Origin of the sequence: Streptomyces sp. NBC_00019, from assembly GCF_045041015.1 — a bacterium.
Taxonomy (GTDB): domain Bacteria; phylum Actinomycetota; class Actinomycetes; order Streptomycetales; family Streptomycetaceae; genus Streptomyces.
The window spans coordinates 5,792,168-5,849,838 of record NZ_CP108302.1 but is presented as its reverse complement, the minus strand read 5'-3'; the positions used below and the strand labels follow the sequence as shown (position 1 = coordinate 5,849,838).

General features: G+C 70.7%; 44 protein-coding genes, 1 tRNA gene and 2 pseudogenes (2 of these 47 running past the window's edge). 15 read left to right on the top strand and 32 right to left on the bottom strand.

What is annotated here, in order from left to right; genetic code table 11:
* The 8 genes from OHU89_RS27635 to OHU89_RS27600 all read right to left on the bottom strand — a co-directional run.
* On the bottom strand, positions 1-199 hold the beginning of the coding sequence (locus tag OHU89_RS27635) for a DUF3052 domain-containing protein (RefSeq protein WP_405646725.1). The gene continues 239 nt to the left of window position 1, outside the view; only the first 199 of its 438 coding nucleotides appear in the window; it begins with the start codon at positions 197-199; its stop codon lies off the left edge, out of view.
* 165 nt (positions 200-364) lie between these two features.
* Positions 365-2,827 (bottom strand): SpoIIE family protein phosphatase, encoded by a 2,463-nt coding sequence (locus tag OHU89_RS27630; protein WP_405646724.1) that lies wholly within the window; start codon positions 2,825-2,827, stop codon positions 365-367.
* 77 nt (positions 2,828-2,904) lie between these two features.
* Positions 2,905-3,966: an ABC transporter permease gene (locus OHU89_RS27625; protein ID WP_405646722.1), complete on the bottom strand. Its 1,062-nt coding sequence runs from the start codon at positions 3,964-3,966 to the stop codon at positions 2,905-2,907.
* Complete coding sequence (locus tag OHU89_RS27620) at positions 3,959-5,509, bottom strand: sugar ABC transporter ATP-binding protein (protein ID WP_405646721.1); 1,551 nt, start codon at positions 5,507-5,509, stop codon at positions 3,959-3,961. The genes OHU89_RS27625 and OHU89_RS27620 overlap by 8 nt, the downstream gene beginning before the upstream one ends.
* 46 nt (positions 5,510-5,555) lie before the next feature.
* Positions 5,556-6,599 (bottom strand): sugar ABC transporter substrate-binding protein, encoded by a 1,044-nt coding sequence (locus tag OHU89_RS27615; protein ID WP_405646718.1) that lies wholly within the window; start codon positions 6,597-6,599, stop codon positions 5,556-5,558.
* A gap of 37 nt (positions 6,600-6,636) precedes the next feature.
* Positions 6,637-7,398: an SDR family NAD(P)-dependent oxidoreductase gene (locus OHU89_RS27610; protein WP_405646716.1), complete on the bottom strand. Its 762-nt coding sequence runs from the start codon at positions 7,396-7,398 to the stop codon at positions 6,637-6,639.
* Positions 7,395-8,747: an L-fuconate dehydratase gene (locus OHU89_RS27605; RefSeq protein ID WP_405646714.1), complete on the bottom strand. Its 1,353-nt coding sequence runs from the start codon at positions 8,745-8,747 to the stop codon at positions 7,395-7,397. Before OHU89_RS27605 ends, OHU89_RS27610 begins: the two co-directional genes overlap by 4 nt.
* A gap of 746 nt (positions 8,748-9,493) precedes the next feature.
* Positions 9,494-10,081, bottom strand: a complete 588-nt coding sequence (locus tag OHU89_RS27600; RefSeq protein WP_405646712.1) for an isochorismatase family protein — start codon at positions 10,079-10,081, stop codon at positions 9,494-9,496.
* Positions 10,082-10,562: 481 nt separating this feature from the next.
* Between OHU89_RS27600 and OHU89_RS27595 the strand changes: the two are divergent.
* The 6 genes and pseudogenes from OHU89_RS27595 to OHU89_RS27570 form a co-directional block, all read left to right on the top strand.
* Positions 10,563-10,859 (top strand): annotated as a pseudogene (locus OHU89_RS27595) (urease subunit gamma); the annotation flags it as partial.
* A complete protein-coding gene (locus OHU89_RS27590; RefSeq protein WP_405654674.1) occupies positions 10,836-11,339 on the top strand; it encodes an urease subunit beta in 504 nt (167 codons plus the stop codon). The pseudogene OHU89_RS27595 and the gene OHU89_RS27590, both read left to right, overlap by 24 nt.
* Positions 11,336-13,327 (top strand): urease subunit alpha, encoded by a 1,992-nt coding sequence (gene ureC, locus OHU89_RS27585; RefSeq protein WP_405646710.1) that lies wholly within the window; start codon positions 11,336-11,338, stop codon positions 13,325-13,327. Before OHU89_RS27590 ends, ureC begins: the two co-directional genes overlap by 4 nt.
* Positions 13,328-13,441: 114 nt before the next feature.
* Positions 13,442-14,116: an urease accessory protein UreF gene (locus OHU89_RS27580; RefSeq protein ID WP_405646708.1), complete on the top strand. Its 675-nt coding sequence runs from the start codon at positions 13,442-13,444 to the stop codon at positions 14,114-14,116.
* 33 nt (positions 14,117-14,149) lie between these two features.
* Complete coding sequence (gene ureG / locus OHU89_RS27575; RefSeq protein ID WP_405646706.1) at positions 14,150-14,845, top strand: urease accessory protein UreG; 696 nt, start codon at positions 14,150-14,152, stop codon at positions 14,843-14,845.
* A complete protein-coding gene (locus OHU89_RS27570; protein ID WP_405646704.1) occupies positions 14,842-15,690 on the top strand; it encodes an urease accessory protein UreD in 849 nt (282 codons plus the stop codon). The genes ureG and OHU89_RS27570 overlap by 4 nt, the downstream gene beginning before the upstream one ends.
* Before the next feature lie 386 nt (positions 15,691-16,076).
* On the opposite strand, the gene OHU89_RS27565 is transcribed toward OHU89_RS27570, so the two are convergent.
* The 12 genes from OHU89_RS27565 to bldG all read right to left on the bottom strand — a co-directional run bounded on the left by OHU89_RS27565 (position 16,077) and on the right by bldG (position 34,496).
* A tRNA-Thr gene (locus OHU89_RS27565) sits at positions 16,077-16,150 on the bottom strand.
* Between the two features lie 108 nt (positions 16,151-16,258).
* Positions 16,259-17,857, bottom strand: a complete 1,599-nt coding sequence (locus tag OHU89_RS27560; protein ID WP_405646702.1) for an alpha/beta hydrolase — start codon at positions 17,855-17,857, stop codon at positions 16,259-16,261.
* Positions 17,858-17,970: 113 nt separating this feature from the next.
* Positions 17,971-19,176: a DNA polymerase III subunit delta' gene (locus OHU89_RS27555; RefSeq protein ID WP_267015272.1), complete on the bottom strand. Its 1,206-nt coding sequence runs from the start codon at positions 19,174-19,176 to the stop codon at positions 17,971-17,973.
* 97 nt (positions 19,177-19,273) lie between these two features.
* A complete protein-coding gene (tmk, locus tag OHU89_RS27550; RefSeq protein WP_405646700.1) occupies positions 19,274-22,462 on the bottom strand; it encodes a dTMP kinase in 3,189 nt (1,062 codons plus the stop codon).
* Between the two features lie 124 nt (positions 22,463-22,586).
* Positions 22,587-25,403: a type I DNA topoisomerase gene (gene topA, locus OHU89_RS27545; protein WP_405646698.1), complete on the bottom strand. Its 2,817-nt coding sequence runs from the start codon at positions 25,401-25,403 to the stop codon at positions 22,587-22,589.
* A gap of 248 nt (positions 25,404-25,651) precedes the next feature.
* Positions 25,652-25,849 (bottom strand): hypothetical protein, encoded by a 198-nt coding sequence (locus OHU89_RS27540; protein WP_266889357.1) that lies wholly within the window; start codon positions 25,847-25,849, stop codon positions 25,652-25,654.
* A 145-nt stretch (positions 25,850-25,994) separates the two neighbouring features.
* Entirely contained in the window at positions 25,995-28,304 is a 2,310-nt protein-coding gene (locus OHU89_RS27535) for a serine/threonine-protein kinase (protein ID WP_405646696.1), read from the bottom strand.
* A gap of 179 nt (positions 28,305-28,483) precedes the next feature.
* Positions 28,484-30,001 carry a methyltransferase gene (locus OHU89_RS27530; RefSeq protein ID WP_405646694.1) on the bottom strand — a complete coding sequence of 506 codons (1,518 nt, stop codon included), beginning with the start codon at positions 29,999-30,001 and terminating at the stop codon, positions 28,484-28,486.
* Between the two features lie 64 nt (positions 30,002-30,065).
* On the bottom strand, positions 30,066-30,668 hold the full coding sequence (locus tag OHU89_RS27525) for a small secreted protein (protein ID WP_266889359.1): 603 nt from the start codon (positions 30,666-30,668) through the stop codon (positions 30,066-30,068).
* 194 nt (positions 30,669-30,862) lie between these two features.
* Positions 30,863-33,274, bottom strand: a complete 2,412-nt coding sequence (locus OHU89_RS27520) for a sodium-translocating pyrophosphatase (protein ID WP_405646692.1) — start codon at positions 33,272-33,274, stop codon at positions 30,863-30,865.
* A 325-nt stretch (positions 33,275-33,599) separates the two neighbouring features.
* On the bottom strand, positions 33,600-34,037 hold the full coding sequence (locus tag OHU89_RS27515) for an ATP-binding protein (RefSeq protein ID WP_266889361.1): 438 nt from the start codon (positions 34,035-34,037) through the stop codon (positions 33,600-33,602).
* Between the two features lie 117 nt (positions 34,038-34,154).
* The gene (gene bldG / locus OHU89_RS27510) at positions 34,155-34,496 is read right to left on the bottom strand and encodes an anti-sigma factor antagonist BldG (protein WP_003975386.1); all 342 of its coding nucleotides are present in this window, start codon (positions 34,494-34,496) and stop codon (positions 34,155-34,157) included.
* A 163-nt stretch (positions 34,497-34,659) separates the two neighbouring features.
* Here bldG and OHU89_RS27505 point away from each other — a divergent pair, with 163 nt between their 5' ends.
* A complete protein-coding gene (locus OHU89_RS27505; RefSeq protein WP_405646689.1) occupies positions 34,660-37,185 on the top strand; it encodes a DEAD/DEAH box helicase in 2,526 nt (841 codons plus the stop codon).
* A gap of 40 nt (positions 37,186-37,225) precedes the next feature.
* Here OHU89_RS27505 and OHU89_RS27500 read toward each other — a convergent pair.
* The 7 genes and pseudogenes from OHU89_RS27500 to ssd form a co-directional block, all read right to left on the bottom strand.
* Positions 37,226-37,567: pseudogene (locus OHU89_RS27500) on the bottom strand (Rv3654c family TadE-like protein); the annotation flags it as partial.
* Positions 37,564-37,923, bottom strand: coding sequence for a TadE family type IV pilus minor pilin (locus OHU89_RS27495; RefSeq protein WP_405646687.1), 360 nt, complete (start codon positions 37,921-37,923; stop codon positions 37,564-37,566). The gene OHU89_RS27495 and the pseudogene OHU89_RS27500, both read right to left, overlap by 4 nt.
* A complete protein-coding gene (locus tag OHU89_RS27490) occupies positions 37,910-38,119 on the bottom strand; it encodes a DUF4244 domain-containing protein (protein WP_405654672.1) in 210 nt (69 codons plus the stop codon). Before OHU89_RS27490 ends, OHU89_RS27495 begins: the two co-directional genes overlap by 14 nt.
* 73 nt (positions 38,120-38,192) lie before the next feature.
* Positions 38,193-38,978 carry a type II secretion system F family protein gene (locus OHU89_RS27485; protein ID WP_405646684.1) on the bottom strand — a complete coding sequence of 262 codons (786 nt, stop codon included), beginning with the start codon at positions 38,976-38,978 and terminating at the stop codon, positions 38,193-38,195.
* Between the two features lie 37 nt (positions 38,979-39,015).
* Positions 39,016-39,867, bottom strand: a complete 852-nt coding sequence (locus OHU89_RS27480; protein WP_405646682.1) for a type II secretion system F family protein — start codon at positions 39,865-39,867, stop codon at positions 39,016-39,018.
* Complete coding sequence (locus OHU89_RS27475; RefSeq protein WP_405654670.1) at positions 39,860-41,032, bottom strand: TadA family conjugal transfer-associated ATPase; 1,173 nt, start codon at positions 41,030-41,032, stop codon at positions 39,860-39,862. Before OHU89_RS27475 ends, OHU89_RS27480 begins: the two co-directional genes overlap by 8 nt.
* A 113-nt stretch (positions 41,033-41,145) precedes the next feature.
* Entirely contained in the window at positions 41,146-42,249 is a 1,104-nt protein-coding gene (gene ssd, locus OHU89_RS27470) for a septum site-determining protein Ssd (protein ID WP_405646680.1), read from the bottom strand.
* A 585-nt stretch (positions 42,250-42,834) separates the two neighbouring features.
* Here ssd and OHU89_RS27465 point away from each other — a divergent pair.
* Complete coding sequence (locus tag OHU89_RS27465) at positions 42,835-43,668, top strand: HAD family phosphatase (RefSeq protein WP_266889368.1); 834 nt, start codon at positions 42,835-42,837, stop codon at positions 43,666-43,668.
* Between the two features lie 363 nt (positions 43,669-44,031).
* Here the strand turns inward: OHU89_RS27465 and OHU89_RS27460 are convergent, their stop codons facing one another.
* Positions 44,032-44,856 carry an oxidoreductase gene (locus OHU89_RS27460; RefSeq protein ID WP_405646678.1) on the bottom strand — a complete coding sequence of 275 codons (825 nt, stop codon included), beginning with the start codon at positions 44,854-44,856 and terminating at the stop codon, positions 44,032-44,034.
* 101 nt (positions 44,857-44,957) lie between these two features.
* Between OHU89_RS27460 and OHU89_RS27455 the strand changes: the two genes are divergently transcribed.
* Complete coding sequence (locus OHU89_RS27455; protein WP_405646676.1) at positions 44,958-45,938, top strand: ATP-binding protein; 981 nt, start codon at positions 44,958-44,960, stop codon at positions 45,936-45,938.
* 46 nt (positions 45,939-45,984) lie between these two features.
* Here OHU89_RS27455 and OHU89_RS27450 read toward each other — a convergent pair whose 3' ends face one another.
* A complete protein-coding gene (locus OHU89_RS27450; RefSeq protein WP_405646674.1) occupies positions 45,985-47,256 on the bottom strand; it encodes a hypothetical protein in 1,272 nt (423 codons plus the stop codon).
* A gap of 298 nt (positions 47,257-47,554) precedes the next feature.
* Between OHU89_RS27450 and OHU89_RS27445 the strand changes: the two genes are divergently transcribed.
* Complete coding sequence (locus tag OHU89_RS27445) at positions 47,555-50,008, top strand: bifunctional SulP family inorganic anion transporter/carbonic anhydrase (protein WP_405646672.1); 2,454 nt, start codon at positions 47,555-47,557, stop codon at positions 50,006-50,008.
* 48 nt (positions 50,009-50,056) lie between these two features.
* Here the strand turns inward: OHU89_RS27445 and OHU89_RS27440 are convergent, their stop codons facing one another.
* Together OHU89_RS27440 and OHU89_RS27435 are read right to left on the bottom strand one after the other, a co-directional pair.
* Positions 50,057-50,644, bottom strand: coding sequence for a hypothetical protein (locus OHU89_RS27440; protein WP_405646671.1), 588 nt, complete (start codon positions 50,642-50,644; stop codon positions 50,057-50,059).
* A complete protein-coding gene (locus OHU89_RS27435) occupies positions 50,641-51,246 on the bottom strand; it encodes an RNA polymerase sigma factor (RefSeq protein WP_405646669.1) in 606 nt (201 codons plus the stop codon). Before OHU89_RS27435 ends, OHU89_RS27440 begins: the two co-directional genes overlap by 4 nt.
* 232 nt (positions 51,247-51,478) lie before the next feature.
* Here OHU89_RS27435 and acs point away from each other — a divergent pair, with 232 nt between their 5' ends.
* From acs to OHU89_RS27410, 5 genes are all read left to right on the top strand, one after another.
* Positions 51,479-53,437 carry an acetate--CoA ligase gene (acs, locus tag OHU89_RS27430; protein WP_267015286.1) on the top strand — a complete coding sequence of 653 codons (1,959 nt, stop codon included), beginning with the start codon at positions 51,479-51,481 and terminating at the stop codon, positions 53,435-53,437.
* 152 nt (positions 53,438-53,589) lie between these two features.
* The gene (nhaA, locus tag OHU89_RS27425; RefSeq protein ID WP_405646667.1) at positions 53,590-55,026 is read left to right on the top strand and encodes a Na+/H+ antiporter NhaA; all 1,437 of its coding nucleotides are present in this window, start codon (positions 53,590-53,592) and stop codon (positions 55,024-55,026) included.
* Between the two features lie 76 nt (positions 55,027-55,102).
* Positions 55,103-55,591, top strand: coding sequence for a phage holin family protein (locus OHU89_RS27420; protein WP_266889379.1), 489 nt, complete (start codon positions 55,103-55,105; stop codon positions 55,589-55,591).
* Positions 55,588-56,514: an alpha/beta fold hydrolase gene (locus OHU89_RS27415; protein ID WP_405646665.1), complete on the top strand. Its 927-nt coding sequence runs from the start codon at positions 55,588-55,590 to the stop codon at positions 56,512-56,514. Before OHU89_RS27420 ends, OHU89_RS27415 begins: the two co-directional genes overlap by 4 nt.
* A 127-nt stretch (positions 56,515-56,641) precedes the next feature.
* The gene (locus OHU89_RS27410) at positions 56,642-56,824 is read left to right on the top strand and encodes a hypothetical protein (protein ID WP_095046639.1); all 183 of its coding nucleotides are present in this window, start codon (positions 56,642-56,644) and stop codon (positions 56,822-56,824) included.
* A gap of 13 nt (positions 56,825-56,837) precedes the next feature.
* Here the strand turns inward: OHU89_RS27410 and OHU89_RS27405 are convergent, their stop codons facing one another.
* Positions 56,838-57,671 carry the 3' portion of a MarP family serine protease gene (locus OHU89_RS27405; RefSeq protein WP_405646662.1) on the bottom strand. 366 nt of this gene lie beyond the right edge of the window, so only the last 834 of its 1,200 coding nucleotides appear in the window; its start codon lies beyond the right edge, outside the window; the stop codon is at positions 56,838-56,840.

The window sequence follows — 57,671 nt, the reverse complement described above, 5'->3', positions numbered from 1 at the left end:
CCGCCAGCTCCCGCCGCTCCCGATAGAAGGCGACGCCGACATCGACCCCGCGCGGCCCGCCCTCCACGACCTCGCACCCGTCGGGCAGCCCGGGAATGTCCCACGCCTCGGGCGCATGCCGCAGCCCCACCCGCTGTCCGCCCTTGATGCCGATCTTCCGGGCAAGGGGCGTACCGGAGTATCCGCTCGTCACGCACATCACCTCCGCTCCTCCCATCGTGACGGCCCGGGCCGCGTGCGGAGGTGGACATGGCGACGCACCTCGCGGTCCAGGTAGCGGACACATCCCACCGCGAGGTGCGGGGCCCGCTCCTGAAACGGCGGCGGTACGACCGGACGGGCCGACACCCTGAAAGGTGAACCGTCAGCGTCCGTCCGGGTCGCCCACCCGACCCGGGAGGTCCTGCTCCGCCCAGATGATCTTTCCGGACCGGGTGTAGCGCGTACCCCAACGGCGGGTCATCTGAGCGACCAGGAACAACCCCCTGCCGCCCTCGTCGGTCGTCCGCGCATGGCCCATCCGGGGCGAGGTGTTGCTGGCGTCGGACACCTCGCAGATCAACTTGTCGTGCCGGACCATCCGCAGCCTGACGGGCCCGGTGCCGTGCCGGATGGCGTTGGTGACCAACTCGCTGACGACCAGTTCCGTGGTCATCACCAGGTCGTCCAGCTGCCATCCGAGCAGCTGGCGGACAACCAGCTTCCTGGCGCTCGCGACGATCGCCGGATCCGTCGGCAGGTCCCACGAGGCGACCCGGTCGGCGCCCAGCGAATGCGGCCGGGCCAGGAGGAGGGCGACGTCGTCGGTCTGCGGGCCGGTCAGCAGATTGTTCACGACCGCCGAGCACAGCTCCTCGAGCGGCAGGCCGGACTGCGCGAGCACATCGCTGAGGCGGGACAACCCGACGTCGATGTCCTGGTCACTGCTCTCGATGAGGCCGTCGGTGTAGAGGGCGATCAGACTCCCCTCGGGCAGGGAGATCTCGGCGGACTCGAAGGGCAACGAGCCGAGGCCCAGCGGAGGGCCCGCCGGAAGGTCCGGGAAGGAGACCTTGCCGCCGGGGGCGACCACGGCGGGCGGCGGATGTCCGGCCCGGGCCATGGTGCACAGCTGGGTGACCGGGTCGTAGATGGCGTAGAGGCAGGTGGCGCCCAGTACCGCCGTGGCGATGGGCTCGTCGTCGCCGCCCTTCTCCTCCGTCAAGCGGATCACCAGGTCGTCCAGGTGGGCCAGCAGCTCGTCGGGCGGCAGGTCCATGTCGGCGAGCGTCTGTACGGCGGTCCGCAGCCTGCCCATGGTCGCCGCGGCGTTGAGGCCGTGCCCGACGACGTCACCGACGACCAGGGCGACCCGGGCGCCGGACAGCTGGATCACATCGAACCAGTCGCCGCTCACCCCGCCCCGGGCATCGGCAGGCAGATAGCGCGACGCCACCTCCATGGCGGTCCCGCCGTTGAGCCCCTGCGGGAGCAGACTCCGCTGCAGGGCCAGCGCCGCGGCATGCTCACGGGTGTAGCGGCGGGCGTTCTCCACCCACACCGCGGCCCGGCTGACCAGCTCCTCGGCGAGCAGCAGATCGTCCTCCTCGAACGGCTGCGGATGCTCCATACGGATGAAGGTCGCCACTCCCAGCACGGTGCCGCGCGCGGACAGCGGCACCCACATCACCGAGTGCATCCCGAACTCCGCGATGCTCTTGGCCCGTGCCGGGTCCTGAGCGATCCACGGGGCGGTGGCCGGGTCCAGGTACGGCTCCAGCACCGCCCTGCCGTTGACCATGCTCTCGAAGTACGGCGAGGACTCGGGTGCGTCGATCGAGTCGCCGGTGGTGACCACCGACTCCGGGCAGCCCTCGTGGATCGACTGCTGTCCGGCGCGCCGCACCAGAAACGCGCTGCCGGCCGGCCCCGAACCGGGTTCGTCGCCGTGCAGCACCGCTTCCAGCAGGTCGACGGTCACGAAGTCGGCGAGCCGCGGTACCGAGAAGTCGGCCAGTTCCTGGGCGGTCCGCATCACGTTCAGCGTGCCGCCGATACAGGCGCTGGCCTCGCTGAGCAGGGCCAGGCGCTCGCGGGCCCGCCATCTGTCGGTGACGTCCATGCCCATGTAGCACACGCCCAGCGGGTTGCCGTCCGGGGCGTCGAGCCGAAAGAACGACGTGGAGTAGGCGTGTTCCTGGTGCGGATCCGCCCAGGTCCAGCCCCGGTACTCGTAGTCGATGACCGGGACGCCGGTCTCCAGCACCTGCCGCATCTTGGCTTCGAGCGCCTCCGTGTTCAGACCCGGCAACGAGTCCGACATCCGGTGCCCGAGCCGCTGCTCGCGCGGCACACCGCCGTAGCGCTCCAAGGTGTCGTTCATCCACACGTACCGCAGGTCCGGGCTGAGCATGGCCATGCCGAGCGGCGAGCGGATGAGAAAGGCCTCCAGCACCTCCCCGCTGACCGCCCAGGTCGGAGCCTTCGACACGTCGATCGCCGATACGAGCCAGGCCTTGCGGTCGTCGGTGTCGGACATCGCGGTCACCCGCAGCCCGACCTCGAGACGGCGGCCGTCCCGGTGGCGGGCGCCCACCAGGCCGACCCAGCTCTCCCGGCTCCCGCACTCCTCTGCGACCTCGGCCGCACGTGACGCGTCCTCGGGCCGGGCCAGCAGAGTGGCGGCGGAGCGGTCGAGGACCTCCGCCGCGCGGTATCCCAGGAGCCGCTCGGCGGCCCCCGTCCAGCCGATGACCGTGCCCTTCGCGTCGATCACCGCGGCAGCCACATTCGCCATCTCGAACGGTCCATGTGTTCCGTCCGGTGTGACCTCCTTGGGGACCTTCATGACAGCCGTCCCATCTGGCGGGTGGCATATGGGTCATTCTATGGCGTAGCGACCGGCGCTGCTCCCTCCGGACCGTTCTACTCCTGGCCCTCGCCGGTGATGAGCCGGGCGATCATCAGCGCCACCAGGATGATCGCGCCGTAGATGGCCTGGATCCAGAAGGACGACACCTGCGCCAGGGTGAGCAGGTTCTCCAGCATGCCCAGCAGCAGGACCCCCAGCAGCGCCCCGGCCAGTGATCCCCGGCCGCCGCTCAGGCTGATGCCGCCGATGACGGCGGCCGCGAACACGGTGAAGATCAGGCCCTGTCCCTGATTGGCGTTGATCGCCCCGACCCGCCCGGCGATCACCAGGCCGGCCAGCGCGGCCAGGGTTCCGCCGATGACCAGAACTCCCCAGGCCACCCGTTCGACCCGGATGCCCGCCGCCCGCGCCGCGGGTGCGTTGCCGCCCACCGCGTACACCGCGCGTCCCAGCCGGTGGTAGCGCAGCACCCACCCCGCGCCGGCGAAACAGGCACCGGTCACCCACACGGAGACGGGGACGCCGAGCCAGGTGTCGGACCCGAGAGCCAGGAACGCGGCGGGGGCGTCGAACAGGGTCTTGCCGGACACCATGCCGACCAGGACTCCGCGCAGCACGATGTTCATCGCCAGGGTCACGATGAAGCCGTTGAGCTGGAGCTTCACGATCAGCAGACCGTTCACGGCCCCGATCAGCGCCCCCGTGAGCGGAATGATCAGCAGGCCGAACCAGGTGGGCAGTTCGCTGCCGAAACCCGCCGAGACCGCCGGGATCACGGCCATGAAACCGAGGGCCGGGGCGAGCCCCGCGATCGACTCCAGCGAGAGGTCCATCTTGCCGCTGATCAGGATCATCGCCTCGGCGAGCACCAGCAGTCCGAGCGCCGAGGAGGCGCTGAGCACGTTCAGCAGGTTGTCCCGCTCCAGGAAGCTCTCGTTGCTGACCGCGCCGATGACCAGCAGCAGGAGCACCGCGGGCAGCAGCGCGAGGTCGCGGATCCGGCCCAGGGCGATGGTGCGGACGGGACGGCGGACCGCGGTGTCCGGCCCGCCGCCGGGCGTCGGGTCGCCTTTCGTCGGGCCGCTGTCCGGGCCGTTCGGCGCGGTGTCATTCATGGCGGGTGCCGACCCCTTCGATCGAGGCCACCAGTTCTTCGTCGGTCCAGCCGACGGTGTACTCGGCGGCGAGAGAGCCGTTGAACATCACCAGGACGCGGTCGCAGCTCCGCAGGTCCGCCAGCTCGTCCGAGACGACGAGCGCCGCGCGCCCCGCGGCCCTGGCCCGGTCGACGACCGCCAGCAGCGCCCGCTTGGACTGCACGTCGACACCCGCCGTCGGGTTGATGAGCACCAGTACCGGCGGGTCGGTGGCCAGCGCCCGGCCCATGACGACCTTCTGCTGATTACCGCCCGACAGGTCCTTGACCGGCTGGTCCGGGCCGTCCGTCGTGATGTCGAGACCGGTGATCGTCCGGCGGGCGAAGGCGTCCCGGGCTTGGCGCGAGATCACGCCCAGCCGCCCCAGCCGGTCCATGATGCTCAGGGAGGCGTTCTCGGCCACCGAAAGCTCCGGTACGAGCCCTTCGTGGTGCCGGTCGCGCGGCACACAACCCACGCCCGCCGCGAGCGCCGAGGGGACACTGCCCGGCCGCGTCGCACGGCCGAGAACCTCGATCCGCCCGCTGTCGGGCCGGTACAGCCCGGCCAGCGCCTCGGCGACCTGATGGCTCCCGGAGCCCGCGAGCCCGGTCAGCCCCACCGTCTCGCCGAACCGGACGGTGAAGCTGACGTCCGTGAAATGCGGGCCGCTCAGCCGGTCCACCCGTACGGCCACGGGCACGTCCGCCGGCTGCGACCCGCTCGCGCCGGCGCCGGGGACCGCGGCCGTGCCCCGCCCTCCGGTCATCGCCTCGATGAGCTCGGTCCTGCCCAGCTCGCCCACGGGCGCCGTGGTGATCCAGCGGGCGTCGCGGAAGACGGTGACGGCCTGGCAGACGGCGTACACCTCCTCCAGATGGTGGGAGATGTAGAGAAAGGTGATCCCGGCCCGCTGCAACCGCCGGACATGGGTGAACAGACGGTCGATCGCCCGGCTGTCCAGCTGGGCGGTCGGCTCGTCCAGGATGATGAACCGGGTTCCGCGAGAGATCGACCTGGCGATCTCCACCATCTTGGCGTCCTCGACGGTGAGCCTGCCGGCCGGCACGTTCTCGTCGACCTCCACACCCCATTCGCCCAGCAGCTCGCGGGCCGCCGCGCGCATCCGCCGCCAGCTGATCACCTGGCCGCGAACCGTGGGCTGCCGGTTGACGTACAGGTTCTCGGCGACCGTGAGATCACGGATGATCGTCGACTGCTGGTAGACGCAGGCGACCCGCCGCTGCCACGCCTCACGGTCCGCCGGGTCGGGCGCGGGTTCGCCGTCGAACAGGACGACGCCGCGGTCCGGCCGCTGCATGCCGGTCAGGATGGCCACCAGGGTCGACTTGCCGGCCCCGTTACGGCCGACCAGGGCGTGCGACTCCCCGGCCCGGACGGTGATCCGCGCATCGTCCAGGGCCACGGTGGGCCCGTAGCGCTTGTGGATCCCGTGGGCCTCGGCCACTGCGCGGCGCCCGGTGCCCTCGGCGCGGGGGTCGATCGGTGGCGTCCGGTTCATCGCGGTCTCGCTTTCCTGAGGGCCCGGGCAGGCGGTCCACCGGGGGTCAGGAGCTCTTGCCGATCCGGTTGCCCCACAGGGACGCGTCGTCGACGTTGTCCTCGGTCACCAGCGGTGCCGGGAGCTGGTCCTCCAGGATTCCGCTGGGCAGCCGGACGATGGTGCTGTCGTGGTCGGTCGGGCCCGGACGGAAGGTCTCGCCCTCCATCACCCGCTTGATGTAGTAGATGCCGTACTTGGCGTACTGGTCGGCCGGCTGGGAGACGGTCGCATCGATCTGGCCCTTGCGGATCGCGTCCAGCTCCTGCGGGATGCCGTCGTTGGAGACGATCACGATGTGCCCCGGGCTGCCGGCTGCCACCAGCGCGTCGTGCCGCCGCAGCGTGCTCAGCGTGGGGGCCAGGTACACTCCGCCGGCCTGCATGTAGATGCCCTTGATATCGGGGTGGGCGGTGTACAGCGCCTCCAGGCCGGCGGCCGCCCTTTCCGCCTTCCAGGCGGCGGGAACGTCCAGCACCTCGATGCCCGGGTAGTTCTTCTTGACGCACGAGCTGAATGCCTCCGAGCGATCCCGCCCGTTGACCGACGCCAAGTCGCCCTGGATCTGTACGACCTTGCCGCTCCTCACCGCATCGCCGATCCGGCGGCAGGCCTTCTCCCCGTAGGCGCGGTTGTCGGCCCTGACCACCATCGCGACCTTGCCCTTGTCCGGCGCCACGTCGACGGCGACCACCGGCACGTCCTTGCGCTGCGCGGCATTCAGCCCGGCGACGATCGCCGCGGAGTCCAGCGGGGAGACGACCAGGCCCTTCACGTCCTGGGCGAGCAGATTCTGGATGTCGGTGATCTGTTTGCTCGGATCGGAGTCGGAGTTCACCGTCTGCAGCACGCGGACGTCCTGGGCGGCGGCCTGCTCGGGGATGTAGGAGTCGTACGACTCCCAGAACGGTGAGGTGAGCAGCGGCAGGACCACTCCCACCTTGCCCGAAGCGGTGTCGGTGGTGCTGCTCGTGCCCCCACCGCAGGCGGTGACGGCCGGCCCGCAGCAGAGTGCGAGGGCTGTTCCGACAGCGGCGATGCGTCGCTTCATGGTGCTCGGCTCCGAGTAGGTGGCGGTCAGTGTGAGGTCAGTGGAAGGAGTCCGGGTGTCTACGGATGCCCTGCATCCCTCCGTCCACGGCGAGTGCCGTCCCGGTGGTGGCACCGGCCAGTGGCCCGGCGAGATACGCGATGGCGTCCGCGACCTGCTGGGCGGTGACCAGGCGGCCGGTGGGCTGGCGGGCGATGAGAGCGGCGCGTTCGGCCTCCGGATCGTCGGAGTGTTCGAGCAGCCGGCGCACCCAGGGGGTGTCCACGGTGCCCGGGGTGACGCAGTTGACCCGGATGCCCTCGCCGATGTGGTCGGCGGCCATAGCCAGGGTCAGCGCGAGCACCGCGCCCTTGCTCGCCGCGTACAGCGCCCGCTGCGGCAGCCCGGCCAGCGCCACGACCGAGCAGGTGTTGACGATGGCCGCGCTGGGGGACCGGCGCAGATACGGCAGTGCCGCCCGGCTGGTGCGGACGATGCCGAGCACATTGACGTCCAGCACGTGGTGCCATTCGTCGTCCGGGTTGTCCTCGACGGTGCCCTGGGCGCCGATCCCGGCGTTGTTGACCAGCACATCCAGGCCCCCGAACAGGTCCGCCACCCGGCTCACCGCGTCGGCCACCGATACGGCGTCCCCGACATCGACCTGTACCGGGTGCAGCCACGCGGGCCCCGGAACCCGGTCGAGCACCGCCACCCGGCATCCCCTCGCGGCCAGGGTCTCGGCGGTGGCCAGACCGATCCCGGACGCACCGCCGGTGACGACCGCGGCCAGCCCCTGGAACTCCTCCCCGGTGTTCATGCCGGGGCGCCTTCGGCCGGGGGCAGGTCGTACGGGACCTGCCAGGCGGCACCGCCGGGGAACGCGTACGCGGCGAGCGACTCGGGCCGCATCGCCGAGCTGAAGCCGGGGGCGGTCGGGGCCGCGTACCGCCCCCGGACGATCACGGCCGGGTCGAGGAAGTGCTCGTGCAGATGATCCACGTACTCGAGGACCCGGTCCTGAACGGTGCCGGAGACCGCCAGATAGTCGAACATCGCCAGATGCTGCACGAGCTCGCACAGGCCCACCCCGCCCGCGTGCGGACACACGGGGATCCCGAACTTGGCCGCGAGCAGGAGGATCGCCAGATTCTCGTTGACGCCCCCGACCCGGCAGGCGTCCAGCTGCAGAAAGTCGATCGCGTCCGCCTGGAGCAGCTGCTTGAACATCACCCGGTTGTGCACGTGTTCGCCCGTCGCCACCCGCACCGGCGCCACTTCCCGGCGGATCTGCGCGAGGCCGAGAATGTCGTCCGGGCTGGTCGGCTCCTCGATCCAGTACGGGTCGAACTCCGCCAGCCGCCGGACCCACCCGACCGCCTCCTCGACCCCCCAGCGCTGATTGGCGTCCAACGCCAGCCGCACCCCGGGGCCGATCGCCCCCCGCGCGGTACGGCACCGCCGCACATCGTCGGCCAGGTCGGCGCCGACCTTGAGTTTGATCTGCCGGAACCCGCTGTCCACGGCCTCCCGGGCCAGCCCGGCGACCTTGCTGTCCGGGTAACCGAGCCAGCCAGGGGACGTGGCATACGCCGGATACCCCTCGGCGAGCAGCCGCGCCTCCCGCGCCTCCATCCCGCCCCGCGCCCGCCGCAGAATCCCCAGCGCCTCATCGGGGGTCAGCGCGTCCTCCAGATAGCGGAAGTCGATCAACGCGACCACCTGCTCCGGCGCGAGGTCGGCCAGCAGCTTCCACAGCGGCTTCCGCTCCCGCTTCGCGTACAGATCCCATACGGCGTTCACCACGGCCCCGATGGCCATGTGCACCACGCCCTTCTCCGGCCCCAGCCAGCGCAGCTGACTGTCACCGACGAGCGAGCGGCAGAACCCTCCGAGGTCGGACAGGACCTCTCCCAGCCGCAGCCCCACCACATGCGGGCGCAGCGCCTTGATCGCCGCCACCTCGACCTCGTTGCCCCGGCCGATGGTGAAGCAGAACCCGTGCCCCTCCAGCCCGTCCCCGGCATCGGTGCGGATGATCACATACGAAGCCGAATAGTCCGGATCGGGATTCATCGCGTCCGACCCCTCGAGCCGACGGGATGTGGGAAACCGGATGTCGTAGGCGTCCAGCGCCGTGATCCGCCCCCGCGTCGGGTCGGGCCTCATGGCAGGCGGATCATCGAGGTCATCGGGAGGACTCCACGGAATCAGGCCTGACGGCAGACTTGGATACCCAAATGACTGTATATCGCCCAAATGACCCGCGCGCATTGCCGCACGACTGTGTCTCCGAGGCCTGCCCTCCATCGCAACCAGCACGGCAACCAGGCGGAAAACAGAACAGCGGCTCCCCGAAGGAAGCCGCTGGTCAAAGGTGGAGCCGCCTTCGGGATTCGAACCCGAGACCTACGCATTACGAGACCACGGGGGTTCGTGACGCCTCGTTCCGGCTCGTGCCCCCCCGGTGCTGTTCTGCCTGATCAGAGCACGTACGGACAGTTCTATGGTGACGCCCTGTGTTACCTCGTCCAAAGGCGTCCGGCCGCACTGTGGCCGCACATGGCCGCACCTTCGGGTGAACCAGGCCACCAAAACCCCATTGTCACTCTCCTACAGAGTAGCCACGACGGTACTGCTCCTGCACAGGAACCAGACCAGTCAACGACGGCGCAGCCCTGCGCGGATCTCCGCGAAGATCGGCTCTGCCATCCGCTGCGCAGTGAGGCTCACTGGTCAAGCGGTGATTTTTGCGACCTGTTCCTCGCCGGCTGCTACCGCTGGAGGCTCCGTGACTACTACGGGGACGTGGGACGGCCGGGCTTGGGCTCGCTGAACCATCGTTGCAGCAGGACAGGGACTGATCCGGTCCCTCGTCTGTGAACACAGGGGTCGGAGAGACTGGACTGGGCTGTTCAGACGACAACAGGTTCGCCGCTCAGTGCGACACCGGCCCGGCGCAGCTCGTCGAGTGCGGTGCGCGTGGTGTCGGCGGCGACGCCGGCGGTGTAGTCGAGCAGGACCCGCACCGTGAAGCCCGCGCGCACTCCGTCGAGTGCGGTGGCCTTCACGCAGTGATCGGTCGCGATGCCGACGACGTCGAGGTCGGTGATGTCGCGGGCCTTCAGCCAGGCGGAAAGTGTCGTGCCGTCCTGGGTGAAGCCCTCGAAACCGCTCTTCGAGGCGGAGTGTGCGCCCTTGAAAATGACCTCGTCGACGTGCCCGGAGTCCACGGCGGGCGCGAAGTCCGGATGGAACTCGCCTCCCTCACTGCCGACGACGCAATGCACGGGGAACGAGTCCTGGAAGTCGGGATTCTCGGAGAAGTGGGCGCCCGGGTCGATGTGGTGGTCACGGGTGGCGACGACGAAGGCGTACCGCCCGTCGGCGTGCCCGACCAGCTCGGCGATGGCGGCGGCCCGGCCTGCGCCGCCCTTCACCGGAACGCTGCCGCCCTCGCAGAAGTCCTTCTGTACATCGACGATGATCAGTGCACGACGCATGGAAAAGCCCTTTCCCTCGGATGAGCCACTCCTGGATGGTCGCCCTTCCGCCAGCTGTCGGGCGCGCCACTCACCAGTCGTTCACCCAGACGTGCGCGGCGCGCACGCCGACAAGGTGCAGCGCTCTCTCCCCACGGGGCCCACAGGGCGTCGGAGACAGTTGAGTTCGACCATCGCCGAGACAGGCGGTCGGTACGGAAGCCGGTGAGGACGAGGACTGATCAACGAAGTATCAAGCGGCTACGCGACTCACGGAATTCGTCCACGGTTTCGGAAACGGGCTCCCTGTGCCCGACAGGGCGGGGTGAAAAACAGTGCGCTCCACGGATTCACCGGATGGTGTAGATAAGCCGCTCTTTGGGCGTTTCGCCGTTCTTCCTCGCTGAAGATCGGAGAGCGCCTGACGCCATCCGGGGAGCGTTGTCCGTGACCTTGGCAGGCCCGGCGGCACGCATCATCCGACCAACAGAGACGAGTCATCGTGCATCTGACTCCGCATGAGCAGGAGCGCTTACTGATCCACGTGGCGGCCGACGTGGCAGGAAAGCGCCGCGACCGAGGGCTGCTTCTGAACTACCCCGAGACGATGGCCCTGCTGTCCGTTCACGTCTTCGAGGCGGCGCGCGACGGTAAGACGGTCAGCGACATCATGGACTCGGGCCGACAGGTGCTCACCCGTGACGACGTGATGGACGGCGTCCCGGAGATGATCAAAAACGTCCAGGTGGAGGCGACCTTCCCGGACGGCACCAAGCTGGTCACGATCCACGACCCCATCCCGGAGGCCACGGAGGAACCCGAGGTCTACCCGGGCAAGGTCGAGCACCCCCAGCCGGCGCGCAGGCCGGAGTGCCCGGTCGACTGCGACGACACCGCCTCGTCCGCCTGTTGCAATGCCTGCGAGGACGCCACGTCCTGGCACGAGGCAATCGCGTTCAACAAGCTCCTGCAGGGCGACAAGACGACGATCAAGGTCAGGAACACGTCGGACCGTCCCGTCCAGGTCGGCTCCCACTACCACTTCGCGGAGGTCAACCCCGGCCTCAAGGTGGTCGTGAACCCCTCCGGCGGGGGCGTGACCTATGACGAGCTATGGACGTGCGCTGAGGCGAAGGGGCGACGGCTCAACATCGCCGCGGGCACGTCCGTTCGGTTCGAACCAGGAGACGAGTGTTGCGTTGAGCTGGTGAAGATCGAAGGAGACGCCAAGAACGACACCCGCAAGATCCAGGGACTGCGCAAGGGGATCGTCCGATGAGCAGCCAGCCGGAGCAGACGGGCCAGCAGCGTCAGAGCAACTTGCTGAAACGGGCGGACTACACCGCTCTGTACGGGCCCACCACCAAGGACCGTGTCCGCCTCGCCGACACCGATCTCACCGTCGAGATCGAAGCCGACTGGAGCGGCGGACCGGAATACAGCGGCAACGAGATGATCTTCGGCGGCGGGAAGGTGATCCGAGAGTCGATGGGCATGTCCCACATCCCGAGGGACGGGGGCGGCAACACGGATCGCCGTCCCGTGGACACGGTCATCACTGGGGCGCTGATCCTCGACTGGTGGGGTGTCGTCAAGGCCGACGTCGGCATCAGGGACGGCGAGATTCATGCCATCGGCAAGGCGTACAACCCCGAGACGATGGACCCGATCGCCAACTTCGAAAAGCCCGCCCGTGAACAGACGGGCGAGCAGCTACCGGTGACGCCGTCGAACTTCGTGGTCGGCCCGAGCACCGAGGTCATCTCCGGCAACGGCCGGATCCTCACCGCGGGCGGTGTGGACACCCACGTTCACTTCATCTGCCCCGAGGAGATCCACGAGGCCCTGGCCTCGGGCGTAACCACTCTCATCGGCGGTGGCACCGGCCCTGCCGAGGGCAGCACGGCCACCACCGTGACCCCCGGCGAGTGGCACATCACCCGAGTCTTCGAGGCCCTGGACGAGTACCCGGTCAACATCGGCCTGCTCGGAAAGGGCAGCACGATGAACAAAAAGGCTCTCAACGAGCAGGTGGACGCCGGAGTCATCGGCCTCAAGATTCACGAAGACTGGGGCGCCACCCCCGCAGTGATCGACATGGCGTTGAAGGTCTGCGAGGACCGCAAGGTCCAGCTCGCCCTGCACGCCGACTCGCTCAACGAGTCCGGTTTCCTGGAGGACACCAAGAAGGCCATCAACAAGCGTTCCATCCACATCTTCCATGTCGAGGGCGCCGGAGGAGGCCACGCCCCAGACATGATCGAGCTGGTCAAGGAACCGAACGTCCTGCCCGCCTCGACCAACCCCACCCGGCCCTTCACGGTGAACACCGTCAAGGAGCACGTCGACATGATGGTCGTCTGCCACCACCTCAACCCGGACATTCCGGCGGACATGGCCTTCGCAGACTCCCGTATCCGCCCGTCCACCATGGCGGCGGAGGACCTCCTCCACGACATGGGCGCCATCTCGATGATGTCCTCGGACGCTCAGGCAATGGGGCGCATCGGCGAGATGATCATGCGGACCTGGCAGACCGCGCACGTCATGAAGTGCCGCTATGGCCCGCTGCCCGAAGACCTGCAGAGCGCGAAAGTCCGCACGGTCAAGGATGACAAAAAGGACCACTCCTACAATGAGGACAGGCTGAAGCCGAACGACAACTACCGGGCGCGCCGGTACGTCGCCAAGTACACGGTCAACCCGGCGATCACCCACGGCATCGACACATACGTCGGTTCCGTGGAGCCGGAGAAGCTGGCAGACCTGGTGCTGTGGGAGCCGAAGTTCTTCGGCGTCAAGACGCACATGGTCCTCAAGGGCGGCCAGCTCGCCTACGCCCAGGTCGGCGACGCCAACGCCTCCATCACAACGCCACAGCCCTACCTGCCGCGGCCGGTGTGGGGCTCCACCGGCCGCTCCCCAGGGAGCAACTCGGTGAACTTCGCTGCCCCCGGCGTGGCCGACAGGCTGAACACCCGGTTCGTCATCACCCAGGACAGCAGCAACAAGGTCACAGACGCAAAGACGCAGGGGCTCGGACTCAACAAGAAGTTCGTCGAGATCGCGGACACCAGGGGCGTCAAGAAGAGCGACATGAAGCTGAACGACACAGTGCCCAAGAGCCTCGAAGTCGACCACAACAGCTTCGAGGTCACCATCGGCGGCGCGACGACGAGCGACGCCCGCACCGAACTCAACGGTGCGACCGTACCGCGCTCCTACGTCACCGAAGTCCCCCTGGCACAGCGGTACTTCCTCTTCTGATCCGACCCCTGCCCGGCCGCCGGCCCGCGGCCACGGCCGGGCCCCGGGGCGGGCTGATGCGCCCGCCTGGTCCACCGCGTCACCATCCGCCCCCTGAAAGGCAGCCGCTCGCCCATGAGCCGCGCAGCCCTGCTCCTGCTGGCCGACGGCCGCTTCCCCGCCGGTGGGTACGCCCACTCCGGCGGCGTCGAGGCCGCCATCGCCCACAAAGCCGTACACGACACCAACAGCCTGGAGGCGTTCTGCCGCGGCCGTCTGCACACCACCGGTCTGACCACGGCCGGGCTGACCGCCGCAGCCGCCGCCGGACATGACCCGCTGCTGCTCGACGACGCCGCCGACGCGCGCACCCCCGCCCCCGCACTACGTGCCGTCGCCCGCAGGCTCGGCCGGCAGATGATGCGCGCCGCCCGTGCCACCTTCCCCTCCGCCGAACTCGAACACCTGGCCGCCGCACGTCCCCAGGGTGCCCACCAGCCCATCGTTCTGGGCCTCACCGCCCGCGCCGCCGGGCTCGTCCCGGCGGACGCCGCCCATGCCGCCGCGTACGAGAGCATCGGCGGCCCGGCCACCGCAGCGGTGCGCCTGCTGAGCCTCGACCCGCTCGACGCCTCGGGGCTGCTGGCCCGCCTCGGCCCCGAGACCGACTACGTGGCACAAGCCGCGGCCGACGCTGCGACCCGCGCCATGACCGAGGGCCTGGACGCCCTGCCGTCGGCCTCCGCACCCCTGCTGGACATCACCGGGGAGCAGCACGCCGCCTGGACCGTCCGCCTCTTCGCCTCCTGAACCCCGAACCCGCCACTGCAAAACGGAGTTGACATGCACCTCGACCACTCTGGGACCTTTCCGCAGCGGTACACGCACAGCGCCGAGCCACTCCGTCCTGACGGCAGCCGCCGCGCTCTGCGCATCGGCTTGGGCGGTCCCGTCGGCTCCGGCAAGACCGCGACCGTCGCCGCGCTCTGCCGCACCCTGCGCGACCGCTGGTGCATCGCCGCTGTCACCAACGACATCTACACCCGCGAGGACGCCGAGTACCTGCTGCGCGAGGCCGTCCTGCCGCCCGAGCGCATCACCGCCGTCGAGACCGGCGCCTGCCCGCACACCGCGATCCGCGACGACATCTCCGCGAACCTGGAAGCCGTCGAGCACCTGGAAGAGACCCTCCACCCCCTCGACCTCGTGCTCGTCGAGTCCGGCGGCGACAACCTGACCGCCACCTTCTCCAAGGGCCTCGTCGACGTACAGATCTTCGTCATCGACGTAGCCAGCGGCGACGACATCCCCCGCAAGGGCGGCCCCGGCATCACCACCGCCGACCTCCTCGTCATCAACAAGACCGACCTCGCCCCGCACGTCGGCGCCGACCTGAACACCATGGCCAGCGACGCGAAACGACAGCGCGGCGACCTTCCCGTCATCTTCACCAGCCTCACCTCCGACGACGGCATCCGCGAAGTCGCCGACTGGGTCACCGGCCACCTCGCCCAGTGGCGCGCCGGGGCAGCTGCATGAGCCCCTCCCCCCAACTCGCTGCCGCCCGAGCCACGTCCGACCGCGACGTTCCCCCAGCCGGCGCCCAGGAGATCGCCGGACACCCCGACGGCGTACGCGCCACGGCCCGGATCCGCGCCGCGCACAACGGACGCGTCACCACCCTCCCGCAGTTGCGCAGCGACGGCCCCTTCCATCTGCGGCGCATGCGCACTGACGGCAACGCCGCCAGGGTGGGCATCATCGGCGCGATGAGCGCCCCGCTCGGCGGCGACCGGCTCACCCTCGACATCACCGCCGAGGACCGGGCCGATCTGGAGATCATCACGGCTGCCGCCATGCTCGCCCTGCGCGGCCCCACCACCGAAGCGGCCACCTACGACGTGCGGCTCACCGCCGGGGAACACGCCCGTCTGCGCTGGCTGCCGCAGCCCCTGATCAGCGCCGCCGGCAGCAACCTGCGCCAGACGTACACTGTCGAACTCGCCGCCACCTCACGGTTGGTACTGCGAGAAGAGCAGCTCCTGGGCCGGGCTGACGAGGAACCAGGCCACCTCGTCAGCCGGATCCTGGTCCACCGTGCCGGGCGCCCCCTGCTCGACCAGCACACGGCCTACGGGGCGCCAGAACCCGGCTGGGACGGCCCGGCCGTCCTGAACAGGCACCGCGCCGTCGGCCAGCTCCTGATCGTGGACCCGCGCCTCAACGTCCGACGAGACCCCGTACTCCTCGGCGAAGGCACCAAGGACGGGTGCGCCGTCCTCGCACCGCTGGCAGGCGGTCCGGCACTGCTCGCCACCGCCGTCGCACCAACCACCTCGACACTGCGGGAACTGCTCGACGAGGCACACGCCCTCGCCCGCTAGCGCGGACGGGCCAGCGCCCCCGGCGGGCGACGGCCCACAGCGTCGGACCAGTCCCCGCTCAGGCTCATTGGTCTCGTTGTGGAATACGTACAAGGCATCGGTCAGCGCTGAGCCCAGAAATGCGGCCCCTGATGGCCGTCCCAGCACTGTGGCTGCACTCGTGGCCGCACATTGGCCACACCTGGTCCTTGATGGTACGTCAGCTAATGCCCTCATTACCGCAAAGGCCCAGCTCAGAGGTCCATGACCTAGGTATCACTACAGAAACTGCACCTTGGACCTACGCATTGCGATGCGTAGACTGCATGTGTCCGATTGGTTCAGGTTCCAAGGTCAACAGAAACAAGAAACCGCAGGTCAGAAGCCTGACCTGCGGTTTGCCGTAGAGCCGCCTTCGGGATTCGAACCCGAGACCTACGCATTACGAGTGCGTTGCTCTGGCCATCTGAGCTAAGGCGGCGCGCCGTCCGCACTATGGTGCGATCAGCAACGCCGGTAAGTCTACACAGTTTCGGAGGGTGCTCCGCACCGGCCACAGAGGGGTGCGTTCCGGGGCCGGTCGAGGCAGCTACGAGCAGCGCTTCCCCCTCGTCGGCGGGGTCCCCCGGAGGAGGTACGCGTCGATGGTGGAGTCGATGCAGACGCTGCCGCGGCCGTAGGCGGTGTGACCGTCGCCCTCGTAGGTGAGGAGGCGGGAGGAAGTGAGCTGGGCGGCCAGGGCGCGGGCCCAGCGGTAGGGGGTGGCCGGGTCGCGGGTGGTGCCGACGACCACGATCGGGGCGGCGCCCTTCGCGGTGATGCGATGCGGCTCACCCGTCGCCCGCACCGGCCAGTACGTGCAGTTCAGCGAGGCCCAGGCCAGGCCCTCACCGAAGACGGGGGAGGCCTTCTCGAACTCCGGCAACGCGTCCCGCACCTGGTCCGGTGAGCTGAACGCCGCGGGGAGGTCCAGGCAGTTCACCGCCGCGTTGGCGAACATCAGGTTCGAGTAGCGGGCATCGGCGTCCCGCTCGTAGTAGCTGTCGGAGAGGACCAGCAGCCCCGCGCCGTCGTTCTCCTTCATCGCCGAGGTCAGCGCCTCGCGCAGCTGCGCCCAGGCGCCCTCGTCGTACATCGCCGCGATGACCCCGGTGGTGGCGAGGGACTCGCCGAGCTTGCGGCCGTCCACGTCGCCCGTGGGGATCGGCCGGGCGTCGAGCTTCTCGAAGAACGCCTTGAGGTTGGTGCCGACCTCGCCCGCCTTCGTGCCCAGCGGACAGTCCGACTGCTGCACACAGTCCCGCGCGAACGACTGGAACGCCGTCTCGAACCCCGCCGTCTGGTCGAGGCTCGTACGCCGCGCGGGCAGGGACGGGTCCATCGCGCCGTCCAGGACCAGCCGGCCGACCCGGTCGGGGAAGAGGCCCGCGTACGTCGCCCCGAGGAACGTTCCGTACGACGCCCCGACGTACGTCAGCCTCTCGTCGCCCAGCGCGGCCCGCAGGATGTCCATGTCCCGCGCCGCCTCGACGGTGGACACATGGCGCAACAGCTCGGGCGAGTCGGCACCGCACCCCTCTGCGAAGTTCTGGAACGCGGCGACGAGTTCCTCGGTCTCCTCCTCGTCGTCGGGTGTCGTGTCGGTCTGCGTGTACGCGTCCATGTCGCGCCCGTCCAGGCACTCGACGGGCTCGCTGCGGGCGACGCCGCGCGGGTCGACCGCGACCATGTCGTACCGGGCACGGACCTCGGCGGGGTAGCCGATCCCGGCGTAGGCCTGGAGGTAGCCGATCGCCGAGCCGCCCGGCCCGCCCGGGTTCACCAGCAGCGAGCCGAGCGCCTTGGCGGAGCCGGTCGCCTTCTTGCGGGCGACGGCGAGGCGGACGTCACCGTCGTCCGGCTTGTCGTAGTCGAGCGGTGCCTTCATCGTGGCGCACTCGAAACCGGGCACCCCGCAGCTGCGCCAGCTCAACTTCTGTCCGTAGTACGGCGAGAGAGCGGCCGGCGTGGCCTTCGGCAGCGCGGCCAGCGCCGCCGCCTCCGCGGCCGAGCCGGCGGACCCGCTCCCCGCGGAGCAGGCAGACACGACCAGCGCGGCGACGGCGAGAAGGGCACCGCCGGTGCGCGAACGCCGGTGACGCGGCGGGGCGATCGGGTGTGCCGGGCGGGGACTGTGCCTGATGTGCATCAGCCGAGAGTAACTCTGCGCAGCCTCTCGATTGCCTTCCGTACATGTTGCGGCTCGTACGAGGTACCTGGTCAACATCCTGTTGATCGTGGAAAGTACCGCGGGTCGGTGCCTCAGCCCGCTCTGAGTGCCATCGTCATCGCCTCCACGGCGAGCAGCGGCGCCACATTGCGGTCGAGGGCGTCCCGGCAGGCGGCGATCGCCTCGATGCGACGCAGCGTCGATTCCGGGGAGTTGCCGCGGGCCAGGCGCTCCAGAGCGTCCTGGGCGTCCTCATTGGCGATCGCCACCCGGGAGCCGAGCTGGAGGGCGAGGACGTCGCGGTAGAACCCGGTGAGGTCGGTCAGGGCGAGGTCGAGGCTGTCGCGCTGGGTACGGGTCCGGCGCCGCTTCTGCTTGTCCTCCAGGTCCTTCATCACCCCCGCCGTACCGCGTGGCATCCGACCGCCCTGGGACGCGCCCATGGCCGTCTTCAGCTCCTCGGTCTCCTTGCCGTCCATCTCCTCGGCGAGCGCCTTGGCGTCCTCGGCGGCCGCGTCCACGAGCTCCTGGGCGGCCCTGAGGCAGCCGCCGATGTCCTCGACGCGCAGCGGCAGTTTGAGGACGGCGGCCCTGCGCTCGCGCGCGGCGGGGTCGGTGGCCAGGCGCCGGGCCCGGTCGACATGCCCCTGCGTGGCCCGTGCGACGGCCGCGGCCACGGCGGGCTCGATGCCTTCCCGTCGTACGAGAAGGTCGGCGACCGCGTCGACGGAGGGTGTCCGCAGATTGAGGTGCCGGCAGCGGGAGCGGATGGTGGGCAGGACGTCCTCGACGGACGGGGCGCACAGCAGCCAGACGGTGCGGGGGGCGGGCTCCTCGACGGCCTTCAGCACCGCGTTGGCCGACTTCTCGTTCAGCCGCTCGGCGTCCTCGACGAGGATCACCTGCCAGCGGCCGGTCGCCGGAGAGGTGTACGACTTGCGGACGGTGTCCCGCATGTCGTCGGCGAGGATCTGCGTGCCGACGGCGGCGACGGTGGTGACGTCCGCGTGCGTGCCGATGAGTGCCGTATGACATCCGTCGCAGAACCCGCACCCGGGGATCCCGCCGAGCGCGCGGTCGGGGCTCACGCACTGCAGCGCGGCGGCGAAGGCCCGTGCGGTCTGCGTCCGGCCGGCGCCGGGCGGACCCGTGAACAACCAGGCGTGCGTCATCTTCGACGCCTCCGGCGGCGGGGTGCCGGTGGTGGCCGCGGTGACAAGCGCGTCGGCGTCCCGAGCGGCGGCTCCGAGCTGCTCGCTCACCTTCTCCTGGCCGACGAGGTCGTCCCAGACGGTCATGGGTGGTGCCGCCCTTTCGTCACGGTCGGGGGTGCTGGGTCCATTGTGCGGGGCGGCACTGACAACAGGGGTCCGTCAGGGGCCCGAGGGACCTGCCTCAGCCCCGGCGTCCCCGACCCCGGCGCCCACGCTCGTCACCGAAGTCATCACCGTCACGCGGGCCCAGCAGCTCGTCCGCCAGCGACGGCAGGTCGTCCAGCGGTGTCTCCTCGGCCCAGTCCGACCGGGCCCGCCGCCGCGGCGCCCCCGTCTCGTCGACCTGGGGCATTTCCCGCGTGCGGTCCTCGGTCCCGTCCGGGCCCGCCTGGTCCTCCCGGAAGTACCCCGGCGGCACCCGGTCCGCAGCAGTCTCACCCGGCACCGGCGGCAGCACGGCGGTCTCGTCCGCGGCACCCGGCACCACCGGCGGCAGCACAGCCGTCTCGTCGGCCGCACCCGGCACGACGGGAGGCAGCACAGCCGTCCCGTCCGCGGCCCCGGCCGGCGGCTTGGGCAGCTCGGCCGTCACCTCGTTGTCGGCTGCCCCTTCGGCCTTCTCGTCCCGCACCGGCCGCAGCACGGCCGTCTCCTCCACCGGCCCGCCCGACGCGTTCGTCGGCGTCACCACCGGCGTGGGCACGGTCGCCGCCTCGGGAGGGGCGGCCGCCGGCGGTGCCGGCTTCTTCGGCCCCGCCTCCGCGGCGGCCGCGGCCTGCTCGGCGAGCCGTCGCGCCTCCTCGGCCCGCAGCAGCGCCTCCTCGGCCTTGCGCTGCTTCTCCACACGCCGCGCCTCGGCCTCGGCCCGCAGCCGCGCCTCTTCCTCGGCCTGCTTGCGACGCCGGTCCTCCTCGATCTTGCGCCGCGCTTCCTCCTCGGCCCGCGCCTTCTCCTCGGCGAGGAGCCGAACCCGCTCCTCCTCGGCACGCTTGCGCGCTTCCTCGGCCCGCAGCCGGGCCTCCTCCGCCTGCCGTTCGGCCTCGCGGCGCTGCGCCTCCTCCAGCTCGCGCCGCTTGCGCTCCTCCTCCTCGGCGCGCAGCCGCTCCAGCTGCTCCTGGCGCTCGCGCTCCAGGCGCTCCTCCTCGGCCTTGCGCGCGGCCTCTTCCTCGGCCTTGCGGCGCGCTTCCTCCTCGGCCTTGCGCCGGGCCTCCTCCTGCTCGCGGATCTCCTGCTCGGAGAGCGGCAGGAGCTGGTCGAGCCGGTGGCGCACGACGGTCGTGACGGCCTCGGGCTCCTGGCCCGCGTCGACGACGAGATAGCGCCCGGGGTCGGCGGCGGCCAGCGTCAGGAACCCGGACCGCACGCGCGCGTGGAACTCCGCCGGCTCCGACTCCAGCCGGTCCGGGGCCTCGGTGAACCGCTCGCGGGCGATCTCCGGGGACACGTCGAGGAGCACGGTCAGGTTGGGCACCAGTCCGTTGGTCGCCCAGCGGTTGATGCGGGCGATCTCCGTCGGCGACAGGTCCCGGCCCGCCCCCTGGTAGGCGACGGACGAGTCGACGTACCGGTCCGAGATCACGACCGCGCCCCGCTCCAGCGCGGGCCGCACCACGGTGTCCACGTGCTCCGCGCGGTCGGCCGCGTACAGCAGCGCCTCCGCGCGGTGCGAGAGCCCGGCGCTGGACACGTCGAGCAGGATCGACCGCAGCCGCTTGCCGACCGGCGTCGCCCCCGGCTCGCGCGTCACCACGACCTCGTGGCCCTTGGCCCTTATCCACTCGGCGAGCGCCTCGGCCTGGGTGGACTTGCCGGCCCCGTCGCCGCCCTCCAGGGCGATGAAGAAACCGGAGGACGCAGGCGCCGTCACCGGGTCGTCGCCGCCCAGCAGCGCGTCCCGCAGATCGTGCCGCAGCGGCACACCGGAACGGTCGTCGACCTTGGCGAGCACCAGCGCGGCCACCGGCAGCAGCAGTGCGCCGATCAGCATCAGCGTGAACGCGGCGCCGCCGTGCGCGAACACGAACTTGCCGCTCTCCAGCCGGTGCGGCCCGATCAGCGCGGCCACCAGCGGGGCGATCACCGCGCCGAGCGCGACGAAGACCCGTACGACCGCGTGCAGATGCTCGGTCGTGCGGCCGCGCCGGTAGTCCTCGGCCTCCTGGTCGAGGAGCGTGTGCCCGGTGTTGGCGGCCACGCCAGCGCCGGCACCGGCCAGCGCGACGATCAGGATGACGGTGGTGACGTCCGGGACGAGGCCGGCGGCCAGCAGCGCGACGCCGGTGAAGGCGATCGCCAGCGCGAGCAGTCGGCGCCGCGAGAGCGAGACCAGCACCTTGGGCGCCGTACGGATGCCGACGACGACCCCGCCGGTCAGCGCCAGGACCAGCAGGCCGTATGTCACCGGGCCGCCGCCCAGGTCCTTGGCGTGCAGCACGGCCACGGCGACGGCGGCGGCGACCGCCCCGGCGACGGCCGCGGAGGCCAGCACCAGGAGCGGAAGCACGCCGGTGCGGCCCTTGTCGACGCCGCTGCCCGTCTTGGGGCGGCGCATGCCCTCCAGCGGGGAACGCGCGCGTGGAGTGCGGGTGTCGGGCAGTTCCAGGAAGGTCAGCACGGACAGGGACGCGGCGAACAGACCGGCCGCGACATACGAGGCGAGGGCCGCCTGGTGCTGGGCGAACCAGTCGATCCCGGCGCCCAGAAGGTTGTTGACCAGCGAGGCCGCGACAAGTGCGGCGGCGGCGAGCGGGATCGCCACGAAGCCCGTACGCAGCGACAGGCGGCGCAGCGCGTCCATGTGGTCCGGCAGCGGCCGTACGGTCGCGCCCTCCGGCGGCGGGGCCGGCAGCAGGGCGGGCGCCGCGCTCTCGCGGCACACCGTCCAGAAGCGCTCGGCGACTCCGGTCACGAAGGCGGTCACCAGGAGGACCGCCAGCGCGTTGTCCGGCGTCCAGTCGATCCACAGGGGCGCGACGATCAGCGCCAGCGTGCGCACGGCGTCCGCGCCGACCATCGTCCAGCGGCGGTCGAGCGGCCCGTCCGGCGAGGTGAGCGACGTCAACGGGCCGAGAAGCACCGCCCCGAAGAGCAGCGTGGCCAGAATGCGCACCCCGAAGACGGTCGCCACTGCGAACGCCACGCCCCGGTAGCCGCCGCCGAAGGAGCCCTCGGCGATCGCCGCCTGGAGGGCCAGGACGACCAGCACCAGGAGGGCGAGTACATCGCCGACACCCCCCACCAGCTGCGCGCTCCACAGCCTCCTGAGCTGCGGTCGGCGCAACAGGGCGCGGACGGCGCGCTCGCGGGAGTCCGCGGCAAGGGCGTCGTCGGGGGCCGGGTGGTGGGCCGTTGGCTGCTCGGCTCGCGTCATGCTTTCAGCCTATCGGGCAGCACCGACAGCCTGCGGCGCCCGTCCGAACGTGCGCACGCCCCGACACCAAACCGATGCCGGGGCGTTCGTTTTGCGAACCCGAGGTGAAGGTCCGCGGCGCAACTCAGTCTTCGGACGCGGCCTTCGAAGCCGCCGCCTTCTTGGTGGTGGTCTTCTTCGCCGTCGTCTTCTTGGCGGCCGTGGTCGTCTTCTTGGCCGCGGTCTTGGCGGCTGTCGCCTTCTTGGCCGGGGCCTTCTTCGCGGGCGCCTTCTTCGCCGTCTTCTTGGCGGGAGCCTTCGCACGCTTCTCGGCGAGCAGCTCGAAGCCGCGCTCCGGGGTGATCTCCTCGACGCTGTCGCCGGAGCGCAGGGTCGCGTTGGTCTCCCCGTCGGTCACATACGGCCCGAAACGGCCGTCCTTGACCACGACCGGCTTCTCGCTGACCGGGTCCGCGCCCAGCTCCTTCAGCGGCGGCTTGGCGGCTGCCCGGCCCCGCTGCTTGGGCTGGGCGTAGATCGCCAGCGCCTCTTCGAGGGTGATCGTGAAGAGCTGGTCCTCGGCGGTGAGGGACCGCGAGTCCGTGCCCTTCTTCAGGTACGGGCCGTAGCGGCCGTTCTGCGCGGTGATCTCCACGCCCTCGGCGTCCTTGCCGACGACACGCGGCAGCGACATCAGCTTGAGGGCGTCCGCGAGGGTCACCGTGTCCAGCGTCATCGACTTGAACAGCGAGGCCGTACGCGGCTTCACGGCGTTCTTGCCGGTCTTCGGGGTGCCTTCGGGGAGCACCTCGGTGACGTACGGGCCGTAGCGGCCGTCCCGCGCGATGATCTGGTGGCCCGACTCCGGGTCGGCTCCGAGCTCGAAGTCACCGCTCGGCTTGGCGAGCAGCTCCTCCGCGAGCTCGATGGACAGCTCGTCCGGGGCGAGGTCCTCCGGCACGTCCGCGCGCTGGTGGCCCTCGGAGTCCTTCTCGCCGCGCTCGATGTACGGGCCGTAGCGGCCGACCCGGAGCACGATACCGTCGCCCACCGGGAACGACGACACCTCGCGCGCGTCGATCGCGCCCAGGTCGGTCACGAGCTCCTTGAGACCGCCGAGGTGATCCCCGTCACCGTTGCCGGCGACGGCCGCACCGCCCTGGGTGCCCTCGCCGAAGTAGAACCGCTTCAGCCACGGCACGGACTGGGCCTCGCCCCGCGCGATGCGGTCGAGGTCGTCCTCCATCTTGGCGGTGAAGTCGTAGTCGACGAGCCGCCCGAAGTGCTTCTCCAGGAGGTTGACCACGGCGAAGGAGAGGAAGGACGGGACGAGTGCCGTGCCCTTCTTGAAGACATAGCCGCGGTCGAGGATCGTGCCGATGATCGAGGCGTACGTCGACGGACGGCCGATCTCGCGCTCTTCGAGCTCCTTGACCAGGCTGGCCTCGGTGTAGCGGGCCGGGGGCTTGGTGGCGTGCCCGTCGACCGTGATCTCCTCGGCGCTGAGCCGGTCGCCCTCGCTGACCTGGGGCAGCCGGCGCTCGCGGTCGTCCAGCTCGGCGTTCGGGTCGTCCGCGCCCTCGACGTACGCCTTCAGGAAGCCGTGGAAGGTGATCGTCTTGCCGGAGGCGCTGAACTCGACGTCCCGGCCGTCGGCGGCGGTGCCGGCGATCTTCACGGTCACGGAGTTGCCGACCGCGTCCTTCATCTGCGAGGCGACGGTCCGCTTCCAGATCAGCTCGTAGAGCTTGAACTGATCGCCGGTCAGTCCGGTCTCGGCAGGCGTGCGGAAACGATCACCCGAGGGGCGGATCGCCTCGTGCGCCTCCTGCGCGTTCTTGACCTTTCCGGCGTACGTCCGCGGGGCCGAGGGCAGGTAGTCGGCGCCGTACAGCTGGGTGACCTGCGCACGGGCCGCGGTGACAGCGGTCTCGCTGAGCGTCGTGGAGTCCGTACGCATATAGGTGATGAAGCCGTTCTCGTACAGCTTCTGCGCGACCTGCATGGTCGCCTTCGCCCCGAAGCCGAGCTTGCGCGAGGCCTCCTGCTGGAGCGTCGTCGTACGGAACGGAGCGTACGGCGAGCGGCGGTAGGGCTTGGACTCGACGGACCGGACGGCGAACTGCGTCTGATCCAGGGCGGCGGCCAGCGCGCGGGCGTTGGCCTCGTCGAGGTGGAGGGTGTTGGCGCCCTTGAGCTGTCCCAGGGAGTCGAAGTCACGGCCTTGCGCGACACGCTTGCCGTCGACGCTCTGGAGGCGGGCGACGAGGGTCGACGGGTCGCTCGAGTCCCCCGCGCGGCCGGTCGCGAAGGTGCCCGTCAGGTCCCAGTACTCGGCGGACCGGAACGCGATGCGCTCGCGCTCCCGCTCCACCACGAGCCGGGTGGCTACGGACTGGACACGGCCCGCCGACAGGCGGGGCATGACCTTCTTCCACAGGACCGGCGAGACCTCGTAGCCGTAGAGACGGTCGAGGATACGGCGGGTCTCCTGGGCGTCGACCAGCTTCTGGTTGAGCTCGCGCGGGTTGGCGACGGCGGCCTGGATCGCGGCCTTGGTGATCTCGTGGAAGACCATCCGCTTGACCGGGACCTTGGGCTTGAGCACTTCCTGGAGGTGCCACGCGATGGCCTCGCCCTCGCGGTCCTCATCGGTGGCGAGGAAGAGCTCGTCGGAGTCCTTCAGCAGATCCTTGAGCTTCTTGACCTGAGCCTTCTTGTCGGCGTTGACGACATAGATCGGCTCGAAGTCGTGCTCGACGTCCACGCCGAGCCGGCGGACCTCGCCGGTGTACTGCTCCGGCACCTCCGCGGCACCGTTGGGGAGGTCGCGGATGTGCCCGACGCTCGCCTCGACGACGTAACCAGGGCCGAGATAGCCCTTGATCGTCTTCGCCTTGGCAGGCGACTCGACGATGACGAGTCGGCGGCCGCCCTTTGCGGTCTCGCTGGTCGGGGACAACTTCGCTCTTCTCTCCGGTCGACGCTTGGGGCCTCCCCAGGCGCCTTCATCCCGGGGTCGGGTCATGGTGACGCTGCGGAGTGTGACGGTACATCCCGCCCCCGTGTCAAACGGGAAAAGCCCGCAACGGCCACTCGAACGGTAACCCGACTACCGCCATTCCTGCCGCCCGGAGTACCCACCGGCTATTTCGAGCCTTACCGGAGGGAGACCTCCCGATTACCGGGACCTCGGCTTTTCCATGATCCTCAGATACGGGTGAGGCACCATGCGCCGAGGCCCAGCGCCACCACCGCGGCGAGGCCGGCGAGGGTCGCCGATGCGACCGGGTTCACACCGTGTGCGACGGGTTCGCGCTGTCGTACCCGGGCCGCGGTCCACATCAGCAGCCCGCCTCCGAACAGGGCGAACACCGCCCCAGCGAAGATCGCCGGTCCCCTCTCCATGACTCCCCTGCCCCCTTTTGCCCCGGCCGCGAGTGTCTTGCCCCGGGAGGTTGACACGCGCGGGCGGCGGCCAGGCGAACCTGAGGTGAACGCGGGGCCGACGCCGCTGTGGACCGGCCCGGCGCCCTCGCTCACGGCCGGGGGCTCAGACCGATCCGGGCGCGGGTATCTTTCCGGTCGTCTTCCCGTTGTCGGTGCGTCCCACGGTGCATACGGCCCTCTTGAACCCCTGGTTCCAGTCGTCCTCGTCGGCCACCCAGCCGAAGACGGCCCGTTCCGATCCCGGTGCCCAGGTCGACTCGAATTTGTTGCCGCAGAGCTTGGTCGCGTTGTCGGCGCCCTTCTCGTAGTTCATGCCGTCGGGCGCCTGGACGACGCCTACGACCTGGTCGGTGTGGGGTTTCACGCAATCGGTGAGCGGGGCGTTGTAGCCGTCGTCCCCCTCCTCGTAGATCCAGCAGTCGCCGACACTCATCTGACCGACCCACAGGTTGGCGCCCTCGTCGCGGAACCGGCCGACTTCACCGCCTATCGCGGCATGGCGTCCGAGTACGAGACATGCCGTACCGCTGTTGGCCACCGTGAAGCCCTCCTTCGTCGGTACGACGGCGTAGCTTGCTGCGTCCGGCAGGGCGTCGACGACCGCGCGCGTCTGGTTCGCACAGCGCTCGGTGCCCTCGGCGGCCGCGTCCGCGGCGTCGGTGGCCGTGTCGACCGCCACGACCTGACCGTCGGGCCAGTCCTCGGAGCAGCTCACCTTGCCCAGGTTCGGCACCGACTTGAACGGCGTCCCCGACCAGACCGCCTGCACACAGTCGCCGGTCTCCAGCGGCTGGCTGAGTCCGACGACATCGCCGTACGGCAGCACCGGTCCGGTGGGCGGCGCCGAGGACTTGGGCACGCTGGAGGTGGGCGGCTTCTTCGGGGTGGCTGTGTCGTCGCCACCGTCGTCGCCGGTCAGCGAGACGGCCAGCCAGGTGCCGCCGGCGATGACCAGCACGGCGGCCACGACGAGCGCGACGACGGCGAGCCGCTTCCTGGAAGGCGACGGCGGGGGCGGCGGCCCGCCGCCAGGGGCACCCGGCCCGCCCGCGCCCCATCCGGCGCCGTAGGTGCCGCCCGCGTACGGCGGGGTGGGGCCGCCCTCGTAGGGCGCCGGGCCGCCGTACGGTGTCGAACCGCCGCCGGTGTACGGGCCGTAGGGTGCGGGGCCGCCACCGCCCGCGGAGGGCGGCTGCGCGCCGCCGCTCGCGTAGGGCCCTTGCGCGTAGGGACTGCCGGCCTCGGGCGACTGCTGCGATACGGAGGCCTGCCGCCACGGGTCGTACTGCGAAGGGGGCGCCCCGGCAGGCGTGGCCGGACCGCCAGGGCCGAAGCCCCCGCCACCCGGCCCCCCGGATCCCGGAGTCACCGCCCCCGCCGCGCCACCCACCCCCTGGGGCACGCCTCCCGGAGTGTGGGGTGTCTGCGGAGTGCTCGGCGTCGGTGGCGCACCCGGCGTCCGGGGTGTCACCGCCCCGAACCCCTCGGGTGGCGGCCCGAATCCCCCCGGCGCCGCACCGGCCGGCGCGGTCCACGCGGGCGAGGCTCCCTGCACCACCCGCTCCAGCCCTCGTGCCACCGTCTCCGGCGACGACCTGCGCACCGGGTCCTTCACGAGCAACCCCTGGAGCACGGGCGTCAGTTCACCGGCCCGCACCGCAGGCGTCGGCTCCTCCCCCAGCAGCGCCGTCAGCGTGGCGTAGTCACCGTGCCGGTCGAAGGGGCCGCGTCCCTCCACGGCCGAGTACAGCGTCGCGCCCAGCGAGAACAGGTCCGCGGCCGGTGTCGGCGGCTCCCCACGCGCGCGTTCCGGAGCGAGGTAGCCCGGTGTGCCGAGGATGCCCGCCGTGGCGGTGAGCCGGGGTTCGCGGGACTCGGGTTGCAGCGCGATGCCGTAGTCGGTGAGCAGCACGCGCGCGTACGGATCGCCCGAAGCGTCCGACGCCAGCAGGATGTTGGCCGGTTTCACATCCCGGTGGAGGATGCCGATCCGGTGCCCCGCGGTCAGCGCGTCGAGGACCGCGAGCCCGATGCGGGCCGCCTGGGCGGGCAGCAGCGGCCCCGAACTCCGAACGACCGCCTGGAGGTCGACCGCGTCCGGCACGTACTCCATGACGATCCACGGCAGTCCCTCGTGGACCACGACGTCGTGCACCGTCGCCACATGCGGATGGCCGCGCAGCCGTGCCGCGTGCCGGGCCTCGCTGCGGGCCCGCGCGATGCGCTGGGCGGGCTCGGTCGCGTCCATCGGCACATCCGGAAGCGCGATCTCCTTCATCGCGACTTCGCAGGCCAACTCCTCGTCGTACGCGAGCCAGACCCGGCCCATGCCGCCCGCGCCGAGCGACCGCAGCAGCCGGTACCGCCCGTTGATGACCCTGCCCTCGCCTTGATCCGGCGTATCCCCCGCCATCACGCCTCCCCCCGAGACCCGAGACAGCGTGCCTCCCCCGAGGACGCGTGAACTCTGTCTCTCGAAGGTAGCTTCGCAGGTGCCACTGACAGGAGACCTTTTCAGGAGCAATCCCGCCAGATCGGGCACATGGGCCTCAGGGGTGCCCGCACGCCTCAGACGTCACGCGGGATCAAGCCTCACGCCGGCTCCAGGAACCCCTGCTCCACCAGCAGCCGGATCTGCGCCGGTGTGCGGTCCCGCAGCAACACCGGATCCTCGCCCACCAGTTGCGCGATCGCGTCCAGGATCCGCCCCGCGCTCAGCGAGCCGTCGCACACTCCGGCGAAGCCCGCGCCGACCGTGTCCACCTTGGTGGCCCGGCGCATCCCGCGGTTCTGCCGCAGCACGACATGCTCCGGGTCCTCGGCGCCGGGCAGCCCGACCTGCTCCTGCACGACCTCGGAGGCGAGCCTGAAGTGGCCCTCCAGCAGGGCGGCGTCATCGTGTTCCCGCAGATAGTCGAGGCGCTCGAAGTGCGCCCTGACGGTGTCGCCGAGCGGCTGCTCGACGGGGTGCGGCCACTCCTCGGCGACGACCGAGGGCACGGCGGCCCCCGTCCTGCGCAGGGTGATCCAGCCGAACCCGACGGACCTCACCTTGCGCGCCTCGAACTCGTCCAACCAGGCGTCGTACAGCGCCTGGTACTCGGCCGGGTCGCTCCGGTGGTCACCGGCATCCCTGAGCCACAGCTCGGCGTACTGCGTGACGTCCTGCACCTCGCGCTGCACGATCCACGCGTCGCACCCGCGCGGCACCCAGGACCGCAGCCGGTCCTGCCAGTCCTCCCCCTCCACGTGCTGCCAGTTGGCGAGGAACTGCGCGAACCCGCCCTCGTTCAACCGCTCCCCCGCCTGCTGAACGAGCGACCGGCACAGATCGTCCCCGCCCATCCCGCCGTCCCGGTACGTCAGCCGCGCACCCGGCGAGATCACGAACGGCGGGTTCGAGACGATCAGGTCGTACGTCTCCCCGTCCTTCACCGGCTCGAACAGCGAGCCCTCCCGCAGCTCGGCCGCCGGGGTGCCGGACAGCGCCAGCGTGAGCCCGGTGATGTGCAGCGCGCGCGGGTTGAGATCGGTCGCCGTCACGCGCGTGGCGTGCTGCGCGGCGTGCAGCGCCTGGATACCGGAGCCGGTACCGAGGTCGAGGGCGGCGGAGACGGGCCTGCGGACGGTGATGCCCGCCAGGGTCATGGAGGCGCCGCCGACGCCCAGGACGACGCCCTCGGCGCGGCTCCCGATACCTCCGGCCCCGCCGACGGCACACCCCAGGTCGGACACGATGAACCAGTCCTCGCCATCGGGTCCGCCGTACGGCCGTACGTCGACGGTCGCGGCGACCTCGTCCGAGCCTGCGCGCACCAGCCACCCGCTCTCCAGACACGCGTCCACGGGCAGTACGCCCACCACGCGCGCGTGGAGCACCGGCTGCTGCAACAGGAAGAGCCGTACGAGCACCTCCAGCGGTGTGTCCCCGCGGGTCGCCCGCAGGGCGGGCACGGTCTCGCTGCGCGCGAGCGCCGCGTACGCGGGGGCACCGAGCAGGTCGAGCAGCCCGTCGGCGGTGAAGGAGGCGCCCAGAAGGGCGTCCCTCAGGCGCGCGGCGACGTCGGGGCGGTCGACGGAGGGCAGAGAGGCAAGGCTGGCGTTACTCACCACCCCATTGTGAACCGGCGCCGCAGGCGATGCCTACGGCGCCGGGGTCACGCAGGGGTGGATGTCAGCCGGTGGTGGCCGACGGCGAGGCGGACGCGCTCTTGCAGCTCTCCTGCTGCGCCATCGCCTTGCCGACGTCGCCCTCCTCGAGCGTCTTCAGGGCGTCGCTGCCGCTGGTGCTCAGTTTGTCGAGCGCGGTCGCGATGTCCTTGAGGCCGTCGGCGAACTTCGCCTGGTCCTTGGTGTTGAGGTCGTCGACCTGCTTCTGCAGGGAGGCGTAGGACGCGGCGAGGCTGTTGAGCTCCTTGACGGCGTCCTGCTGCTTCTTCTCGGCGTTCTTGGCGTCCCCGGTCTCCGGCGCGCCGGCCTTCTGCACGGCGGCCCCGATCGCCTTGTAGGCCTCGGCCATGTCCTGGAAGGCCTGGGAGTCCGTCTTCTGGACGTCCTCCGGCGTGCTGTTGTCCGAGGTCTGCTTCTGGATCGCCGTGTTGGCGGCCTCGATCTTCTTGGCCTGCGGCTGCACGGCGCTGCAGACCTCCTTGGCCCAGGCGTCCAGCTTCTCGCTGTTGTCGTCACCGCTGCTGCATGCCGACAGCGCCATCGCCAGTACCGCACCGCCGGACAGCGCGGCCGCGAGCTTCTTGTTCACCGGATTGGTCCCTTCCATGGCTCCTCGGCCCCGGAACATACACGGCAGATGGATGACATCCACAGGTAGGACGTCCGTTAAGTGACGCATTAAAGCCATTTGCACCAAGTGAGAGAAGGCTCACGAGGAGGGCGTGAACACACAGAACGGGCGGGGGACGCGTCCGTACGCGCCCCCCGCCCGCCCCTTGAGCAGGCGTCCCGTATGACCGCCTACGAAACCACCGCGGGATCGGCCGACTTGACCGACCTCTTGGCACCCTCCTCGTCCCCTACGGCGATCCCGCGCCGCTTGGAGACATAGACCGCGCCGACGATCACGAGGAGCGAGAGGACGGCGATGGTGATCCGTACGCCGATGCTCTTGTCCTCGCCGTAGCTGAACTTGATGACCGCGGGCGCGATGAGCAGCGCCACGAGGTTCATCACCTTCAGCAGGGGGTTGATCGCGGGACCGGCGGTGTCCTTGAAGGGGTCGCCGACGGTGTCGCCGATCACCGTCGCGGCGTGGGCCTCACTGCCCTTGCCGCCGTGGTGACCGTCCTCGACGAGCTTCTTGGCGTTGTCCCAGGCGCCACCGGAGTTGGCGAGGAACACCGCCATGAGCGTGCCCGCCCCGATCGCGCCCGCCAGGAACGAGCCCAGCGCGCCGACACCGAGCGTGAACCCGATGAAGATGGGCGCCAGCACGGCCAGCAGTCCGGGCGTGGTGAGCTCCCGCAAGGCGTCCCTGGTGCAGATGTCGACGACCTTGCCGTACTCCGGCTTCTCGCTGTAGTCCATGATCCCGGGACGCTCGCGGAACTGCCGCCGCACCTCGTAGACCACGGCACCCGCCGACCGCGACACGGCGTTGATCGCGAGCCCCGAGAAGAGGAAGACGACCGCCGCGCCCGCGATGAGACCGACGAGGTTGTTGGGCTGCGAGATGTCCATCATCAGGCTCATCGGCGCACCGTCGCCGGACAGCTTCTCGCCGACGTCCTGCGCGCCGGTCGTGATCGCGTCACGGTACGACCCGAAGAGCGCCGACGCCGCCAGGACGGCGGTGGCGATGGCGATGCCCTTGGTGATGGCCTTGGTGGTGTTGCCGACCGCGTCCAGGTTGGTGAGCACCTGCGCGCCCGCGCCCTCGACGTCACCGGACATCTCGGCGATGCCCTGCGCGTTGTCGGAGACGGGCCCGAAGGTGTCCATGGCGACGATCACACCGACCGTGGTGAGCAGACCGGTGCCGGCCAGTGCCACCGCGAACAGCGCCAGCATGATCGACGTACCGCCGAGCAGGAAGGCCCCGTAGACGCCGAGGCCGATCAACAGGGCGGTGTAGACGGCCGATTCGAGACCGATCGAGATACCGGCGAGGACGACGGTGGCCGGGCCGGTGAGCGAGGACTTCCCGATGTCCCTGACGGGACGCCGGGTGGTCTCGGTGAAGTAGCCGGTCAGCTGCTGGATGACGGCGGCGAGCACGATGCCGATCGCCACGGCGACGAGGGCGAGGATCCGCGGGTCGCCGTCCTTGCCGATGATCTCGGGGTCAATTACGCCCTCGCCCCTGAAGTCGGCGTACGACGACGGCAGATAGACGAAGACGGCGATGGCCACCAGCACGAGCGAGATCACCGCGGAGATGAAGAACCCGCGGTTGATCGCGGACATCCCGCTGCGGTCGGTCCTGCGCGGGGCGACCGCGAAGATGCCGATCATCGCGGTGATCACACCGATCGCTGGCACGATCAGCGGGAAGGCGAGCCCGGAGTCGCCGAAGGCCGCCGAACCGAGGATCAGCGCGGCGACCAGGGTCACGGCGTACGACTCGAAGAGGTCGGCCGCCATGCCCGCGCAGTCGCCGACGTTGTCGCCCACGTTGTCGGCGATGGTCGCGGCATTGCGCGGGTCGTCCTCCGGAATGCCCTTCTCGACCTTGCCGACCAGGTCGGCGCCGACGTCGGCGGCCTTGGTGAAGATGCCACCGCCGACACGCATGAACATGGCGATCAGCGCGGCCCCGAGGCCGAAGCCCTCGAGCACCTTCGGTGCGTCGGCCGCGTACACCAGCACGACACAGGAGGCGCCCAGCAGACCGAGCCCCACCGTGAACATGCCGACGACGCCGCCCGTACGGAAAGCGATCTTCATTGCTTTGTGCGAGACGGCGGTGAGATCCTTTTCCGGCTCACCTTCCGCAGGGGTCGCTTCCCGTGCCGCCGCGGCGACGCGCACATTGCTGCGCACGGCGAGCCACATGCCGATATAGCCGGTGGCCGCCGAGAACGCCGCGCCGATCAAGAAGAAGACGGATCGACCGGCGCGCTGATTCCAGTCGTCCGCGGGCAGCAGCATGAGCAGGAAGAACACGACCACGGCGAAGACGCCGAGCGTGCGCATCTGTCGTGCCAGATAGGCGTTCGCACCTTCCTGGATCGCTGTCGCGATCTTCTTCATGCTGTCGGTGCCCTCGCCCGCCGCGAGCACCTGGCGAACCAGGATGCCCGCGACCACGAGCGCGGCCAGCGCGACGGCGGCGATCACCCAGATGATGATCCGGTTGTCGTCGGTCAGTACCGCGGCTGCGAGGGTAGTGGGATGGTCCAACTGATGAGGGGTAGAAAGCCCCGCCATTCGTCCTCCTTGACGCCTGTGCTGAGCTCAAGATGTGGACGGATTGTAGGTAGCGGAACCTGATCAAAACAGTGCGCGGTAAACGGAATTAGCCTTCACATGCTCTTCAGTAAATGATCGACGTCACGCCACAGAACCCGAAAGAGCTAATGCCTCAAAGGCATTGACGCGATCATTTACTTGATCGAATTACCGCGCGATTGATCGTGAAGTAATTCACTAATCCGCCGCACGTGACCACTGTAGACACGCGCGCACCGCGCGCCGACATGCCGAAGGGCCCTACGGCGTAGGGCCCTTCGGCACAGAAAACGACGGTGAGGATTCAGGGAAGCGTCGCGGCCGGCGGAGTGGTCGGCCAAGTCATACGGATCGACCCGCCGTGCTCCCCTGCGGTGACCTCCACGTCGTCCACGAGGCCGCTGATGACCGCGAGGCCCATCTCGTCCTCATCGGTCTCCACGTCCACGTCCTCGGCGGCCCCGCCGGGCGCCCGGTCACCCGGGGCCGAGCGCGGCGCCTCGTCGCCCACCTCGATGGAGAACTGCTTCTCCTCCTCGATGAGCAGCACCTTCACCGGTGCGGTGATGCCGCCGTTCTGGTGCAGTCCGACGGCACGGGAGCAGGCTTCGCCGACAGCGAGCCTGACCTCGTCGAGAACGGCCTCGTCCACTCCGGCCCTGCGCGCCACCGCCGCCGCCACCAGACGGGCGGTGCGGACGTGCTCGGGCAGCGCGCTGAAGCGGAGCTCAACGGTGGCCATGCATCCCCCTCGGAACTACGGGCGTGCTGTCGGGGGACCGGGCTGCCGAAAGCCGGGACCCCCATGTACTACTGCCGTCCCGGGGGCGGTCCTTTTTCCGCACCCCGGGCCGGTGGTTCAGTCGGTGGCCGCCACCGCTTCCTCGACCGAGGTGTGGATCGGGAACACCTTGGTGAGACCGGTGATTCGGAAGATCTTGAGAATGCGCTCCTGGTTGCAGACCAGGCGCAGCGAGCCCTCATGGGCACGCACCCGCTTCAGTCCGCCGACCAGTACGCCGAGCCCGGTGGAGTCGAGGAAGTCCACGCCCTCCATGTCGACGACGAGGTGGAAACTCCCGTCGTTCACCAGCTCGACCAGCTGCTCGCGCAGCTTGGGCGCGGTATATACGTCGATTTCGCCACCGACCTCGACGACCGTGCGATCGCCGACGGTACGGGTCGACAGGGACAGGTCCACGGATCCTCCAGCACCTTGCTACTCGAGCGGTCGTCCCGCGGGACACCTCGGCTTGAAGCCCCCAGGACGGTTCGCCAGCCGCGATGGCATTCAATCACTTACGGCAGGCGTGCACGACGCCTTGGTCCCATTGTCCGTCACGCCAGTGACACACTCGGTGCCGATGGCCAAGAATCACCGATCCGATCGACCCTCGGCGGAACCCGTCTCCCGGCCGGAACCTGGCACGGTCCTGCACCGGCTCGCCTCCGGGCCGAGTCGGGCTGCGCGCATCACTCATACGGAGCACTTGCCCCCGCGCGAGGGTCGCCATGCCGTCTGGCCTGACCGGATTCGTTCGGAGGTCATCGCCGCGGTGCAGGCCGCCGGTGTCCAGCACCCCTGGGCCCACCAGGCACAGGCGGCCGAGCACGCCCTCGACGGCGAATCGGTGGTGGTCGCGACCGGCACGGCCTCCGGCAAGTCCCTGGCGTACCTCACGCCCGTCCTGACGGCCCTCCTGGACGGTTCGGAGGCTCCGAACGGCCGTGGGGCCACGGCGCTGTACCTCGCCCCCACGAAGGCGCTCGCGGCGGACCAGTGGCGTTCTGTGAAGGAACTTTCACAACCGCTGGGCAATTCAGTTCGACCTGCGGTCTACGACGGTGACACCCCGTTCGAGGAACGCGAGTGGATCCGCCAGTACGCCAACTACGTGCTGACCAACCCGGACATGCTGCACCGCGGCATCCTCCCGTCCCATCCGCGCTGGTCCTCCTTCCTGAAGTCGCTCAAGTACGTCGTCATCGACGAGGTCCACACCTACCGCGGCGTCTTCGGCTCCCACGTCGCCCAGGTGCTGCGCCGGCTGCGCCGTCTCTGCGCCCGCTACGGCGCCTCTCCCGTCTTCCTGCTGGCCTCCGCGACCGCCGCCGAGCCCTCGGTCGCCGCCCGCCGCCTCACCGGCCTCCCGGTGGTCGAGGTGGCCGACGACGCCTCACCGCGTGGTGAACTGGTGTTCGCCCTCTGGGAGCCCCCGCTCACCGAGATGCAGGGCGAGAAGGGCGCCCCGGTCCGCCGTACGGCCACGGCCGAAACGGCCGACCTGCTCACGGATCTGACCGTGCAGGGCGTCCGCTCGGTCGCCTTCGTACGCTCCCGGCGCGGCGCCGAGCTCATCGCGGTCATCGCCCAGGAGCGGCTGGCCGAGATCGACCGCTCCCTGGCCCGACGCGTGGCGGCCTACCGCGGCGGCTACCTCCCCGAGGAACGCCGCGCCCTGGAACAGGCCCTCCACTCAGGAGAGTTGCTGGGCCTGGCCGCGACGACCGCGCTCGAACTCGGCATCGACGTCTCCGGCCTGGACGCCGTGATCATCGCCGGCTACCCCGGCACGCGCGCGTCCCTGTGGCAGCAGGCCGGCCGCGCGGGCCGTTCCGGTCAGGGCGCCCTGGCGATCCTGGTCGCCCGCGACGATCCCCTGGACACCTTCCTCGTCCACCACCCCGAGGCCCTGTTCGACCAGCCGGTGGAGTCGACGGTCCTGGACCCCGACAACCCGTACGTCCTGGCACCGCACTTGTGCGCGGCGGCCGCGGAAATGCCGCTGACCGACGACGACTTGGCGCTGTTCGGCCCGGAGACCGAGGGCCTGCTCCAGCAGTTGGAGGCCGCGAAACTCCTGCGCCGCCGTACGAAGGCCTGGCACTGGACCCGCCGGGAACGGGCCGCGGACCTCACCGACATCCGCGGCGGGGGCGGCAACCCGGTCCAGATCGTCGAGTCCGGCACGGGCCGCCTCCTGGGCACGGTCGACGCGGGCGCCGCGCACACGACCGTCCACGAGGGCGCGGTCCACCTCCATCAGGGCCGCACCTACCTCGTCCGGTCCCTGGACCTGGAGGACTCGGTCGCCCTGGTCGAGGAGGCGAACCCGACGTACTCGACGGTGGCCCGCGACACGACGGCCGTCTCCGTCCTGGAGACGGACGTCGAAGTCCCCTGGGGCGAGGGCAGGTTGTGCTACGGCTCGGTCGAGGTCACCAACCAGGTCGTCTCCTTCCTCCGCAGACGTCTCATCACGGGCGAGGTCCTCGGCGAGACGAAACTCGACCTCCCTCCTCGTACGCTCCGCACACGGGCGGTGTGGTGGACGGTCACCGAGGACCAGTTGGACGAGGCCCGCATCAACCCGGAGATCCTCGGCGGCGCCCTGCACGCGGCGGAGCACGCCTCGATCGGCATGCTGCCGTTGTTCGCGACGTGCGACCGCTGGGACATCGGCGGAGTCTCGATCCCGTTGCACCCCGACACCCTGCTCCCCACGGTCTTCGTCTACGACGGCCACCCCGGCGGCGCGGGATTCGCCGAGCGCGCCTTCCACACCGCCCGCGCCTGGCTCACCGCCACCCGCCAGGCCATCGCCGCCTGCGAGTGCGACGCCGGCTGCCCGTCCTGCATCCAGTCCCCCAAGTGCGGCAACGGCAACGACCCGCTGCACAAGAGGGGGGCGATGCGGTTGCTCACGGTGCTGTTGCGGGGGGCGCCGGAGGAGAAGCCCGAGGCGGAGGGGGAGCCACCGGAGCGGGTTCGACAGGATCCGGTGCCGGAGGGGACAGCTCAGCCGGTCCCGAAGGGAACAGCTCCGCCGGTGACGGCAGCTCCGCCGATACCGGAAGGGGCAGGTCCGCCGGTCCCGCCCGTGCCCTGACCTCCGCCGCGAACGGCCCCCGGCCCGCCGTCGCCGTGACGTCCGAGGTCTCGCCCACGATCACGCACCACACGAGCCGGGTGCCCTGGGCCCGGGCCACCCGCTCCGCCCGGGCGCAGGCCCCCTCGCGGCCCTGCGCCCAGTGGTCCGCCGCCGCGAGCGCCGCGAGATCCGCACCCCCGGCCGCCCGGTGCCGGACCACGACGGCCTGCCCCAGGGAGAGCACGACGCCAAACACCACGCACAGCACGGCAATCGCACCGACGCTCCAGACGGTGGCGGAGCCGCGGTCGCAGGCGAGACCCCGGCGCCGCGCGAGCCCCTCCTCCAAGGTGGCCGGCCACGAGGCAGAGCTCCGGCACCGCGGGAAGCCCCTTCTCATGGGCCCGCCCCCTCCACCGACGCCACCGCCTCTTCCCGCACGTCGAAGGGCAGCCGTCCCAGCATCGGCGGCCTCGCCACGACCACCACCCGGACCTGCTCCTCCTCCCGGCTGACCGTGACCTTCGCACCGCGCGGTGCCGCCTCACGGGCCACCTCCACGACCGCGCCGGCCGGGTCCTGCCGCGCCGCCGCCCGGGCCCCCGTACGCGCCGCGTCCACGCACTGGATCTGCGCGGCCACCACGAGCAGCCCCCACACCAGCGCCGTCGCGAACATCACCAGCACGGGCAGCACCACGGCCGACTCCGCCGTCACGAACCCCCGGTCCACGCGGCCCCGTTCACATCCGCGCATCGAGCGCCTGCTTCACGATGCCCTGCAGCTCCGCGCTGACCGCTCCGCTGGTCACCACCTTGTAGAGGACCGCCGCGAACGCCACCGCCGCGATGATCCCCATCGCGTACTCGGACGTGACCATCCCCGCGTCCCTCCGCGCCGCACGCGCCCCGCACACCAGGGCACGCACCCGTGCCCGCACCGCCTTGTACATCTCAACCCCCGTGTAGATCGGTTCTGTTGACTGCTGTCGCTCGATCACTTGCTGTCGGTCCGGATCCGTCCCGTCATCCGCCACCCCCTCCCAACACCCCGTCGGCCAGGCCGATCACCACGGGCAGCACACCGACCGCGATGAACGCGGGCAGGAAGCACAGCCCCACCGGCGCGGTCACCATGACCGCCGCCCGCCGGGCCCGTGCCGTCGCGGTGCGCGCCCACTCGGCGCGGGCCTCCGCGGCGAGCCGTGCGACCGGTACGGCCGCCGGGAGCCCGGACACATCGGCACGTTCCAGCAACCGCGCCAGCGGACCGGCGCCCGGCATCGAGGCCAGCCGTCGCCATGCCTCGCCGGGCGGACCGCCCAGCCGTACCTCCGCCGCGCCCCGCGCGAGCCCCTCCCCTACCGGCCCGCCCAGCGCCTCGCCCACCGCCCGCGCCGCGATCACCGGACCGGCACCGGCCGCGATACAGGCCGCCAGCAGATCGGCGGCGAGCGGGAGTTGGCGTACCGCCTCTGCGACGTCGTACGACTCCCCCGTGTCCTCGGCGCCCTGCCGGCCCCGCCACCACCACAGCCCCGCCGCGACGGCCAGCCCCACCACGACACCGGGGACCCCACCGACCAGCACCCATCCACCGGCCACCGCGCCCAGCGAGGGCAACCACCGCCGCGCGGCCTTCCGCACCTCACCCCGCGGTCCGGCCGGCACCGTCTCCCGGGCCACCAGTCGAGTCAGCCGCCGCCGAAGCCGCCGCTCCCGCCGCATCCCCTCCACCCACCGAGCGAGCCACGCGAGCACCATCACGGCTCCCGCGATCACCCCCAGCCTGTGGACAACTTCCGCACTCACAACGCCCGCCTTTCCGAACCCCACGCCGATTCCGCCCTCACACCGCTTCCGCTCCCCGCACGATCCGCGCCGCCCACCACATCCCCACCCCCTCCAGCAGGCCGCCGATCACCAGGCAGCCCAGGCCGGGCCCGGTGTGCAGCAGGACGTGGAACGGGTCGGAGCCGAGGGCCGTGCCGAGGAGCAGTCCGAGGGCGGGGAGCCCGGCGAGCATCACCGTCGTGGAGCGGGCGCCCGCCAACTGGGCACGCAGATCGGCACGTTGGTCCCGCTCCGCGCGCAACGCCGCCTCGAGCCGTTCGAGTCCCGCCGCGAGCCCCGCTCCCCGGTCCACCGCGACCCGCCAGCACGCCGCGAGGCCCAGCAGTCCCTCGGCCCCCGGCTGCCGTGCGGCGCCGGCGAGCGCGCCCGGTACGTCCCCGCCGAACCGCGCGGCCGCCAGCACCGCCGGCTGCGCCTCCCCCAGCCCCTCGCAGTCGCGCGCGGCACGCAACAGCGCCTCACCCGGCTGCCGTCCGGCTCGCACCTCTCCGGCGAGCGCCCCGCACAACGCGATGACCGCGTCCCCTCGGCGCTCCCGGGCCCGCCGCGCCTCGCGCGCCAACCGCACCCGCCGCAACAACGGCACCCCGGCCGCGCCCACGACGAGCGGCAGCACCGAGGCCCCCAGCACGGCCAGCACCAGTCCGGCCGCCACCGACCACCACTCGCTCCCCAGCCGCCGTACTCCACCGGCCAGTTGCCGCCAGAGCGGCGGCCCGGCCCCGACCGCCCCACCGGCCCCCGCGAGCAGCAACTCCGCTCGCCGCGCCCCGGAACGCCACCCGACCGACAGCCAGACCGCCGCCCCGGCACACACCAGCGCCGCCCCCGTCGACACCTCACCCATCACCACGCCCCCTGTCGGCCCCCGCGGCGCCGAGCAGCCCCCGCAGCCGCTCCCACCCCCGCTCGTACACGAACGCCTCCGCGCCCCACCGCAGCGCCGGCACCGTCCGCACCAGCCCCGACGGATCCCGCTCCAGCACATGCACCTCGTCGATCCGCCGCCGCCCGTTCCGATCACGGGCGAGGTGCAGGACGACGGACAGCGCGGCCGCCAACTGGCTGTGCAGCGCGGCCCGGTCGAGCCCGGCCGCCGTGCCGAGCGCCTCCAGCCGGGCCGGGACATCGGCCGCCGCGTTGGCATGGACCGTTCCGCAGCCGCCCTCATGACCCGTGTTCAACGCGGCCAGCAGATGCACCACTTCAGGCCCACGCACCTCGCCCACCACCAGCCGGTCCGGCCGCATCCGCAGCGCCTGCCGCACCAGGTCCTCGAGCGAGACCAGGCCCGCGCCCTCCTGGTTGGCGGGTCTGCTCTCCAGCCGTACGACGTGCGGATGGTCCGGCCGTAGCTCCGCGGAGTCCTCGGCCAGCACGATCCGCTCGCCCGGCCCGACGAGCCCCAACAAGGCGCTCAGCAGCGTTGTCTTGCCACTGCCCGTCCCACCGCTGATCAGGAACGACAGCCGTGCTTCGACCAGCGCCCGCAGTACCCGGTCCCCGCCCGGCGGCACGGTGCCCGCCGCCATCAGCTCGCCGAGCGTGAACGCGCGCGGCCGTACGACCCGCAGCGACAGACAGGTGCAGCCGACGGCCACCGGCGGCAGCACCGCGTGCAGCCGTGTCCCGTCGGGCAGCCGGGCGTCCGCCCAGGGCCGCGCGTCGTCCAGCCGACGTCCGGCCACCGCGGCCAGGCGCTGCGCGAGCCGTCGTACGGCGGCGGCGTCGGGGAACGCGACCGTGGTGAGTTCGAGCCCGCCGCCCCGGTCCACCCAGACCCGGTCCGGTGCCGACACCAGCACATCGGTCACCCGAGGGTCGGCGAGCAGCGGCTCCAGCGGGCCGCTGCCGACCAGCTCGGAGCGCAACCGCTCGGCCGCCCCGAGGACTTCGGCATCACCGAGCACCCGCCCCTGCTCCCGCAGCGCCTGTGCCACCCGCGCGGGCGTCGGCTCGGCCCCGCTCTCGGCAAGCCACTGCCGTACGCCGTCGAGCAGGTGCGGGGACATGTCCGGCCCGCCCGACCGCCCCACCGCGGACACCGCAGCGGCCGTGGCAGCCACCGAGCCCTCGGCCCGCCCTGCGCCGAACAACGCCCGGCCCACCTCGTCGGAGTATGTACTCATGCCGCCTCCACCAACGCCCGCTCCCAGAACTCCTTGCAGAACCGCGCCAGCGGCCCCCGCCCGGTTCCCGGCGGCGTCCTGCTCTCGTGCGGCCGCAGCAGCCCCGCCTCCAGGGGCACCTCGCCCACCAGCGGCAGTCCGAGCAGTCGCGCCACCTCCCGGTCGTCGAGCCCGGGCGCATGCGGCCCTCGGACCGCCACGCGCAGATCGCGTACGACCATCCCCACGGCGGAGGCCACCCGCCCGGCCGCCGCGACGGCGCGGAGTTCGGCGGGGACCACGAGGATGCCGAGGTCGAGCTGGGCGAGGGTCTCGGCGATGCCGTCGTCGATGCGGCGCGGCAGATCGACGACGACCGTGCCGCCCCGGCGGCGAGCCGCGGCGAGCACCGCGCGGACGGCCTGCGGCGGGACGGCGACACAGTCGCCGCGGTCCCAGCTGAGGACCCGCAGGGAGTGCAGCTGAGGCAGCGACTCCTCCAGGGCACCGCCGCCGACCCGGCCGCGCGAGGCGGCGAACGCGGGCCAGCGCAGCCCCTCGGCGGTCTCGCCACCGAGGAGTACATCGAGTCCGCCGCCCAGCGGATCGGCGTCCACGAGCAGGGTGCGCAGTCCCTCCCGCGCGGAGGTGACGGCGAGCGCGCACGCGAGGGTGGATGCCCCGGACCCGCCGCGGCCGCCGATGACGCCGACGGTGAGGGCGGGCCGGCCGACGCCCTCGGCGACATCGGCGATCCGGTCGACCAGCCATTGCTCCCCGTCGGGCAGCATCAGGACATGGTCGGCGCCGATCTCGACGGCCCGGCGCCAGACCCCGGAGTCGTCCTGGTCCCGTCCGACGAGGACCACTCCGCCTCTGCGGGCGGCTCCGCGCACGCGCCGCGCGGCGTCGTCGCCGACCAGGACGAGCGGTGCGGCCTCCCAGCGGCCTCTCGGTTGCGGCACCCCCGGGTGGACCTCGGGTGTGGCGCCGGCCGCCGCGCACAGGCGCAGCAGGTCGTCGAGGAGCACCGGGTCTTCGGTGACGATCAACGGCCCGCCCTGTCGCCCTCCGGCGGCGGGCGGCGGATCGTGTGTGACGGCTGCGGCCACGTTTTCCATCCCCCTTCGCTGCTTCTCGCGAGGGCCTCCAGGGCCTCGCGATTCCCAAACGTGTGAAGAACCGGCAACCGGCCTTCATATGAACGGCCGATACGAACCGGCCAAACGCGGCCGACTAACCGGAACCAGCCATCGAGTCGGTGTCGGCGGGCCGCGCTGGAATCACGGTGCAGCGATGCCGGAAATCTTGTGGATCTTGGTCGATAACTGTGGACAACTCAGCCGTTGTGAATATCGCCGTCACCCATACCGATGCCCTCCGCACCGCCATGTGTGCGACTTCCGCAGCGCAGTGCGACAGCTACGCACAGTGACGGATCATGGACATGCGAAAGAGGCGGCCGCAGCCGCCTCGACACGGCCGTAGAGCCGCACAGGAACACAGAAGGAAGGGGAAAAACGCACCCGGACGTGCGACGACCCCCACCGGGGGGGAGAGTGGGGGTCGTCTCCACGGCCGACTCGGGGGGGGAGGAGCCGGGCCGGGTTAGCACGGTCGCGAACGATCCGTGACTTCCATGGTGTACCCGAGAGCCTTCTCAGGCAAACCCACGCGCCCCACCTTACGCCGAATGGGCTGCGCCTATGCTCAGGGTCGTGGAAAACCACTCCTTGCCCCGCACAGCGGCCTTCTTTGACCTGGACAAGACGGTCATTGCGAAGTCGAGCACGCTCACCTTCAGCAAGTCGTTCTACCAAGGCGGGCTGATCAACCGCAGGGCCGCCTTGCGTACCGCGTATGCCCAGTTCGTCTTCCTCGTGGGCGGTATGGACCACGACCAGATGGAACGGACCCGTGAGTACCTCTCGGCACTCGTGCGCGGCTGGAACGTCCAACAGGTGAAGGAGATCGTGGCCGAGACCCTTCACGACCTGATCGACCCGATCATCTACGACGAGGCCGCCTCCCTCATCGAGGAGCACCACACCGCCGGCCGCGACGTCGTGATCGTGTCCACGTCGGGCGCCGAGGTGGTCGAGCCGATCGGCGAGCTGCTCGGCGCGGACCGGGTGGTGGCGACCCGGATGGTCGTGGGCGAGGACGGCTGCTTCACCGGCGAGGTGGAGTACTACGCGTACGGCCCGACCAAGGCCGAGGCGATCAAGGAGCTGGCCGAGTCCGAGGGATATGACCTGGAGCGCTGTTACGCATACAGCGACTCGGCGACCGATCTGCCGATGCTCCGGTCCGTCGGTCACCCCCATGCCGTGAACCCGGACCGCACGCTGCGCCGCGAGGCACTCGCGCGCGGGTGGCCGATTCTCGATTTCCACCGGCCGGTCCGGCTCAAGCAGCGGCTCCCCGCGTTCTCCGCACCGTCCCGTCCGGCGCTCGTCGCGGCGGCGGCCATTGGAGCGGCGGCGGCCACCGCGGGACTCGTCTGGTACGCCAGTCGGCGCCGGGCGACGGTTCTCTGACGTGCCAGGTGCCCGTTTGGTGACCGTTTGAGAGTAAAAGTAAAGAACTGCAGCCAGGACTTCCGCTTGCCCGGGTCCTGGAGTAGAAAGGAGTCAACGGCCCGCGAGACCAAGGACATCCGAAAGGATCACCTTAATAACGCATTTGGCCCCACGGACCGCGCATGAGAATTGGGCACCCACGCGACGTCGACCCGTCGATTACGGGCCAGCCGCACCAGGGACGGGCAAAGTCCCGACCTGATGGGCAATATTTCGAGGACGCTTGGTAACCCGGTGACCATGCCAGCGGCGGTACGAGTCCTCGTACCGCCGCAACCCTGTTCAGGCTCTCCCCATGGAGGGCCTTTTCTGTAACTACAGTTATGCCGCTCCGCGCTGAAGCGCCTCGCACACCGCCGTCGACTCGCGCGCCCCAAGTACAACCGCTTTGCCGCAGTGTGCGATCCAGGCGGCCATGCCGTCCGGGGTTCCGCTGACATAGCCGTCGAGCGCCGCCAGGTAGGCGGCGCGGCCCAGCTCGGCGTGGCCGACCTCCGCCGGGCAGATGGACTTCGGGTCGAGGCCGCTGCCGATCAGGACGATGCGTTCGGCCGTGCGCGCGACGAGACCGTTGTGGGAGGTGAAGGGCCGCAGGGCGAGGATCTCGCCGTGCACGACGGCCGCCGTCACCAGGGCCGGTGCGGAACCGCCCGCGACGATCAGCTCGGACAGGCCCTCCAACCGGCCGTGCACCTCCGTCGCATCGGGCGCCGCGAGCTCGATCAGCGGCTCGTCGACCGGCTCGCCCGCCTGACGCGGGCGCCCGACCTCGTCGCCGTTGGTCGCGGCCGCCACCAGGTGCAGGCGGGCCAGGACGCGCAGGGGCGACTGCCGCCAGATGGACAGCAGTTGGCCCGCCTCGGCGGTCAGCCTCAGGGCCGCGCCCACGACGCGCGCCTCGTCGTCGCCGCTGAAGTCGGAGCGGCGGCGCACCTCTTCGAGGGCCCAGTCGGCGCCGGACAGCGCCGCGGAGCCGCGGGCGCCGCGCAGGGCCGCCTCGGAGGTGATCGCGGTGCTGCGGCGCCGCATGATCCGGTGCCCGTAGACCCGGTCCACGGCCTTGCGCACGGACTCCACGGAGTCGGCCACGCCGGGCAGTGAGCCCAGGGCGGCGAGCGGATCGGCGGTCGCGCCTGTCGTACTCATGAGTACGACATTACGCAACGGCGGCGCACACCCCACGAAGGAGTGGTCTTCTTCACGCGCGCCCGCCACGTACAGCTATCGCACCACTACCCTTCGTGAACATGAAAATTGCTTTCGTCGGGAAGGGCGGCAGCGGCAAGACCACGCTGTCCTCCCTGTTCATCCGCCATCTCGCCACCACCGGCGCACCCGTCGTCGCCGTCGACGCCGACATCAACCAGCACCTGGGCGCCGCCCTCGGCCTCGACGAGGCGGCGGCCGCGGCACTGCCCGCGATGGGCGAGCGGCTGCCGCTGATCAAGGACTACCTGCGCGGCACCAACCCGCGCATCGCCTCCACCGAGACGATGATCAAGACGACCCCGCCGGGCGAGGGCTCACGACTGCTGCGGGTGCGCGAGGACAATCCGGTGTACGACGCCTGCGCCCGGCCGGTGGAACTCGACGGCGGCACCGTCCGTTTGATGGTCACCGGCCCCTTCACGGACGCCGACCTGGGGGTCGCCTGCTACCACTCCAAGACGGGAGCGGTGGAGCTGTGCCTGAACCACCTGGTGGACGGGCGTGACGAGTACGTCGTGGTGGACATGACCGCGGGCTCGGACTCCTTCGCCTCCGGCATGTTCACCCGCTTCGACATCACGTTCCTCGTCGCCGAGCCGACCCGGAAGGGGGTCTCCGTCTATCGCCAGTACAAGGAGTACGCCCGCGACTTCGGCGTCGTCCTGAAGGTCGTCGGCAACAAGGTGCAGGGGCAGGACGACCTCGACTTCCTCCGCGCCGAGGTCGGGGACGACCTGCTGGTGACGGTCGGGCACTCGGACTGGGTGCGCGCCATGGAGAAGGGCCGGCCGCCCCGGTTCGAGCTTCTGGAGGACGTCAACCGCAGCTCCCTGCGCCGGTTGCAGAGCGCGGTCGACGCCACGTACGACCTGCGCGACTGGGAGCACTACACACGCCAGATGGTGCACTTCCACCTGAAGAACGCCCAGTCCTGGGGCAACGAGCGCACCGGAGCCGACCTGGCGGCGCAGGTCGACCCCGGGTTCGTACTGGGCGAGAGCCTCGTGGTGAACGCCTGACGGGTCACCGCCCGGGGCTCACCACTCGCGGCTCATCGCCTGTGGCTCACGGCTTGGCCGCCGGCGCTCCGGGCACGCCCTTCGGGGCCGGAGCGGGGCGGCCGGAGAGGAAGGACGCCCAGCTCTGCTTCGGGGCCTCGCCGACGCCGAGGGTCCGCATCTTGGCCAGGGCCTGCGGGTCCTGGGCGTCCAGCCAGTCGGCGAGCTGCCGGAAGGAGACACAGCGCACGTCGGGCTTGTTGCAGACCTGTTCGATGGTCTCCTCGACGGCACGCATGTAGGTGCCGCCGTTCCAGGACTCGAAGTGGTTGCCGATGATCAGGGGCGCGCGGTTGCCGTCGTAGGCCCGGTGGAAGCCCTTGAGCAGGCTGTCACGCATCTGGTCGCCCCAGAACTCGTGCTTGTTCGGGTCGCCGTACATCGTGCCCGACTGGTTCACGGCGAAGTTGTAGTCCATGGTGAGCTGCTCGAAGGAGTGCCCGGAGAACGGCACCAGCTGCATCGAGAGGTCCCACAGACCTTCCTTCTTCTTGGGCCAGAGCTGGTCGTTGACGCCGCTGGTGTCATAGCGGAAGCCCAGTTCGCGGGCGGCCTTCATGAAGTTCTTCTGGCCCTCCAGGCAGGGCGTGCGGGCGCCGATGAGCTCCTTGTCGTAGTCGAAGGGCAGCGGGCTCGCGTTCTTCAGGCCGGTGGTGGTCTTCCAGGACTTCACGAACTGCTTCGCCTGGGCGATCTCGTCCTTCCACTCCTCGACGGACCACTGGCCGACCCCGCCGCCGCTGCCGCAGAAGTGGCCGTTGAAGTGGGTGCCGATCTCGCTGCCCTCCAGCCACGCCCCGCGCAGCTGCTTGACGGTCTCGGCGATGCCCTTCTCGTCGTTGAAGCCGATGTCGGAGCGGCCCGGGGAGTGCTGAGGGGGCTTGTAGAGGTCGCGCTTGTCCTCGGGGAGCATGTACACGCCGCTGAGGAAGTACGTCATCGTCGCGTTGTTCGCCTTGGCGACCTTGCGGAAGCGGGAGAACAGCTTCTGGGAGTCCTCGCCCGCGCCGTCCCAGGAGAACACCACGAACTGCGGGGGCTTCTGACCGGGCTTCATGCGCTCGGACCTGGGCAGGTGGGGCTGGACCCCGGTGTACGCGGTGGAGCCGTCGCCGATCAGGCGGACCGCGCTCTTGGGCGGCGCCTGGGCCGGCTTCGCCTTCTGCGGGCCGGCGGCCCCTTCCTCGGCACCGTCGGTGCCGAGCGCGCAACCGGCGAGCGACGCGGCACAGAGCGCGGCGACCACGGCGCCCGCGGCGATCCTCTGGATGGCGGCCATGTTCCGCCCACCTACTTCCTTCTCTCGGGGCCAACGACAGCGCCGTCAAGCTCGCACGAGGTCCGGAATGAATTAGTACGACAAGCCGATGAAATATCTGCATCACCCTGATGAGTGACTTATTGCGCCATTTGCCAGAAAAGTCTATGCCTGGCCTTTACTCTGAATTACGATTCGTTTACCGAGCGTTGATGCATCCCGCCGCTGCACGCCGTGACCCACGGCCGCGACCCGACCCCCCGCCATGGCGGGGGACCACCTGTTCCGCGACCGCGCTGCCCCGGAGGAGACGGGAATTATGTCCGCCTGCGTCCCCACCCGCGCCACCGATTCGAGTCGGACCAAGCGCATCCACCGACCCCACAGCCCACCGCCGTCCCGGCCCCGCCGCTTCCGTGTCGCGGGCGCCGACGTGTCGGCCTCGATCGCGGTCTTCCTGATCGCCCTGCCCCTGTCCCTCGGCATCGCCCTCGCCACCGGCGCGCCCCTCCAGGCCGGCCTCGTCGCCGCCGCCGTGGGAGGACTCGTCGCCGGCTGGCTCGGCGGCTCCCCGCTCCAGGTGAGCGGCCCCGCGGCCGGACTCACGGTCGTCACCGCCGACCTGATCCACCGCTACGGCTGGCGTACGACCTGTGCCATCACGGTCCTCGCGGGCCTCGCCCAACTGGGCCTGGGCTGCCTGCGCGTGGCGCGCAGCGCGCTCGCCGTCAGCCCCGCCATCGTGCACGGCATGCTCGCCGGCATCGGCGTCACCATCGCCGTCGCCCAGCTGCACATCGTCCTCGGCGGCACTCCGCAGAGCTCCGTCCTGGCCAACCTCCATTCCCTGCCCGCCCAGTTGGCCCAGGTGCGTCCCGCCGCCGTGTCGGTGAGCGCGCTGACCCTGGCCCTGCTGCTGCTCTGGCCCCGCATCCCCGGCCGGACCGGCCGTCTGCTGCGCAAGATCCCGGCCGCGCTCGTCGCCGTCGCCGGGGCCAGCGCAACCGCCGCGCTCGCCGGGCTGACGCTGCCCAGGGTCGACCTGCCCTCCTGGAGCAGCCACGCCCTGGCCGGGCTCCCCGAAGGTCCCGTGCTCGGCCTGGTCGCCGCCGTGCTGACCACCACACTGGTGTGCAGTGTGCAGTCGCTGCTCGGCGCGGTCGCCGTGGACAAGATGGCCGCCGGCCGTCCCGGGCTGACCACCCGCGTCAGACGCTCCAGGCTGGACCGTGAACTGCTCGGCCAGGGCGCCGCCAACATCGTCTCCGGGTCGCTCGGCGGGCTCCCGGTCGCCGGTGTCGCCGTGCGCAGTGCGGCGAATGTGCACGCGGGAGCCGTGAGCCGGAACTCCACGATGCTGCACGGCGTTCTCGTAGTGATCGCCGCGCTGCTGATGGTCCCGGTGCTCGAGCTCATCCCGCTCGCCTCGCTCGCCGCGCTGGTGATGGCCGTCGGCATCCAGATGGTGTCCCTGCACCACATCCGCACGGTGACCCGCCACCGAGAGGTCCTGGTCTACGCCGTCACCACCCTCGGCGTGGTGTTCCTCGGTGTCCTGGAGGGCGTCGTGCTCGGCATCGCCGTGGCCGTCGCCGTCGCCCTGCACCGCCTCACCCGCACCCGCATCACCCACGAAGAGCAGGAAGGAGTCCATCACGTACACGTGCGAGGGCAGTTGACGTTCCTCGCCGTGCCCCGCCTCAGCCGGGCCCTGCATCTCGTGCCCCAAGGCGCCCAGGTCGTCGTCGAGTTGGACGGCTCCTTCATGGACCACGCGGCGTTCGAGGCACTGCAGGACTGGCAGAACACGCACACCGCGCAGGGCGGCACCGTCGAACTGACCGGCCGCCGCGCCGGGGTCCGGATCGCCGAGCCGGGGGATGTCCCCGACGCTCACACCGCGCTCGGGGTCGGGAGCGGAAGCGGCATCGGGGCCGACGCCGGGTTCACCGATCGCACCGCCTCAGCGGGTTGCCGCTGCCGCCCCTGGACTCCCTGGCGCAACCACCAGTGCGAGGACCCGCGGTCCACGCCCCCGTCCGGCGGGCACCCGAGCGACTCCGACGGCCTCGTCAAGACGGGCGGGACCGGTCCGTCCAGTCCCAGCGGGCATGAACTGGCGCGCGGCATCAGCGCGTTCCAGCGCAACACCGCTCCCCTGGTGCGGGGCGAGCTGGCCCGGCTGGCCCGTGAGGGGCAGCGCCCGGCGCAGCTCTTCCTCACCTGTGCCGACTCACGGCTGGTCACCTCGATGATCACCTCCAGTGGTCCGGGCGACCTGTTCGTGGTGCGCAATGTGGGCAACCTGGTTCCGATGCCCGGCGAGGAGAGCGGTGACGACTCGGTGGCGGCCGCGATCGAGTACGCGGTGGACGTGCTGAAGGTGCGGTCCATCACGGTGTGCGGGCACTCGGGGTGCGGTGCCATGCAGGCGCTGCTCAACTCCGAGCCCGGGGGCGCCCGGACACCCCTCAAGCGGTGGCTGCGGCACGGACTGCCGAGCCTGGAGCGCATGGCCGACGACAGCCGTCCATGGGCCCGGCTCGCCGGACGGGCGCCCGCGGACGCGGTCGAGCAGCTGTCTCTCACCAACGTGGTCCAGCAGCTGGAGCATCTGAGCGCGCACGAGTCGGTGTCGCGGGCGCTGCGGAAGCGGGAGTTGGAGCTGCACGGGATGTACTTCCACGTGGGCGAGGCACAGGCGTATCTGCTCACCGGGATGAGCGGGGACGAGCTGTTCGACCATGTGGAGGCGGCGGATCTGTCGGCGTGACGGAGGGGCGGGCGGTCCCGGTTTCCGTGGCCGCCCGTCCCGTACGGGTCATCGCCCGACGGACGAGGGGGAGGCCGTCACCTCCAGGAAGTCCTTGGTGGTCTCCGTCTGCACGCAGGGCTCGATCTTGCCCTTGACCGCGTAGAAGGCCAGGGCCCACGTCTTGCCGCCGGTGTCCTCGTGGTTCTCGAAGGCCACGGAGTCACCACGATGGAGCGTGATCATCCATGCCTCCCCGGGGTGCACGGGCTTGCCCGCCGGAAGCTGTTCACCTCGGGGCTGCCGGCACACGTGGCGGGCGTCGAGGTTCTGGATGTCCACGTGGATGCCGTTCGGGCGGAGCCGCTCGGCGAGCTCGCGCTGGGACTCGAGCGTCGGCTCCAGGTCCTTGAGGGTGAGCGTGACACTGCCGTCACCGTTCTGCTCCACCGCGTACGCCGGTGAGTCGGCCGGCGAGCCCGGCACCAGCACCACCGCGAGCGCGGCCACCGCACAGGCCGCTGCGGCGAGGGCGAGCCGACGGCCCGTGAACACGCGGCGCCGCGCGGCGGGCACCGAGGAGTCGGCCTCTCGTCGCTCGATCTCGCCCTGCAGCTCGGCCAGCAGCCGGTCCTCGAACGTCGTCTTCATCGTCATGCCTCTCCCCCGGTTGGTTCAGTGACGTACGACAGAGATGTGCCTCGTGGATCCGCCACTGCCGAACCCGCATGCCCCCGCAGAGACTTGCGCGCCCGGTGCAGCCGCACACGGGCCGCGACCTGGCTGATTCCCAGCGCGGTGGCGGCCTCTGCGACCGTGAGCTGGTCGACCGCGACCAGTTCCAGGACGGCTCGCTCCCCCGCGGGGAGCCGTTCCAGAGCGGCGAGGGCGCGGCGGCCCGGGCTCTCCGCGTCGAGCTTGTCCTCGATGCGGGCGATGTCGTCGGGCTCCAGGAGCCGGCGGCCCGAGATACGGCGGTCGCGTGCGGTCTCGCGGGCCACGCGCCGGCGTTCCGAGGAGACGACGTTGCGGGCGATGCCGTAGAGCCAGGCCGTCTCGCTGCCCCGGCCGGGCCGGTAGGTGTGGGCGGAGTCCAGGACCGCCAGGAAGATCTCGGCCGTCAGGTCGGCCACGGTGTGCGGATCCGCGACACGCCGGGCCACGAAAGACGCCATGGCATCCACATGGCGCCGGTAGAACTCTTCGAAGAGCTGTGGATCGCGAGCCGCCGCAGCCGGCCCGCCCCGTATCCCTTCCACTCGGTCTCCCCTCGTCGTCGGTGGCGCTTCACCCGTACTTGGGCGGGAGTGTGAAAGGCGTTACAGGACATGAACTCTGCCTGGTCGGCGTACGTGGGTACGGATGACGCCGGCTGCCGGACCCGGCACCCACAGGTCTAAACCAATTTTCCATCGGCCCTTGTCAGCGCACCCTCCGGTCTGATGAGCTGTGGCCTGGGACACAACGGACACCCTGGGAAAGGGAGATGTCGTGAGCAACGAAAGCCTGGCCAACCTGCTCAAGGAAGAGCGCAGGTTCGCGCCGCCCGCAGACCTGGCAGCGAACGCCAATGTCACGGCGGAGGCGTATGAACAGGCCAAGGCTGACAGGCTCGGCTTCTGGGCCGCACAGGCCCGTCGGCTGACCTGGGCCAAGGAGCCGACCGAGACGCTGGACTGGTCGAACCCGCCGTTCGCCAAGTGGTTCAAGGACGGCGAGCTCAACGTCGCGTACAACTGCGTCGACCGGCATGTCGAGGCGGGGAACGGCGACCGGGTCGCCATCCACTTCGAGGGCGAGCCCGGCGACAGCCGCGCGATCACCTACGCCGAGCTGAAGGACGAGGTTTCCAAGGCCGCGAACGCCCTGCTGGAGCTGGGGGTTCAGAAGGGCGACCGGGTCGCCGTCTACATGCCGATGATCCCGGAGACGGCCGTCGCGATGCTGGCCTGCGCCCGCATCGGCGCCGCGCACTCCGTCGTCTTCGGCGGCTTCTCCGCGGACGCGCTCGCCACGCGTATCCAGGACGCCGACGCCAAGGTCGTCATCACCTCCGACGGCGGCTACCGCCGCGGCAAGCCGTCGGCGCTCAAGCCGGCCGTCGACGAGGCCGCCGACAAGGCGGGCAATGTCGAACACGTGCTCGTGGTCCGCCGTACCGGCCAGGACGTCGCCTGGAACGACAGCCGTGACGTCTGGTGGCACGAGATCGTCGACCGGCAGTCCGCCGAGCACGCCCCCGAGGCCTTCGGCGCCGAGCAGCCGCTCTTCATCCTCTACACGTCGGGCACGACGGGTAAGCCGAAGGGCATCCTGCACACCTCCGGCGGCTACCTCACCCAGACCGCGTACACCCACCACGCCGTCTTCGACCTCAAGCCGGAGACCGACGTCTACTGGTGCACGGCCGACGTCGGCTGGGTCACCGGGCACTCATACATCGTCTACGGGCCGCTCGCCAACGGCGCCACCCAGGTCATGTACGAGGGCACGCCGGACACCCCGCACCAGGGCCGGTTCTGGGAGGTCATCCAGAAGTACGGGGTCACCATCCTGTACACGGCGCCCACCGCCATTCGTACCTTCATGAAGTGGGGCGACGACATCCCCGCGAAGTTCGACCTGTCGTCGTTGCGCGTCCTCGGTTCCGTGGGTGAGCCCATCAACCCCGAGGCGTGGATCTGGTACCGCAAGCACATCGGTGCCGACCGGACGCCGATCGTCGACACGTGGTGGCAGACCGAGACCGGCGCGATGATGATCTCGCCGCTGCCCGGTGTCACCGAGACCAAGCCGGGCTCCGCGCAGACCCCGCTGCCCGGCATCTCCGCGACCGTCGTCGACGACGAGGCCCAGGAAGTTCCCAACGGGGGTGGCGGCTACCTCGTCCTCACCGAGCCGTGGCCCTCCATGCTGCGCACCATCTGGGGCGACGACCAGCGGTTCCTCGACACGTACTGGTCGCGCTTCGAGGGCAAGTACTTCGCCGGTGACGGGGCGAAGAAGGACGACGACGGGGACATCTGGCTCCTCGGGCGCGTGGACGACGTCATGCTCGTCTCCGGGCACAACATCTCCACGACGGAGGTGGAGTCGGCGCTCGTCTCCCACCCGTCGGTCGCCGAGGCCGCCGTCGTCGGTGCCGCCGACGAGACCACCGGTCAGGCCATCGTCGCCTTCGTGATCCTGCGCGGTACGGCGAACGCCGAGGACGAGGGCCTCGTCAACGACCTGCGCAACCACGTCGGCGCCACCCTCGGCCCGATCGCCAAGCCCAAGCGGGTGCTCCCGGTGGCCGAGCTGCCCAAGACCCGCTCCGGCAAGATCATGCGCCGACTGCTGCGGGACGTCGCCGAGAACCGTCAGCTGGGAGACGTCACCACCCTGACCGACTCCACGGTCATGGACCTCATCCAGGCGAAGCTGCCGGCCGCGCCCAGCGAGGACTGAGCCACCGAGCCCACCAGAAGGGGCGCCCGGCGCGAGAACGCGCCGGGCGCCCCTTTTAGGTAAACTAAGGAAAACAAGCGTGACCCCATAGGTGTGCCGGGAAGTCTGGTCGGCGAGCAGCTTTGCCGTACCCACCGACCGGAGGTCCCCCGATGGCCGCGCCCCGCACCACCCCCACCCGCAAGGTCCTCGGACGGCTCTCCCTGCCGGAACGGACCTTCGTGGCGGACGCGCTGCGCACCGAGACCGTCGGCGGTGTCCTGCTCCTCGTCGCCGCGGTCGCCGCGCTGATCTGGGTGAACATCCCCGCGCTGCACGACAGCTACGAGAGCGTCAGCCACTTCCACCTCGGCCCCGAGGCTCTCGGTCTGAACCTCTCGATCGCGCACTGGGCGGCCGACGGACTCCTCGCGATCTTCTTCTTCGTCGCCGGCATCGAACTCAAGCGCGAGCTGGTCGCCGGTGACCTCAAGGACCCCAGGGCGGCCGCGCTGCCGGTCGTCGCGGCCCTGTGCGGCATGGCCGTACCGGCCCTCGTCTACGTCCTGACCAACCTCACCGGCGGCGGCTCGCTCGACGGCTGGGCGGTCCCGACCGCGACCGACATCGCCTTCGCACTCGCCGTGCTGGCCGTCATCGGCACCTCCCTGCCGAGCGCTCTGCGCGCCTTCCTGCTCACACTCGCGGTCGTCGACGACCTCTTCGCGATCCTGATCATCGCGGTCTTCTTCACGGCCGAGATCGACTTCGCCGCGCTCGCCGGTGCGGTGATCGGCCTGGCCATCTTCTGGCTGCTGCTGCGCAAGGGCGTACGCGGCTGGTACGTGTACGTGCCGCTCGCGCTCGTCATCTGGGGCCTGATGTACAACAGCGGCGTCCACGCCACCATCGCGGGCGTCGCGATGGGCCTGATGCTGCGCTGCACCCCTCGGGAGGGTGAGGAGCACTCGCCCGGCGAGCACATCGAGCATCTCGTACGTCCGCTCTCGGCGGGGTTGGCCGTACCGCTGTTCGCCCTGTTCAGCGCCGGTGTCTCCGTGTCCGGCGGCGCGCTCGGCGATGTGTTCACCAAGCCCGAGACGCTCGGTGTGGTCCTCGGTCTCGTCGTCGGCAAGGCGCTCGGCATCTTCGGCGGGACCTGGCTGACGGCACGCTTCACCCGCGCCTCGCTCAGCGACGACCTGGAGTGGGCGGACGTCTTCGCGGTCGCCACCCTGGCCGGCATCGGCTTCACGGTGTCGCTGCTCATCGGGGAGCTGGCCTTCGACGGGGACACGGCGCTCACGGACGAGGTCAAGGCGGCCGTGCTGACGGGCTCGCTCATCGCGGCGGCCCTCGCCACCGTGCTGCTGAAGATCCGGAACGCCAAGTACCGCCGGATGGTCGAGGCCGAGGAGCGCGACGACGACCTCGACGGCATCCCGGACATCTACGAGGAGGATGACCCGGCGTACCACCTGCGCATGGCCGCGATCCACGAGAGCAAGGCCGCCGAGCACCGCAGGATCGCCGAACTCAAGGCCGCCGAGCGAGCGGGGCTTGCCGAAGTGACGGGCGGGGCAGGCGAGGAGGACGACCGTCGGGCATGATCTGACGGGACGGTACAAAGGACTTTCCGGCCCAAGACTTCCCAGTAGGGCACACGGCAGATTCAGGGAGAACGCGATGAGCGCACCCGACGGCAGCCCGGTCGGCGCCGAACGCAGCATCGGCCAGCTGTTCGCCTCGGCGACGACCGAGATGTCCGCGCTGGTGCACGACGAGATCGCGCTGGCCAAGGCGCAGCTCAAGCGGGACGTGAAGCGCGGCGCGACGAGCGGCGGCGCGTTCATGGTGGCCGGCGGGGTGCTGGTGTTCTCCCTGCCGATGCTGAACTTCGCCCTGGCGTACGGCATCCGCACCTGGAGCGACTGGAACCTGGCGGTCTGCTTCCTGCTGTCCTTCGCGGCGAACGTGCTCATCGCGGGCCTGCTGGCGCTGATCGGCGTGGTCTTCGCGAAGAAGGCGAAGAAGGGCGGCGGCGCACAGAAGACCGCCGCGTCGATGAAGGAGTCGGCGAGCGTCCTGCAGAACGCCAAGCCGCATCCGCGGCCGGAGCTGACGCAGGACCGTGTCCCGGAGGCCATCGAAGCTGTGGCACGCTCGTCGTCATGACGGACCCCGCCACACCTGCCTCAGTAGTACGACCGGACGGCCCCTGGACCCATCGCGAGGTCGCCGCCAACGGCGCCCGCTTCCACATCGCCGAGATGGGCGACGGCCCGCTGGTCCTGCTGCTGCACGGCTTCCCGCAGTTCTGGTGGACGTGGCGGCACCAGATGCCCGCGCTCGCCGACGCCGGGTTCCGGGCCGTCGCCATGGACCTCAGGGGCGTCGGCGGCAGCGACCGCACCCCGCGCGGCTACGACCCGGCCAACCTCGCCCTCGACATCACCGGCGTGATCCGCTCCCTGGGCGAGCCGGACGCCGCGCTGGTCGGCCACGACCTGGGCGGCTACCTGGCGTGGACGGCGGCCGCGATGCGTCCGAAGCTCGTACGACGGCTCGCGGTGGCCTCGATGCCCCACCCGCGGCGCTGGCGCTCGGCGATGCTCTCGGACGTCAAGCAGACGCGCGCCGGTTCCTACATCTGGGGGTTTCAGCGCCCCTGGATCCCCGAGCGGCAGCTCACCGCGGACGACGGCGCGCTGGTCGCCCGGCTGATGAGGGACTGGTCGGGGCCGGTACTGCCGGACGACGACGCGGTGGAGACGTACCGCCGCGCGATGTGCATCCCGTCGACGGCGCACTGCTCGATCGAGCCGTACCGCTGGATGGTGCGCTCCCTGGCCCGCCCCGACGGCATCCAGTTCAACCGCCGTATGAAGCGGCCGGTGCGGGTGCCAACACTGCATCTGCACGGCTCGCTGGACCCGGTACTGCGGACGCGGAGCGCGGCCGGATCCGGCGAGTACGTCGAAGCGCCGTACCGCTGGCGGCTGTTCGACGGACTGGGCCACTTCCCTCATGAGGAGGATCCGGTCGCTTTCACGACAGAACTGATCAATTGGCTGAAGGACCCCGAGCCCGATCGGTGACCGTGTGAACGCGCCCGGTATCCGGATCTGAACACCTGTCCGACGAACAGCCACTTGCCCGGCGCATAGGCCAATTGGGGGCCCTGGGGGCGGTTATCGACCTTGGGGCAGGGGCACACGTCGGGGTATGGGCTGGACGCACGACTACAGTGACGCAGCACGCAATCGCCGCTCGGGCCATGGTCTGAGCCCCCACCAACGAGGAGGGGCCCCGCAGATGCAGGGCACGGACCTCCGGGTGGGCATTCCGCACATCCTGCGCCGCCGGGCCCGCTGGGTCTCGGTACGGCTGCGTCACCCTCGAGGCTGACGCACCCCACACCTCACAACGCGCAGCTGTCGCTGTCCACCTGCTGGTTCGCGGTGCGCCCCTTGGCGATGTCCTCCTGGATCTCGTCCGCGGTCAGCGCGTATCCGGTCTGGGCATTGTCCAGGGACTTCGCGAACACCACGCCGTACACCTCGCCTTCGGCGGTGAGCAGCGGGCCGCCGGAGTTGCCCTGGCGGACGGTCGCGTAGAGGGAGTACACATCGCGGTGCACGGTGCCGCGGTGGTAGATGTCCGGTCCGTTGGCCGGGATGCGTCCGCGCACGCGCGCGGCCCGGACGTCGTACCCGCCGTTCTCCGGGAAGCCCGCGATGATCGCGTCGTCACCGCTCTTGGCGTCCGTCGACGTGAACTCGAGGGCGGGCGCCTTGAGATCCGGTACGTCAAGCACGGCGATGTCGCGCTCCCAGTCGTAGAGGACGACCGTCGCGTCGTACTTCCTGCCCTCGCCGCCGATCTGGACGGTGGGTTCGTCGACGCCGCCCACGACATGCGCGTTGGTCATGACGCGGCGCTCGCCGAAGACGAAGCCGGTGCCTTCGAGGACCTTGCCGCAACTCTGGGCGGTACCCATGACCTTGACGATGGACTGCTTGGCGCGGGTGGCGACCGGGCTACCCGCGAGCGCCGGGTCGGGCGGCTGGACCTCGTTGATCGGCTCGTTGGAGAACGGGCTGAAGACCTGCGGGAAGCCGTTCTGCGCGAGGACCGAGGAGAAGTCCGCGAACCAGGTGTTGGCCTGCTCTGGCAGGGCCCGCGCGACACCGAGCAGGACCTTGGAGTTACGGACCTCCTTGCCCAGGGTGGGCAGGGTGGTGCCGGCGAGGGC

Coding starts and splice junctions, on each gene's coding strand:
- OHU89_RS27630 (WP_405646724.1), bottom strand. CDS start 2,827: ATGAAGGTCCCCAAGGAGGTCACACCGGACGGAACACATGGACCGTTC.
- OHU89_RS27625 (WP_405646722.1), bottom strand. CDS start 3,966: ATGAATGACACCGCGCCGAACGGCCCGGACAGCGGCCCGACGAAAGGC.
- OHU89_RS27620 (WP_405646721.1), bottom strand. CDS start 5,509: ATGAACCGGACGCCACCGATCGACCCCCGCGCCGAGGGCACCGGGCGC.
- OHU89_RS27615 (WP_405646718.1), bottom strand. CDS start 6,599: ATGAAGCGACGCATCGCCGCTGTCGGAACAGCCCTCGCACTCTGCTGC.
- OHU89_RS27610 (WP_405646716.1), bottom strand. CDS start 7,398: ATGAACACCGGGGAGGAGTTCCAGGGGCTGGCCGCGGTCGTCACCGGC.
- OHU89_RS27605 (WP_405646714.1), bottom strand. CDS start 8,747: ATGAGGCCCGACCCGACGCGGGGGCGGATCACGGCGCTGGACGCCTAC.
- OHU89_RS27600 (WP_405646712.1), bottom strand. CDS start 10,081: ATGCGTCGTGCACTGATCATCGTCGATGTACAGAAGGACTTCTGCGAG.
- ureC (WP_405646710.1), top strand. CDS start 11,336: ATGAGCAGCCAGCCGGAGCAGACGGGCCAGCAGCGTCAGAGCAACTTG.
- OHU89_RS27580 (WP_405646708.1), top strand. CDS start 13,442: ATGAGCCGCGCAGCCCTGCTCCTGCTGGCCGACGGCCGCTTCCCCGCC.
- ureG (WP_405646706.1), top strand. CDS start 14,150: ATGCACCTCGACCACTCTGGGACCTTTCCGCAGCGGTACACGCACAGC.
- OHU89_RS27570 (WP_405646704.1), top strand. CDS start 14,842: ATGAGCCCCTCCCCCCAACTCGCTGCCGCCCGAGCCACGTCCGACCGC.
- OHU89_RS27560 (WP_405646702.1), bottom strand. CDS start 17,857: ATGCACATCAGGCACAGTCCCCGCCCGGCACACCCGATCGCCCCGCCG.
- OHU89_RS27555 (WP_267015272.1), bottom strand. CDS start 19,176: ATGACCGTCTGGGACGACCTCGTCGGCCAGGAGAAGGTGAGCGAGCAG.
- tmk (WP_405646700.1), bottom strand. CDS start 22,462: ATGACGCGAGCCGAGCAGCCAACGGCCCACCACCCGGCCCCCGACGAC.
- OHU89_RS27540 (WP_266889357.1), bottom strand. CDS start 25,849: ATGGAGAGGGGACCGGCGATCTTCGCTGGGGCGGTGTTCGCCCTGTTC.
- OHU89_RS27535 (WP_405646696.1), bottom strand. CDS start 28,304: ATGGCGGGGGATACGCCGGATCAAGGCGAGGGCAGGGTCATCAACGGG.
- OHU89_RS27525 (WP_266889359.1), bottom strand. CDS start 30,668: ATGGAAGGGACCAATCCGGTGAACAAGAAGCTCGCGGCCGCGCTGTCC.
- OHU89_RS27520 (WP_405646692.1), bottom strand. CDS start 33,274: ATGGCGGGGCTTTCTACCCCTCATCAGTTGGACCATCCCACTACCCTC.
- OHU89_RS27515 (WP_266889361.1), bottom strand. CDS start 34,037: ATGGCCACCGTTGAGCTCCGCTTCAGCGCGCTGCCCGAGCACGTCCGC.
- OHU89_RS27505 (WP_405646689.1), top strand. CDS start 34,660: ATGGCCAAGAATCACCGATCCGATCGACCCTCGGCGGAACCCGTCTCC.
- OHU89_RS27495 (WP_405646687.1), bottom strand. CDS start 37,923: ATGCGCGGATGTGAACGGGGCCGCGTGGACCGGGGGTTCGTGACGGCG.
- OHU89_RS27490 (WP_405654672.1), bottom strand. CDS start 38,119: ATGTACAAGGCGGTGCGGGCACGGGTGCGTGCCCTGGTGTGCGGGGCG.
- OHU89_RS27480 (WP_405646682.1), bottom strand. CDS start 39,867: ATGGGTGAGGTGTCGACGGGGGCGGCGCTGGTGTGTGCCGGGGCGGCG.
- OHU89_RS27475 (WP_405654670.1), bottom strand. CDS start 41,032: ATGTCCCCGCACCTGCTCGACGGCGTACGGCAGTGGCTTGCCGAGAGC.
- ssd (WP_405646680.1), bottom strand. CDS start 42,249: ATGGAAAACGTGGCCGCAGCCGTCACACACGATCCGCCGCCCGCCGCC.
- OHU89_RS27465 (WP_266889368.1), top strand. CDS start 42,835: ATGCTCAGGGTCGTGGAAAACCACTCCTTGCCCCGCACAGCGGCCTTC.
- OHU89_RS27460 (WP_405646678.1), bottom strand. CDS start 44,856: ATGAGTACGACAGGCGCGACCGCCGATCCGCTCGCCGCCCTGGGCTCA.
- OHU89_RS27455 (WP_405646676.1), top strand. CDS start 44,958: ATGAAAATTGCTTTCGTCGGGAAGGGCGGCAGCGGCAAGACCACGCTG.
- OHU89_RS27450 (WP_405646674.1), bottom strand. CDS start 47,256: ATGGCCGCCATCCAGAGGATCGCCGCGGGCGCCGTGGTCGCCGCGCTC.
- OHU89_RS27445 (WP_405646672.1), top strand. CDS start 47,555: ATGTCCGCCTGCGTCCCCACCCGCGCCACCGATTCGAGTCGGACCAAG.
- OHU89_RS27440 (WP_405646671.1), bottom strand. CDS start 50,644: ATGACGATGAAGACGACGTTCGAGGACCGGCTGCTGGCCGAGCTGCAG.
- nhaA (WP_405646667.1), top strand. CDS start 53,590: ATGGCCGCGCCCCGCACCACCCCCACCCGCAAGGTCCTCGGACGGCTC.
- OHU89_RS27420 (WP_266889379.1), top strand. CDS start 55,103: ATGAGCGCACCCGACGGCAGCCCGGTCGGCGCCGAACGCAGCATCGGC.
- OHU89_RS27415 (WP_405646665.1), top strand. CDS start 55,588: ATGACGGACCCCGCCACACCTGCCTCAGTAGTACGACCGGACGGCCCC.
- OHU89_RS27410 (WP_095046639.1), top strand. CDS start 56,642: ATGGGCTGGACGCACGACTACAGTGACGCAGCACGCAATCGCCGCTCG.